Origin of the sequence: Bariatricus sp. TF06-38A, assembly GCF_027690675.1 — a bacterium.
GTDB lineage: Bacteria > Bacillota > Clostridia > Lachnospirales > Lachnospiraceae > Allocoprococcus > Allocoprococcus comes.
This window is the reverse complement of sequence record NZ_JAQFCE010000021.1, coordinates 1-57,671: the sequence shown is the minus strand read 5'-3', so window position 1 is coordinate 57,671 and position 57,671 is coordinate 1. Positions and strand designations below refer to the sequence as shown.

Below are 57,671 nucleotides of genomic sequence, written 5' to 3'. Positions count from 1 at the left end.
CCAGGCTCTTCTCAACTGCAAGACTCTCCCCGGTCAGTGCACTTTCATCGATCTTCAGACTTGCGTTCTCGATCAGTCGTCCGTCTGCCGGAACATAATCCCCGGCTTCCAGAAGGATCACATCTCCAACTACCAGTTCTCTTGCCGGAATCGGTGTCACCGTACCATTCCTGAGAACCTTCGCCTCCGGTCCTGAAAGCTTTTTCAGGCTCTGAAGCGACTGCTCTGCTTTTACCGTCTGCACGGTTCCCAAAATCGCATTCATTGTAATGACGATCACAATAACTGCCGCACTTTCTGCGTCTCCTAAAATTCCTGAAATAATCGCCGATGCAATCAGGATAATCACCAGGAAATCCTTGTACTGCTCCAAAAAAATCTCCAGCACACTTTTTTTCTTTCCCTCCGCGAGCTCATTCCATCCACATTTTTCACGGGACTTTTCCACTTCTTTTATCGTAAGTCCCTCTTCTCTGCTTCCCATCTGTCCAAGCACTTCTTTTACCGATGACTGATAAATTTCTTTCATTCTTTCCGCCTCCTGTTTCTGAGTATTCACATTCCTGAATTTCTTATGCAACGAAGCTCTCTTTCGATAAAAATGTACAAAAAAAGAAACCCTTATTGCACAACAAATAATGCAATAAAAGTCTCACCATTTTCTTGTGGTACCGGATGCTTCCACCGTACTGACGACACCACAAACGCGGATTCCCTTACGTAGGTTACTCCCCTTTATTAACGTAACTATATACCACGAATAGCCCGATTGTCAAGAAAATTTTAACCGGAGTCTCCAAAATCGGAAACTCCGGCAAATAATTTCACATCTTAGTTTGTAATTGTCTTTTCTGTCTCTTTGTCGAACACATGGATCTTTTCAGCATCGAATGCGAATGTAACTGTATCCCCTGTTCTTGCTGTTGTTCTAGAATCAACACGGGCTGTCATTGTAGCTCCTTCATAATCAAAGTGGAGATAAACTTCAGCACCAAGCATTTCATATACACGGATCTTAGCCTGAATAACTGTATTCGGTGAAGATGTGATAAACATCTGCTCATCATGTACATCTTCCGGACGGATTCCAAGGACAACAGTCTTTCCTTCATATCCTCCATCGATAAGTTTCTTTGCTTTTGCCGGTGGAAGTACAATATCAGCCGGTCCAACTTTGAGGACAACTTTGTCACCCTTCTTCTGGCATACAGCATCAAGGAAGTTCATCTGTGGTGATCCGATGAATCCTGCAACGAAGAGGTTGCATGGGGTATCATAAAGTACCTGTGGTGTATCTACCTGCTGAACAACACCTGCGTTCATAACTACGATTCTGGTTCCCAGTGTCATAGCTTCTGTCTGGTCATGTGTTACATAGATGATTGTTGTACCAAGTCTCTGATGAAGTTTGGAAATCTCGATACGCATCTGTCCACGAAGTTTAGCATCCAAGTTGGAAAGTGGTTCATCCATAAGGAATACCTTCGGGTTACGAACGATTGCACGTCCCATCGCAACACGCTGTCTCTGTCCACCTGAAAGAGCTTTTGGTTTACGGTCAAGCAGTGGTTCAAGGTCAAGGATCTTAGCTGCTTCACGAACCATCTTATCAATCTCCGGTTTCGGAACTTTTCTTAATTTAAGTCCGAATGCCATGTTATCATATACAGTCATATGTGGGTACAGAGCATAGTTCTGGAATACCATCGCGATATCTCTGTCTTTTGGTTCTACATCATTTACCACTTTGTCACCGATCTTGAGTTCACCGCTTGTGATCTCTTCCAGACCTGCGATCATACGAAGTGTGGTAGATTTACCACATCCAGATGGTCCTACAAAAATGATAAATTCTTTATCTTCAATTTCAAGGTTGAAATCTTTAACTGCTTCAAATCCGTTCGGATATGTTTTGTTAATATGCTTTAATGATAAGCTTGCCATTTATTTTTCCTCCTAAATCTTTGTGCGCTTCTTACACACTGTCGCTGTTCTTGTTTCTGAAATAAAGTATATCTGTTTTTACATCGTTGGTCTATGACCGGGTTGAACAAAGATTTTTTAAGAAGGTGTACAAATTGACGAAAGCCTTACAGCAGTTCTTTATAAATGTCCCTCTTTCCGACTCCGCGGTCTTTTGCCACCTTTTTCATGGCTTCTTTCTTATCGATTCCCTGGTTCATATAGTAATCCATATGCTCCTGAACCGTCATTTCTTCCCATTTTGCGCGCTCCTCCTGTAAAATGCTCTCCCGGCTCTTCCCCTCGATCACAAGCACACACTCCCCCTTCGGATCGTTGCTCTCGTAATAGGAAACCGCTTCCGCAAATGTGGTGCGAAATGCAGTCTCATGCTTTTTTGTAAGTTCCCGGCACACAGTCAGATGTCTGTCCCCACCAAGAACTTCTCCAAGCTCTCTCAAGGTTCTCACCAGACGGTGCGGTGCTTCGTAAACGATCATCGTTCTTGTCTCATCTACAAGCTCACCTAGGACTGCCTGTCTTTCCTTTTTGTCCGTTGGAAGAAATGCCTCAAATGCAAATCTTCTGGTGGAAAGCCCGGAAAGTGTCAGTGCCGTAATACAGGCAGCGGCTCCCGGAAGGGAAGTGACCGTAATTCCGGCTTCATAGCACATTTTCACCAGTTCCTCACCCGGATCTGAGATCCCTGGTGTACCGGCATCGGTGATCAGCGCAATATTCATCCCTGTAAGAAGTTTGTCCACCAGCGCGTGTCCCTTTTCTATCTTATTATACTCATGATAACTGGTCATCGGTGTTTTAATCTCAAAATGGTTCAGCAGTTTAATACTGTTCCTGGTATCTTCTGCCGCGATCAGATCAACTTCTTTCAGCGTCCGGATCACCCGGAACGTCATATCTTCCAGATTGCCGATCGGTGTTGCACACAAATATAATGTTCCTGCCATTCGTTACTCCTTTCCAGTTCCTGTCATCCCGTAATACTCCAGGATCTCCCGTGTATAGCTGCCGTCCTTCTCATAAACGATCAGTGGCGGATCTACTGTCATCCGTGATTTGGCACCACGGATTCCTTCTATTAAAACCATGTTCGGTTCCTTATCCACATATGGATACACCAGACGCATTCTTTTTGGCTCCAGCTTCGCCTCACACATTGCTGTCAGAATCTCTGCGAGCCTAAACGGTCTGTGTACCATATAAAATCTTCCTCCAGCTTTTAAAATCCGTGCACTTTCCCGGATAATATCCTCCAGTGTGCACAGTACCTCATGCCTCGCAATTGCCTTAGCACTTTCCGGATTAGCCATTCCATGACCTCCGATCATGTATGGAGGGTTCGTTGTTATCACATCCATGGAACCTTTTCCAAATATCTGTGACGCTTCTTTGATATCTCCCGTCACAATGTCGATCTGCTCCTCAAGCCGGTTGTGCCGGACACTCCGACACGCCATATCCGCACTTTCTTCCTGGATCTCCAGTCCTGTAAAATGCTTTCCTTTTGTCTTTGCGGCCAAAAGAATCGGGAGAATTCCCGTTCCTGTTCCAAGATCAAGAACGCATTCTCCCGCTTTTACTTTGGCAAAGGCACTTAAAAGCACTGCATCCATTCCGAAGCAGAACCGCCCCGGGCTCTGGATGATCTCATAGCCTTTTATCTGTAAATCATCGAGCCGTTCTCCCGGCTTAAGATTATTTGTCATCTAACTTTGACGCTCCTTCACCTTTCTCCAGAGCTGCAAGCTCTTTCATTTCCTGTTTGGAAAGCTTCACATCCTTTTTCCGACGGCGCGGTTTGAACTTCAGGTCAGCTGCCGGATATTCACGGATTTCTTTCTCATCATTGTCCAGAGTTACAATAACCCTGACAAGCTGACGCAGTACGCTTAATGACTGTACTTCACCTTTCAGTCCTTCCGGAGTTGTCACCGCCTCACCTGCAGACGGAAGATTATTGTTGAGTTCCTCGTATGTCTCTTCCTCATTTGTCAGGCAGCACATCAGTCTGCCACATACACCTGAAATCTTAGTCGGGTTCAGAGACAGATTCTGTTCTTTTGCCATCTTGATCGAAACCGGTGCAAACTCAGACAGATAGGTGTGGCAACAAAGCTCTCGTCCGCAGATCCCGATTCCTCCGCGGATCTTCGTCTCATCTCTTACACCGATCTGGCGAAGTTCGATCCTGGTACGGAATACCGCTGCCAGATCCTTTACCAGTTCACGGAAATCAATTCTTCCGTCTGCGGTAAAGTAAAACAGCACTTTATTGTTGTCAAAGGTATATTCTGCATCGATCAGCTTCATCTCCAGTCCATGCTTGTGGATCTTTTCCAGACAAATCTGAAATGCTTCTTTTTCTTTTTTGCGATTCTTTTCTTCTACACGGCGGTCATCCTCTGTCGCCAGGCGGATCACTGTCTTAAGAGGCTGGGTAATCTCTTCATCCTTCACTTCCTTCGGTCCCATCACAACGTTACCGAATTCTACTCCTCTCGCGGTCTCTACAATTACCTGATCACCACGCTTCACCTCAAATTTGCCCGGTGAGAAAAAATAGATCTTTCCTGCAGTCCGAAAACGGACTCCAATTACTTTTGTCATTCCCTAGTTCTCCTTTATTGTCAACAGAAGAAGTTCCATGACAAGATCAAAGTTGACATTGGCGCGCAGTCTCGCCTTTGCTTTCTCAAGTGCTTCCAGAATTGTCTCAATTCCTTCATAAGAGCTCTTTTTCGCACGCTCCCTGATACTGTCGATCTCTTCACCGAAAATCAGTCTGTCGATATTCATTGTTGCTTTATAGATCAGAACATCACGATACCAGATCATAAGGATGTCCAGATAATCTGTGATCTCAATCTTGTAAGCGGAAATTCGTTTCACAGCTTCCACCAGATCACCGAGTTCCATGGTATCGATATTCTTCAGCAGACGAACTGCCTCATCTTTAATTTCATTAAAATGCTCAGAGCCTGCCAGCATAGCAGCTTTTCCAATATTGCCCTGTGCAAATGCAGTACACACGTCTGCCTTGTAATCAGGAACCTGAAGCTGCTCCATCAGATACCTTTTCACAAGCTGATCCTTAATGTTACGGAGCTTCAGCATAACGCATCTTGAGCAGATCGTTGGGAGCAGACTGTTCGCATTCTCTGTAAGAAGCAGAATTACCGCATAAGCAGGTGGCTCTTCGATTGTCTTCAGCAGAGCATTCTGTGCCTGTACAGTCATCATATCTGCATCCGGCACAATGTAGATCTTGTATTTTCCATTATAAGGCTTCACCTGAATATCCCCATTGATCTGAACCCGGATATCATCTACACTGATGCTGTTCGGCTTTTCATGCGTTACCCAGATAATATCCGGATGATTGCCGCTGACTGCCTGCTTGCACGAATGGCACTCATAGCACGGTTCTGCTCCGCCCTTTTCGCACTGCAGAGTCTGTGCAAAAAGACCTGCAAGCATCTTCTTTCCAGATCCCTTCTCGCCGTTCAGAATATAAGCATGTGATACTTTATCTTCTGTAACTGCGTTCTGTATATACTGAATGATCTCGCTATGTCCTACGACATCTTTAAATCCTGACATATTATCACCCTCTTCTTTCTTACTATTCCATTAGTATAACATAAATTTATGCAGATACCTAGAGCAAATTCCTGTGGTCTTTCTGAATTATTTCTGAAAATTCTGCGAATTTCGCTTTGTAGGTATGTTGAAATCATATCTTCTGCACACAAACTATCTTCTCAATAATAAAAGATGACAACTTTTCCGATATGTTTTATAATAAGCATGAATATATAAAGCTTCTGTATCCAATGATGTAATCGGATTGCTCCATTTCCACGCAATTTATTCTTTTGATACTTACATCATACAAGATGTTGGGGGCAAAAGGTATTTTGGCCAGACAAACTTTATATAAGTTTCTTACACAGAAAGGGGATGAACTCATGCTGGAGGTAAAAAATCTTACATTCCAGGTGAATGAAAACGGAATAGAACGAAGTATCGTAGAAAATATCAGTTTTAACGTAGAAGACGGGGAAATGCTGGTGATCACCGGTCCGAACGGAGGTGGCAAATCCACACTTGCAAAAGTGCTGATGGGGATTGACCAGGCAAGTGCCGGACAGATCATCTTAGACGGAACCGATATCAGTGATTATGATATCAACCACAGGGCAGAAGCCGGAATCGGTTACGCATTCCAGCAGCCACCGCGCTTCAAAGGAATGACGGTAAGCAAGCTTTTATCACTTGCGGCTGGAGAAGATCTGACAAGAGATGTCTGTTGCAGACTTTTAAGTACCGTTGGACTTTGTGCCAACGAATACATTGAACGTGAAGTAGACGGAACCTTATCCGGCGGTGAAATGAAGCGTCTGGAAATTGCAACCGTTCTCGCAAAGCCGCACAAACTCTGTATTTTCGATGAACCGGAGGCCGGAATCGATCTCTGGAGTTTTTCTATGTTGATCGAACAGTTTGAAAAAATGCACAAAGAGAAAAAGCAGAGTCTTATTCTTATTTCCCATCAGGAAAGAATCATCCAGATGGCTGACCGGATCATGGTAATCGAAGGCGGAAAGATTGCTTCGATCGGACAGACCGCGGATATCCTTCCACAATTATTAGGGAAGACAGCAGATTCTTACAGCTGTCTGAAATGTAGATAACAGGGGAGGAAGATACAATGACTTTATTGGATAAAATTACAGAAAAAGTATTAGCTCAGATCGATGATACCGGTTTTACACAGTCCGGTGCATTCAATTTACGACATAATGGGATCGCGCTCTGCCACGGTGACAGTGAGCATATTAAAATCAAGAAAAAACAGGACAAGCCGGGAATCGATATTTTCATCGATGGAAAAACAGACGGCGAAGAAGTTCATATTCCGGTTGTTGTTGACGCAAGCGGAATGACGGACGTTGTTTACAATGATTTTTATGTAGCAGAAGGTGCAAATGTAACTATCGTTGCCGGATGTGGTATCCACAACAGCGGATGTAACGAAAGCCGCCATGATGGTATTCATACTTTCCATGTGGAAAAAAATGCAAATGTACGCTATGTAGAAAAGCATTACGGAGAGGGTGAAGGCACCGGAGCCCGTGTACTCAATCCCGTTACCGAAGTTTATCTTGGTGAAAATTCTGTATTTACGCTGGATACTGCTCAGATCAAAGGAGTCGATTCTACGGTTCGTGAAAATAATGTACATCTGGAAGCCGGTTCCAAGCTTTATGTCATTGAAAAACTGATGACACATGGAAAACAGGAAGCTACTTCAAATATGATGGTGGAACTGCTCGGAGAAGGCAGCTCTGCGCAGATCGTATCTCGTTCGGTTGCAAAAGGCGAATCCAGACAGGTCTTCCATCCGAGGGCTGTCGGAAAGAACCGTTGCCATGCACATGTTCAGTGTGATTCTATTATCATGGATCATGCAGAAGTAAGTTCAATTCCTGAGATCAATGCGAAGCATGTGGATGCGGCTATTATCCACGAAGCTGCGATCGGAAGGATCAATGATGAGCAGTTGATCAAGCTGCGGACTCTTGGAATGACGGAAGAGGAAGCAGAAGGGGTGATTATTGAGAACTTCTTGAATTAGAGTCATGCGTAGCGTGGAAATATGACGAAAAAAAGAAATCCATCTTCGGTATCTGCTTCGTTGCACTAAACATTCCACCGAGCCTTTGAAAGCATCAATTGTGTCAGCAATGGCTTCCACAATTGATTAAGTCTCGGTTCCATAGTGCAAAGGCGCTGATACCGAAGAGGGATTCCTTTTTTTCTGGATATTGACTCCACTACATTATAAAATCTTATTTAATAAACTTCATGAATTTCTCAATGAGAAATTCATATGGACAGGCGGAGCCTGTCTCGCTTGGGTGTTGAAATCTCTACTGTTCAAGTATCTTTTTACAGATTTTTTCAAGGATGTCTTCAAGGTCTGTGTTTTCGTAGCGTTCTGTGATTCCGGCGTGGGCGAGGTTTTCTTCGGAGAAATCTTTGGAATCGGCGAGAAAACGGCGGCACATTTCGGCGTATTTGGGTTCTTTCTGGGTTTTCTCACGGGCGAGGGCGCGGGTTAAGCGCTCTCCGTCTTCTACCTCGATGTAAAGTGGAACTACTTTTTCGTTTCCAAAATAGGTTTTCAATTTTTCATAGGATTCAAGGGTTCCGATCATGAGATAATCCTGATTTTTTTGTTCAAAATTGAACTGCCCGTCATCAGCGGTGAAATAGTGCCAGATACCATAAACTGTATTGTAAGCACGTTCTTCGATCAATCGGTCTTCTGTTTTGAACTTTTCAAGTTCAGTTTCGTCTGTAAAAAAATATTCTTCGCCTTCTTTTTCTCCCTCACGCCGTGGACGGGTTGTATAGATCGTTACATTTTTTAACTGTGGCATTCTTTTTCTCAGTTCTTTGTAGATTGTGTCTTTCCCCGTTGAACTTTTTCCCATCAGATAATATATTTTACTCATGTTTCCACACCTTTATCTTGCCTTCCGTCTGTATTCCTTCTATTTGGAGATTCTGTGTTTCATAATAACAAAGAAGTTCTACTGCTTCCCGGCTGATCCGCTCTCCGGGTACGATAACCGGGCTTCCCGGTGGGTAGAGATATGCGTATTCCAGAGAAATGTATCCTTCACTTTCTTTCCACGGAATCTCTTCTGCTTCTCCGTCTTCTTCCCGTTCTGCTGCCTCCTGCGGTGTAAAATACTGCTCCAGTCTAGGAAGCTCTCCGGAAATCTCTATGCTTCCGGAAACGGCTGTTTTTGCTTCCAGCTGATCGTCTATTTCCAGTAACGCAGATTTTAACCTGTCCAGTCCTTCCTGCGTATCTGCCACAGTCGTCATCGCAAGTACATAGGTTCCTCCGGTCATTTCCATTTCCAGATGATATTCTTTTCGCAGCCGGTCCGCAAGCTCCGGACTTGTAATATTTGCATTTGCTGTGGAAATCACAACTTTGGAAATATCATAATGTTCTGTACGGAGAATCTGTAAATGCTGTAATGGCTTCAGTTCTTCTCTGAACTTTTGCAGCCTCTCTACATAAAGTTCAAATGCTTCCTCACATTTTCCATCCAGGAAATCCACGCAGGCATCCAGGCTTGCCATGAAAATATACGACGGACTGCTGCTCTGCAACATATCCAGATATTTCTTAATTCTTCTTCGATTGGCAAGCTTTCCGTTGATATGCAGGATTGCAGTCTGTGTAAGAGAAGGCAGTGTCTTGTGCAGACTGTTGATCACCACATCTGCTCCCAGATCATTTGCGCGCCCCGGAAATGCCGGATGAAATCCAAAATGCGGTCCATGTGCTTCATCTACGATCAGTGGAATCCTATACGAATGTGCCACTTCTGCAATTCCTTTCACATCCGATACCACGCCATCATAATTTGGAGATACAATCACAACCGCTTTGATATCCGGCTCTTCCTCAAGTGCTTTTGCCACGTCCTCTTTACTGATTTCCCCATTCATATGCATGGAAATATCAAACTCCGGATACACATACCGCGGCACAAGACCATTCATATAGATTGCATGGTAAATGGATTTGTGACAATGGCGCGCCACTAGGATCTTGTCCCCCCGGCGCGTACATCCCATCACCGCACTTAAAATCCCGACAGTACTTCCATTTACCAGAAAATGACTTTCCTCTGCCCCAAATACCCTTGCGGCTCTTTCCTGCTCCTCTTTTAAAATACCATCTGCGTGATGCAGATCATCGAAACCATCAATTTCCGTGATATCCAGATCGTATGGGAGTTCAATTCCAAGAAGTGCCTTGTTTCTCTTATGTCCCGGCATGTGAAATGCGTAAAAATCGCTCTCGGAATATGCTTTTAATTTATCGTATAGTCGTTCCATTTTAAACCTCTTTAAGTCTTTTAGAAACATCATATAATTTTTCTTCCGAAAACGCAAGAGGACGAAACGGTTCTCCCATTTCGTCCTTTCCATATATTCCGGCTTACATAGCCACAATCTCAAACACTTTCGCCTGGAAATCTCCCTTATCATTTACGCCCTTCTTCCATACACCGGACGCGGAATCGGACAGGATCATTCCCGCCTGCATCAGCTCATCACCATAGCAGTCATAATCATATCCGCTGACCTTATAACAGATATCTTCTTTCAGCCCTTTCAGCTTCAGTCTCTTAAATCCAACATTGACCGGCTGCATCACACGGTAATAACCGACCAGCGCCGTCTTCTGATCCTCCGATACGATCATCCATGCGGTCTCATTTCCCTCAAACGGACTCTTCAGTCGATAGAAAGTTCCTTTCTGGATAAGATCTCTCTTCTCCTTCATGAATGCGATCTGTCTACGAACCTCTGCCTTTTCTTCCTCACTGAGTTTCAGAAGGTCAAGCTCATATCCGAACGTTCCGAAGTAAGCCACATCTGCTCTTGTCTCGATCGGTGTCACACGGTTTGTCTGATGGTTCGGTGAAGCTGATACATGGCTTCCCATACAACTCACCGGATAAACCATTGAAGTTCCATACTGAATTTTCAGACGTTCTATTGCGTCAGTATCATCTGAAGTCCATCCCTGCGGTGCATAATAAAGCATTCCCGGGTCAAATCTTGCTCCACCGCTTGCACAGGATTCAAACAATACATGTGGAAACCGGCTGGTCAGGCGCTCATACAGCTCATACACGCCGAGAACGTATTTGTGGCAGACCTTTCCCTGATACTCTCTGTCATTTCCATTTGAAAATACCTCTGAAAATGTACGGTTCAAATCCCATTTGATGTAAGATACCGGCACTTCTGCCAGAAGATTTTCCAACATATCCCCAATATATTCCCGAACTTCCCTTTTGGAAAAATCAAGAACATACTGATTCCGGCTGTGACAGATCCGCTTGCCCTGTTCTGCAAGAAGCCAGTCCGGATGCGCCCTGTACAGATCACTGTCCTTGTTCGTCATTTCCGGTTCAATCCAGAGCCCGAATTTTAAACCTTTGGCGTTGATCTTTTCTGCCAGCTCCTTTAACGTTCCTTTCAGCTTTTCCTCATTCGGATACCAGTCGCCAAGGGAAGAAGTACTGTCATCTCTCTTTCCAAACCATCCGTCATCCAATACAAAAAGCTCCATTCCAAGATCTGCTGCCGCATCCGCAAGTCCCAGAAGCTTTGGCGCATCAAAATCAAAATAAAATGCTTCCCAGCTGTTGATCAAGATCGGGCGAACCTTATCTCTCCAGGTTCCCCTTGCCAGACGTGTGCGGTACAGCTTGTGAAAGGTCTGGCTCATTCCATTAAGTCCGGCTTCCGAATATACCATTACCATCTCCGGTGTCTGGAAGGATTCGCCTTTTCCAAGTGTCCACTTAAATCCATTTGGATGGATTCCCATCAGCACACGGGCGGTATCATAATTGTCTACCTCTGTCTGTGCAAGGAAATTTCCGCTGTAAACCAGGCTGAAACCGTAGACCTGCCCCTGGAACTCGTCTGCATTTTCACGCGCAAGTGCAAGGAACGGATTGAACTGGTAGCTGCTGCATCCGCGCATACTGTAAATACTCTGGATACCATAATCCAGCTTATGTCTTCTAACATGGCGCTCTCTCGCCCACACACCGGCAAGATCGATCATCTCATAATCCTTGTCCGGCAGATCCACACAGGCGCTCATTGCAGAAAGAAGTGTGATCTTTTCGTCAGAATCACATTCAAAACGTACACTTCTCGCGATCACCGGAAATGCTTCATAGATTGTATATAAAAGGACAATTCTTGTATTGATACTTGTATCCTCCAGAACCAGTTCCAGAGTCTGCGCCTCATCATCACTTTCTACATAAGTCGCCGGAAGTCCTTCAAGCTTTGGTTTGCCATTATAAATTTTATGCTCTTTATACACAAACTCGACTACATGGCTTCCGTTCTCCCGCTCGATCTCATATGCCGGAAAACGCATATCTCCGCAGCCGAAAGTCGGATACTCCTGCTTGATATTCTCCAGTGAGAATGTAGAATTTTCCTCGAAAGCATACGGTGACATATCACGCATCGCATATTCAAAAAGATGGCTGAAATCTTCTTTGTGTGTCAGGCGTTTTCCATAGTAGAGCTGTCCCGGCTGGTCGTTGTCAAGGATCTTGATGATATAGCTGATCTCCTGGTTGTAGAGATGAAACTCTCTTGTTTTTTCATTGTATATGATTGGCATATCGTTTCTCCTCATTCCGTATTGTATAACGTTCATTTTTCCGTATTATCTGTATAGTATCACTGTTGGTTTTTCAGCGTCAATGATTCCTGCGGATAAATTTGTAAAAACGTACACTCAAAAAAGGGACTCTGTCCTTTCCTGAAAGACATCATCCCTTTTCCTTTCTTAGCAGATTTATTTAATTTTCTCTTTGTATTCTTTTACTCTGCACTACTGTCCACTTTCCATCCAAGCGCTTTCTCTACCGTATCGATCAGTACCCGGCTTACTCTTTGTGAACCGTCCATCTGTACATAATAGTAGGTCGCACTGTCGTCCTTGCTTCCCACATAGAATGTAACTGTCTTTTCCTTGTCATCATCCGACGTATCCTTGTAAGTCAGCTCCACCTTCGTCCGCTGATCTTCCGCAAGCCCGTAATTGCCAAGCGTCGCGTCCGTCACATGATAATCTGCACAATCTGTAAAATAGAATCCGGAAAGTGCTGTCATAATACTTGTGACAGTATCTTCCTGATCCTCATTGTCCGCTTCATAGGTTTTTACCTCGTCACCCGGTTTTGTTACAGTCTCTTTTACAAAGTTATCGGATGTAACTGTTACAAAGCTGTCCTTTTCAGCAACATCTGCAAGCTGCCATACCATTTCCGAAATCAGATCTGCCGATACCGTGTACACTTTTTCTGTTCCATCTTCCATGAAATAATAATTTTCTCCAGAAGCATTCCCGATTAGAAATTTATGTGCCTCGCCATCCTTTCCGGTCAGCGTAAGATTATATTCCGGTGAATCAAATCCATAGTCCGAAAGGTCATCCGGATTCTTGATCTCTTTTACCGCCCGAATATCCGAAAATGCATCTTCCATATTTTGCATACTGCTCTCCGTCAGTGCGATCGTGGTGTCCGGCGCATACTCCCAGGTATCATCCTCTTTTACAAAGGACATTTCTTCCCCAGATGCTTCTTTATACTCGATCGACTCCAGTGAATCTGTCTCAAAAATATGCACCACTGCGTTTTCTTTTTTCTTCTCTTCTGCCTCTGACTTAGATGTATTCCATTTTTTCAGCCCGAAAAATGTAATGAGCAGAACAAGCAGTACGAGCAGAAGGATTCCTATTGTCCTTGTTTTTTTCTCCATCTTTTTTCCTCCTGCCTCTTACGCTTTCCGTCTTCTCATCCAGATCACAAATCCAAGGATCAGAATTGCAAGCGGAATAATAAAGATCACAAGGATGCTGAATGCACCTGCATGCATCGGTGTGTTGGTCTCAGTCGAAAGACTCTTCGCTTCAATCGCAACATTGTTTACATTATCAAAATTCTCTGTCACTGAATTTACAAACAAAGTCAGGTTATCCAGTGTCGTCAGCTGATCTGTGATATCCGAGCTGATCATAGATGCAGAAGCAAGCACCGTAAGTCTTGCTGTCTTTGTGTCTGTATCCGTTGCATCACTCTCATCGTCTTCATCCTCGCTGTCCGAATCTGAAGAATCCGCAGAAATCGCATTGGTAGAAACGGCTCCCAGGATATACTGTCCCTGTGTCTGGTCATTTTCTGTCACTGCATATCCACTGTCTGATGTCTGCATAAATGGGGTAACCGTCAGATTATCATTATCCGTATCTGTTTTCTCCATACCAGGTGAATTCAGCAGAAGTACCATCTGATTGCTGATGCCGCTTCCCAGGTCACCACTCAGAGAAAGCTGTGGGAAGATTGCATAATAATTTCCCTGGTAGCATCTCTGGGTATCTGCAATATAACCGCTGACTTTTTTCAGTCCATAATCCGACATAATTCCGTCCAGATTTGGTGTGTCTGAAGTCGTATCTCCAAGGATCAGATAAACCTTTCCGCCGTCACTCAGATATTTCTCAATAATTGTCTTTTCATCATCTGTAATATCCGATGTCGGTGCATAGAGAAACAACAGGTCACAGTCATCCGGGATTTCCGGACTCATACTCAGGTTGATTTCTTCCGTCTCCAGATTATTCTTAGTAAGCAGATCACTTACCGAACTTGAAAATGTCGCTTCTCCGTGACCACTGGTCCGGTAAATCTTGCTTGTTTCCTCGCTGGTTACATAATTGATCGCACTGGTAAGCTGTCCTTCTCCGTCGAAAGAACTTTCACTGGCACTTCCGGTCGTATAATAAGAATAATAATCGGACTGGATAATATCTGAAAATGAAATCGTTGTAGACTTTCCGGTTGCATCACAGGACACAACGATTACATTCCCATCGGTATTATATTTCTGAAGAACGGACGGATGCAGTACGCTGTCCACCCATTCCACTTTTACTTTGCCGGAAAGCGCCGCATATTTTTTCACAAAAGTCTTGATCCTGGTATCCACAGAATCCTGTTCTGCGATCACTTTCAAATCTACTTTTTTATCCAGCTTCTTCAGCATTTTTGTGGACACGCTGCTGATATCGTACAGATTGTTGTTGCTGATATCAATATTTCTTACTTTTTCCGGAAGCTGTCCTGCCACCAGATTGATCACGATCGCGATTGCAATCACGATCACTGCAAGCCCTACGCTGTAAGTTCCGTTCCGGGAGGACTTGCTGCTGAACATTTTTTTGATTTTTTCCATGTCTTCTCCCTCCTAACTCCAACGTCTTTTCTGAATGGACTGCATGGTCAGGAAGATAAATACACCTGCCACACTCAGATACAGGATCAGCCCACTCACATCGAAAAGCTTGTTATATGCTACGTTGTCAAATACATCTGCAAGATACAGCTTCTTCATAATGTTGACCAAAATATTTTCAAATAATGAAGATTTTACAAAGCTTATAATCACAACCGCAACAACTCCGATCGCTTCGATAATTCCTGCGATCATCCAGTTTCCCGTCATCCGGTAAATGATCAGCGCCGCAATGGTAACGAATACCACAATACCGATCATGCCGCTTGTAGCTGATGTCGGGAGGAAATCGATCAGTCCTCCCCAGAGATAGATCAGAAGCAAAACGCCAAAGGTTGTTACTGCCGCAATGATCTGACTTTCTGTGAGTGACGAAAGAAACATTCCGATTGCCAGATACACGCATCCTAGCAGGAAGAACATCAGGATCGACAGATAATCCACCTTCAGATACGCCGTTCCAAAGCTCTTAATGATAATTGGGAAAATGCAAAAAATCAGGCACGGTACCGCAAATACCGTCACCATCGCAAGGTATTTCCCCATCACGATATCAAATAATTTTACCGGTGCGGCAAGCAGAAGCTGGTCTGTCTTGTTCTTCCGTTCCTCCGCAAAGGAACGCATGGTGAGCATCGGGATAATGATGATCAACACGTAGTTGATATTCATCAGAACATATGAAAAATAGGGATATCCAGAATTTAAGTTGTACGCCATAAAATAAATTCCCGTGAAGATCACAAGGAATGCGATCAGGACATAGCCTGTCATTGATTGAAAATAGGATTTTAATTCTCGCTTATAAATTGCTGTCATTTTCGAGATCCTCCTTTTCATCCTCACTTGTCGGAACGGCATTTTCTTCCGACTCTTCATCCATCTCAGTCAGCTCGTTCTCTTCTGCCTCTTCCTGCGCATTTTTCTTGCGCCGCTTTACCATCCAACCTTTCTTTTCGCCGTCCTTCATCGCTTTTGCTGCTGCAGGTGTGCTTCCTTGCGTCAGCTCCAGGAAGACATCTTCCAACGTCGTGCGGCTGTGATACAACATAAGTAACGGGCAGCCCTCCTGTGCAAATGCCATAAATACTGTTTCCCTGATATCCTTTCCATCCTTTGGGAACAGACTCGCTTTTACCGTTCCTTCTTCTTTTCCGTGTTCCACAGATGCCTTCTGCACATTGCCGATTGTGCCGATGACTTTCCGTACCGTCTCTTCATTTCCCTTTGCCAGAATTTCCACCGTCTGCTGATTCGTCAGAAGCTTTTCCAGATTCTCCGGTGTATCACTTGCCACCAGTTTCCCTTTGGAAATGATCATAATATAATCACAGACTTCCTGGATCTCTGCCAGAATGTGCGAGCTCAGGATCACGGTATGCTCTTTTGCCAGCTCGCGGATCAGCTCACGGATCTCAATGATCTGCTTCGGATCCAGTCCGACCGTCGGTTCATCCAGAATGATGATCTCCGGGAATCCAAGGATCGCCTGCGCAAGTCCGACTCTCTGCTTATAACCTTTGGACAGGTTCTTGATCAGCCGGTCCTGTACATCCATGATCTTCACCATCAGCATGACCTTCTCAATCTGCTCTTGCCGTTCCTTTTTCGGGATCTTCTTCAGCTCCGCTACGAACCGCAGGTATTCATTTACCTTCATATCCGTGTAAAGCGGTGGCATCTCAGGCAGATAACCAATACATTTTTTTGCCGCCTCCGGTTCCTCCAGTATATTGTGCCCGTTGATCAGCACTTCACCTTCTGTGGCGCCAAGATAGCCTGTCATAATATTCATCGTTGTGGACTTTCCGGCACCGTTCGGTCCTAAAAATCCATAGATCTGCCCGGTATCTACAGTAAAATTCAAATGATCTACAGCCAGATGTGAGCCGTATTTCTTTACAAGATTTTTTACCTCAATCAATGTTGTTCCTCCTGACTACAAAATTTCATGCTTTTCAATTATACGGATGATTTGTGAAACTTCTGGGGGCAATCTGTGTTCATTCTGTGTTTTTTCTATAAAACGGTGAAGTGTAAAAGTGTACCACCTGCCCGATAATAATAGAAATACCGATATCTGGAATCAGATTTTCCACATATCGGTATTTTATATTTTTAAATCATTTTTTACCCGAAAAAGACTTTTTTATATACTGGGCAGATTTCACTTAACTTGCGATTATCCACACCAGTCAGGCAAGGAATTCTTCCAGAATTTCCCGGATTCTTGCCTCTTTTGTCGGCTCCAGCTTTTCGCCGGTATCTTCCTGCTTAAATCTGGAACCGGCTGTATCTTCCATCCGTGCTCCGGGCTGCTGCGTCCGCATTTCATCAGCCTGATTTGCATTCGCCTGTCCCACTTTTGCTACTGTCTGCACGGTCTGCTGCATTTGTCCATCTTCTGTATACCGTTTTTCGTTCGCAGAAGCCACATTTACCGTAGCTGCGCTTGCTGTCACGGTTTCTTCTGAAAATGGTCTTTGCACCTGACCAGAATGCGCCGCTTCATTTTCCTCTGCATCCATTTTCTCCGGAATCTCATCCGCTCTCTGAACCGTAACCTGGATTTCTTTCTGATTGGTCTTCTCATAGCGATGAGCATATGTATTTTCCAGAAAATCTACCATATAGGTTTTCGCTGCCTCCAGCTGATAGGCATCATCCGCAAGCATCCGGAGTAGAAAGAGCGCCAAAGCTCCTATACCGCCCAAAATACCATATCTGTAAAGTCCCTGTTCCCTCTCCCCCGCTGCATAAGCAAGCACTGTTCCTGTGGCTCCAAAGATAAGGCAGAGCCAGATGCTCCCCTTCGCCCACTGCCTCCAGGTATGCAGCCTCACGCCAAGCACCCGGTATTCATACAAATATTTCTCTACAAATGCACCAACATTCTGTACTTTATCACTCACCATACACCCATGCTCAAATTTTGCCCTTACAAGCCGCATCAGCGGATGATTGCTTTTACTCATGTTACTTGCTGCTCTTACCAGCTTTTTCAGTGAAATCCCGGTAATCAGTCTTGCAATCGCGCCGATCCCGATCATCACTCCCGTCAGAAAAAATACCGTTTCTCTCACCACGAACATTTCCAACATAAAAAGAATCCTCCTTCTTAGATTTACCGTCATTATACCGTAAACCTCCGAATTTGGATTCCCTAATCGTTCGCCACAATCCGACATCCTGTCTGGAAACTGACGCTGCTTTTCTGTTTTACTTTGCTGCCTTACGCATTACATTCTTTCTACAAGACCTTTGACAAGCCCTACATAATGGGTGATTGCCATCTTCACAAACTCCGGATAATCCATCGTTGCACTGTTGTCAGCTTTGTCCGAAATTGCACGAATAATGACATACGAAACTTTATTCAGATATGCGGTCTGCGCCATTGCTGCGCCTTCCATCTCCGCACACTTTCCATCAAATGTCTTTACCAGATATTCCTTCTTTTCCTTGCCGGAAATAAACTGATCTCCGCTGAGCACTCTTCCGGTAAATGTCTGAATGTCCGGATTCACTTCTTTGTTTACTTCCACTGCCAGCTTCACAAGCTTCTCATCTGCCGGAAAAGAAAAGGTATCCATTCTCGGAATCTGTCCTACCGGATCGCCAAGCATACTTACATCCATGTCGTGCTGAACTGCATCTGTAGAAATCACGATATCCCCGATGTTGATATCTGCATCCAGAGAACCTGCCACACCTGTATTGATCAGCGTATCCACACCAAAACAGTCAATCAGAATCTGTGCGCAGATTCCCATGTTGACTTTTCCGATACCACTTCTTACAACTACAACTTCCTTGCCGCTCATAATACCTTTGACAAAAGTCATTCCGGCACGTTCCATCGTATCCTGAACTTCCATCGATTCCTTTAAGATTGCAACCTCTTCATCCATTGCTCCGATAATTCCTATCATTTGAAAATCCTCCGTTTTTCCTACATATTGTTTTTATCTATATCTATAGATTTCCCTTCAAAATTACAATAGCTATTATATCAGATTTCTTATAATATGCACTAGCATTTTCTTATAAGGCTGTGTTATAATCATTGAAGCAATTTTATAAGGCACAATAATAGTATAAATATAAAGGAGGACTATACTCATGGAATTTACACCACACGGCGTCTGTTCTAAGAATATTCACTTAGAAGTAGATGAAGCTGGACGTATTCATAATGTTGAGTTCACAGGCGGATGTAACGGTAACTTACAGGGCATCGGACGCCTCGTTGAAGGAATGGATATTCACGAAGCAATTTCACGTATCGAAGGTATCAAATGCGGATACAAAGCAACATCCTGCCCGGATCAGCTTTCACTTGCTTTAAAAGAATATTTAAACAATAACCAGTAATCAAATAATTTTTTCGCAATTTTGCGTCAAAACAAGCAGGTCAGGAATTATCCCGACCTGCTTGTTTTGGTCTAATTCAGTTTAACATTAGTTAGGCTTCTTGCTTGCTCTGATGTTCCATACTCACATACTTCGTGACCGGGTTGTATTATTTGGTCATATGCTTTCTGTCCAATCAGAAAATACGTTTATTAGTTGTGGTCTTTACAGTTCTGTTCGCCCTCTTGTCAGTCTGCAAGACCGGAGATGTTGAACTTTATCAACCTGCAATTCAGACAGGTGTTAAAAGGAATCTTCCCATCTCCCTCCCTCATATTGTTCCCTTGTCCTTACTTTCGCTAACTGCCGCACCGGTTGATAGTCGTATGAATATTTTATAAAAAATATTTTTGGTTTGGTGGTGCGGGGTGTGTTAGAGTGGGTAAGGGGTTGGGATGTTGTTGGTTTGTAATTTTTAGATGTAAATGCCGTTGGTGAATGAATCGCTTACATCTGAGTTTGCGTAATGTACACAGCCTACACGATAATAATATCCAGTTGGTACAGATAATGTCTTACTAGTACTTACATAAACGGAATTATAATTTGTTTCAATCCATGAAGTATAATAACCCCATTTTCCATTCACATATCTTTCTACTGTTACATCCACTGTAATTTTGGAAACAACTTTCTGCCCTACCGTGTTTCCTCCTGCCGCAATCTTACCAGGTCCAGCTTTTGTAATTGTTGATGAGCCACTTTTTAAATACACGCCTCTACTCATCGGTCCCACTGTTACCTCTGAAGAATCTTCATTGGTTAAATAAGAACCATCAACACATTCCGGTACATCTGATGCCTTTGCAACTCCTTGCGTACTGATAAACAATGTACAAACCATAATCATTGTCATAATCAGTGACAAAATTTTGCTTTTTTTCACCTTTCGCCTCCTCTCTACACTATATTAACAATCGAGAGAGAAAAAACTCACGCCATTTTTAGAAAAAAAATAAATTTTTTAAAATTTTTTTAAATTCCTCTTCTTTCATAGTTGTATTTAAAATATAAAAAACATCTTCATACTTAAACTGCGCAATGTTTTCCTCACTTCCATCTGATAATTCATACTGAATAATATCAATTTTATTCCCATCTACTTCTATTTGCTCTTCTTTAATTTTCTTATCTTCTACATCATACCCATGCGATTGTTCCTTATAATTGAAAACCATTTGATATTCTATTATAGTTTCTTCATTACTATAAATTAAACAAACTCTTTTCAACGCTTCATCAATATCACTTTGAACTAATTTCATTCCATCTGATTTTCTTCTAAACCGAACAACATCTACCCCCATTTTTTCTTTTATTTCATCATAAACTTGAAATTCATCATAATCATCTACTTCATTCTTATCCCCATCCTCTCTCTCCGTATCTACCTGTGTCATCTTCCTATCTCCAATAGTCTGCGTCCACAGCTTTCCAAAGAACGGCGTCCCAACAATACTCACCATGCTCCACATCATAGCAAGCACAGCCACGATCGCCACGATTCCATATACCTTCCAGTGCCGTTTTCTCTTCTTAACTTTCTTCTTTCCGGCTTCCTTCTCGATCTCTTCGTTCGTACCGTCGTCACTTGCTTTATTATCTGTTTCATGCTTCACATACTCAATTGGCACAACATTATCTATATAACTGTCACTCTCCACATCTTTCTTAAGATGATCTTTCGTATTCTCCCCGCCGCGAAGTGCCTGAACCTCTCGTCCGAGACGGATTGCCTCCTTGTCGTCATCTGACAGTTTTTCATATGCTTTCTGCTGTTCTTCATATTCTTGGATTTTACTCCACATCTTTTCATCCAGGTCTTCTGGAAAGGAAATGTCCTGCAGTGATTCGTCCGAGTCCATTTCTTCCATGATTTCCCCGGCTTCTTTTTCCAGTTCAGCTTTTAAAAGCTTACCCAGATTATCTTCATGTTTTTCCATTTTAAACCTCATTCTTTTGGATTTCTTTTCCCTTTAACTTGACCTTTTTCCTTCACCTGTTTAATATTATGATATCAGGGCAGTCTCTCTGCCTGTATCAACTGCGAATCTTAATTCGCACCATCAATGGGAGGATTTTTATTATGAAACGCATCATTCTGACCGGCGGAGGTACTGCCGGACATGTTACACCTAATATTGCACTGCTTCCCCGTCTTCGGGAACTGCAGTATGACATACATTACATCGGTTCTTACAACGGTATGGAAAAGCAGCTGGTTGAACAGCAGGGAATTCCATATCATGGTATCTCTTCCGGTAAGCTCCGCCGGTATTTCAGCCTTCAGAACTTTACGGATCCGTTCCGCGTCCTGAAAGGCTTCAGTGAAGCCAACCGCCTGATCAAGCAGTTAAAACCGGATGTAATTTTTTCAAAAGGTGGATTTGTAAGTGTTCCTGTTGTTATTGCCGGAAAGAAGAACCATGTTCCTGTTATCATTCACGAATCGGATATGACTCCGGGACTGGCTAATAAGCTTTCCATTCCTTCAGCTGCAAAAGTATGCTGTAACTTCCCGGAAACTTTAAGTTCCCTTCCTCAAGATAAAGCTGTCCTTACCGGATCCCCTATCCGTCAGGAGCTTTTCACCGGAGATAAAGAAAAAGCCCGCGCTTTCTGTGGTTTCAAGGAAGTAAAACCAGTTATCCTGATCGTCGGAGGAAGTCTTGGCGCAGTCGCAGTCAATAATGCAGTACGCAAGATTCTTCCTGAACTGTTAAAAGATTTCCAAGTTGTTCATCTCTGTGGTAAAGGCAAGCTCGATGAAAAGCTCACCGGTCTGAATGGCTATGTTCAATTTGAATATATTCAGGATGAACTGAAAGATCTCTTCGCCCTTGCCGATGTTGTAATCTCAAGAGCAGGTGCAAATGCAATCTGCGAATTGCTTGCTCTTCGCAAACCAAATCTTCTGATTCCACTTTCAGCTAACGCAAGCCGTGGTGACCAGATTCTGAATGCCCGTTCTTTTGAACGTCAGGGATTCAGTATGGTTATGGAAGAAGAAGAGCTTACAGATGAAAAGCTTCTCGCAGCTGTCCACAAGCTTTATGATTCCCGTGAAGACTTCATAAATGCAATGAATCAGTCTTCTCAGCAGGATCCGATCAAGACAATTATCGGTCTGATCGAAGATGCTGCTTCCAAATAATTTTTTAACAACAGTTATTTACATTGTTCAAAAACAGGTGCCGGAACGACACCTGTTTTCTTTACATATCCATCGGTGCTATTTTGTGTAATCATCAGAATTGTAATGTATCTTTACCCATTTTCTTGCTCTGTACAGTACACCCGTCAGTGCTTGGATACTGATCCCCATAGATTCAGCCACATCTTTTTGTTTTCTCTCCAGACAGTAAACCATGGTAATTGCTTCGTACCAGTTTTCATTTTCTTCGTACAATGCATCCAGAATCGTCCATCCATAACCCACTTTTTCTTTTTGTAAAATTTTGTGGAATACATGCTCCTCTGCACTTTCCGCATATTCCTTCGAGTACAGATCCGAAAACAGCTCAATATCTGCCTTCGGACATTCTCTTGCCCGCTTCTTCATATAATTGATAGCTGTATTTTTCGTTGTTGTTACCAGCCATGCTGCCATGTATTCTTCATCCACTGTATCAAAGTGTGTATATAGTTTTAGAAAAACCTCCTGGAATATCTCTTCCGCTGACTCTTTGTGACTGCCAGAATAATCCATTGCTATCCGATAAACGTTGAACTTATTTTTATAGTACACGTTCTCGAATTCCTTTTTATTCTTATTCTGAAAACTCACTCTAGTACCTCACTATTTTATTTTTCTTTCAGTTTTTCCAGGATTTCATCCCGATCTTCATCTGTAAGTTTACCCGGTTTCCAGCCGAATCCGCTCTTGTCATTTTTATATCTCGGAATCAGATGCATATGGAAATGGAATACGGTCTGACCGGCCACTTCCCCGTTATTCTGTACGATATTATATCCGTCACATCCAAGTACATCTTTTAATCTTGTTGTGATCTTCTTTGCAAGCTTAAATGCTTTTCCTGCCAGTTCTTCATCAATAGAATAAATATCTGCCGCATGTTCTTTTGGCAGGATCAGTGCATGTCCCTTTGTCGCCGGTCCAAGATCCAGAATTACTCTGAAATCATCATCCTCATATATGGTTGCAGATGGAATTTCTCCATTTGCGATTTTACAAAAAATACAGTTCTCATCCCTCATGTTTTTTCCTTCTTTCTACATTTTCTTCGATTAATCTCGAATTTGTTTACGAACCAGACTTTCAATGATAAACTACAACTACTTTATATCATGGAAAGGATGGTCGTTACCATGCCATTTACTGCAAATGATTATGAAAAGTTACATCAGCTTATGAATTCCAGTCCGGAAATTCGTGAATTACTTCAGAAACTCCTGGATTCACAGCAATATACAATCAGCAAGATCAGTCATGAAGTTCGCAATCCACTGACGCTGATCTACAGTACCTTTCAGCTCATAGAGTCCAGTCACCCTGAAACCAGAGATTTCAGCCACTGGTCAGAGCTTCGCGAAGACATCGAATACACAATCTCTCTGCTGCAGGAGCTGTCTGCCTATAATAACAGTGAACATCTGCATCTGAGCACGTTTTCTGCACAGGACTTTTTGGGACAGATCTGCCTGTCCTTTGCCGCCTCCTGCGTAGATACCGACATTGGATTCTCTTCTCTGATAGCCCCTGATCTTCCATCTCTGACGGCCGACAGATTAAAGCTGCATGAAGCGATTCTCAACCTTTTAAGAAACGCCCGTGAAGCCATTTCGTCTGCCGGTTCAATCCGTCTGGAAGCAGTCCTCAAAGATCAAATGCTTCAGATTACCATATCTGATACCGGATGTGGAATCTCACCGGAATATCTCGACACGATTTTTGATCCTTTTGTCACTTATAAACCAGACGGCACCGGTCTTGGTCTTGCCATTGTCAGCCGGACAATCACAGCTCACGCCGGAACAGTAACAGTTACTTCCTCCTGTGGAAAAGGCACTTCTTTTTTGCTTTTGTTACCAATTACATAATCATTTTTATTATAAAAAACACGTAATTGTTTTACAAGTACTTCTTTCCATAAACTGGAAAATGTAGTAAAAAAAAAACATGTCCTATCTTACTTATTCCTCTGAATCATCCGCCATTATCTCATCCCATTGGGATTCCCGTTTTTTTCTACGTTTCTGAAGGCGCTGATTCAGAAATCCCCAGACGCTCTGCCTGTCCTTTACAACCTGCCCTTTCATTTCCTGTTCTGCAATCCAGTCATCCAGGATCAGTTCCTCCTGCAGATCATATCCTGCTTTTTTCTCCGGCTGTATACTCTCCATTTCATTCTCCTTTTTCTCCAGTATCCGCTCCAGCGCATACTCAATATTATAATTTTCTTCCATTGAAGCCTTATGTAATTCATATGCCAGATAGACTGCCTCTTTCTGTTCATAATCTGTCTCCCTGACAAAATACTCTGTAAGCTCATGAAACTTTTCCAGAATATTACCTTCCAGTCCCGGACAATAACAAAAGTAATAGATTTCATCCGATACATAAATATGTCCCGGATCCAGGCTCAGACAGTTCACGTCCAGCAGATAATTCTTCACTGCATAAAGTACCTGGATAAACTGTCTCATAAATTTTTCCAGATCTGCAAATTTCCAGTGCTCTTTTTCTCCCTTTGCCTTCACGGATATCTTCCCACTGATCTCGTAGCGGTACTGGCTTTTATCATCTTTTCCCTGCCCTCTTACCGATAAGAGTCCGGGAATCGCATTTTCCATCAGCATCCGCATCTGATAATCTTCTTTATATAGCTCATCTGTTTCCAGAATCATCCAGGCATGATGTAAATCTCTTTCGTACTCTTCTCTCATTCCTCCTGGTCCCTTTCTACAATCTCCTGCAATACTTTTTTCCTGCGTATTTTTTCCTCTGGCACGGTCAGTGCCGCACTGCGTTTAACAGATACGCGCATTTTTCTCTTTTGCGCTCCTGCTGTCACTTCAAATTCATCTTTTACTACCACAGTTTCCACCGATACTGTATCAAAAAATATCAGTTTGTTTTCAATTCTTTTCTGAAAATACTGCTCCATTTTTCCATCTTCTATTTCCTTTTTCCATCGCCATTCTTCACTTCCGACAATCGCGGTCTCATATGCCGCCCCACCGATAATATTTTTATCATGGTAATAAAAAAGTGCGAAAATGACTGCCATCCAACAAAGCAATACTACCGGCATTAGATACGCCATCTCAACTACGGTACTTCCTTTTAGCTTTACCATATAAATGTCCCCAGATAGCCGATCAGAAGAAAAGGATAAAACGACATTCTTGTCGTCCGTTTCCATTTTCCGCTCCAAAGACCTGCTCCTGCTGCCATCGCAGCCACAAGAAATGCAAGCATCAGCATTCCAAGCAGATTCCAGATCCCAAGAAAAATACCCATATTCAGGATCATCCAGCTGTCTCCGTACCCTATTCCCTCCTGTGACCATTTCGATATCATGAGAAATACAATTCCACATCCCAGTCCGGCAACCCATACACTCCAATGCATCCGTCCAAATAACGCACGGTACAGAATCGCCGCACAGCTTCCTGCGAGCAAATATTCTGTCGAGATTTTCTGATATTTTATATCCTGTGCTGCTCCGAATCCTAAAAAAAATAATCCTGCCAATTTTGCTATTTTCCACCACATTTTGAACATGCTCCTTTTCCTTTTACTTCTGACAGCGGAACTGTATAAACTTTTCTCTTCAGTCCGCTGCATGATAATGAAGTATGATAACGATCCCCGTAATCTGTGACATAGCAGTTGTCATCATTTCCCGGCATCCATCCACACCGTTCACACAAATGATAAATTCCTCCACTGCTGTTTCTCAGTTCCCCTAACTGTGTTTTCGCAACACTGCGCACGGACGGTTCCAGATAAGTGCACTGATAATTCCGGTGATATACGATCCCTGTTTCTGTCACATATACAAGTTCATTATCTCCAATTCCTGCTTCGTAGGTCTTTACATAACCGGTCCATGTCTTCATCCTCATTTTTTCTTTATAATGCAGTACCGGAATATGAAAGACAGGAACCGGCAGTTCTACTTCATATTCTGCCGTCAGTTCCAGCACTCCCATTCCCGGTATCGCCCAGGATCTTTTACAGCTGACTCCTCCGCTTCCGCCAACAATCATACTTCGATCCATTCTTTCTTTCCCGACCGCATTTACAAGATCTGCATGCAGACTTATCGGGTTCAGCACCGGAATTTCTGCAAAACTCTCTGCCACTTGCTTTCCTGCACTCTGCAGTCCGCATCTTACTGCAGACTGGATGCTTCTGAGCTCCAGCATCCAGATCAAACTCACCGCCGCATATAGGAACAGCGGAACACAAAGTACAGCTTCTACTGTTACCGAGGCAGATACAGATGCCTTTTCTTTGACACAAGATATGGCGATCAAATCAGGTAGAAAATCAAATCCTTCCTCCTTTCTGCGAATATCAAATATGTGTTTGTAATTCAATATTTTTCTATACATCATCAAAGGAATTTTATTTATTATTTCGATTGTCCTCAGAAAAGACACCTGTATCCACCTCCTAACATTTTCATTTTTTGTTACTGATATTGATATAAAATATGATACTGATACCGGATTCCTCTTCTCAGATAACATGTCATGTCAAAGTCTGCTCCTGATACGCAGGCATCTGCCCGGAAAAACGTTTTCTCCATTCCGGATCGCAGATTCATTTCCACCAGATCCAATGCTCTCATCGACAGTTCTTCCTTTGATTTTAAAACCAGCATCATTTGCAGATATTGCTCATAAGAATTTCCCTCTTCTGTCTCCTTCCCTTCCGGAATACTTCTGTTCTTTGCCAGTTCAAGCAGACCATCCAACGTCAGATTCCAGCTCTCCTTACTCTTTACAGCCGGAACCTTCTTCCCTGCCAGAAGCGTCTTAACATCCGTAAGGCTTTCTCCATAAGCCCATGCAAGAAGCAGCGCATGCTTGATCACAGGTCCGATCTCCGGTGAAAGAAACACCGCACTCAGTGTCGTTGCAAGGGTATCCACCTCCATTTGCATGTCCTTATCGGTCAGCAAATATCCATAATTCACTGCAAATCGAAGGATTCGGATTCTCCCGATCACATATTCCAGATTGTCCTTGTCGCTCGCCTTTCCTCCTAACAAATACTCCATCTCATAGTCCAGTACCGTATTCTTTTTCTTATTTGCAGCATTGCCAAACTTATCTATAAGGTACAGATTGAAAAAAATGGTATCTCCGGCTCCATTATCTTTTTCCTTCATGGTTCCGTATCCCTGCCTGAGCTTTCGGTTCGATACAGTCTCTTCTGACTTTACAGCTTTCGATGACAGCGTAAATCCTTCCGGACTGACCAAATTTAACAGTGCTTGCGCCTGTATATCCACAATATCCGCCAATGGATTATTTTCTGCAGGAAGTTCTTCTTTTTCACTTTCCAGCATCTGGTCAAGTTCTTTACTCGTCTCTATATTCTCTTTCCCATATTCATTTGCTTTCAGTTCCTGCTCCTTCCATTCGGATACCTTTCCCGTCAGATTCTCTATCGCCGCAGCTCCTGTCTTCATTTTCTCGTATTCAACCGCCTGCCGCAGAAATTCTTTCCCATTCTGGTCTGTCAGATAACGAATTGCCGCAATCTCTGTTTCTATATTTTCTGCCCCGTAAAAGGACAGTCGGTTTAAAATATTTTCTTCAGACATTGTTCCGGATTCATAACTGCCTTCTATTGCAAAAATACCATATCGCTCCAGAAGATCTTTCTGATATTCTGCAAACGCAGATTCCACTGCCCTGCCTGCGTCTGCTCTTCTCTCATTCTTTGCCAGCTGGATCGAGGCACTTTCCAGCAAAGCCCCAACCAGAGTAAGAAGCAGAAGAAAGACCAGGCTTAGAAACACAGTAATCTCTCCCTTTACCATTTTTTTCATCTCTGTACACACTCATTTCTGAAATAAAATTTTTACTTTAGATTCCTGAACTTTCATTCGTTATTTTTTCAAATATTTTAGTTACAAGTTCATTAAGCTGTTTCTTAAAAATGATAACCAGACCGATAATGACGACCAGTACAAGGATCAATTCTACCGTTGATATCCCGTCTTTTTCCGTCAGAATCTTCTGAATTCTGATCCATCCTGTCCACAGCTTCTTTTTTACCGCCTTCATTCTCTCACCTCCTACACCTGGATCGACAAAAATGCCGGTACAACTACGATCGTAATCACGATGATCAGCATCAAAAGCATTGGGATCAAAAGTCTGGTTCCTGCCTCTTCTCCCAGCTGTCTCGCCCTGCTCTTTCTGTCCTCCAGTGCCTGTACTGCCTCCATACGAAGCATTTCAGAAATTCCTTTTGCACCCTTTTTCAGATTCTGTGAAAGAAGTGCTCCCATTTTCATATACGGAATCAGATCACATCTTCTTGCAAATCTTTCATAACATTCCATCTCCGGAATCCCACTTTTCATTTCCTGCCAGGTTTTCCAGATTTCTTCATATGCTTCTCTTTTTCTTCCCGTTTTTCCTCTGGTGATTCCATAGTCTTCCGCAATTCTTTTCCACACATTTTTTGCTGTCATTCCGGCACCGGTCAGCATCGTAAACTCTGTGATAATTTCCGGATAATCCAGCATCATCTGCTCTTTTCTCGTCTTCTTCTGATTGTTTTCTTTCTGTATTTCTCTTCCGACAAGCAGAATGCTTATCGCCATTCCGAGCATCAGAATCGGAATCACTTTTGAATCTTTCTCCTCTGTCCAGGCAATTTTTCTTCCGTCCAGACTGGGTGGCAGTGTAAGATATGCTTTCTGCCTCGTAGCACTGTCCTGTAATCTTACCAGTTCCAGAACCCGCTCTTTCGTGGAAAGCGTTTTCTCCTGTCCTGCAAAAATAACAAGATCCATCTCACACGGATATACCTTATCTTCATAATGCAGAACTCCGGTAATATTCATCCCAATCCCCTGATTCTCCGGATCTTCTTCCCGGATTTTTTCCTGATCCAGTCTTCCAAGCGAATCCATTACATCATATCTGCTAAGTTCCCAGGAAACCGAAAACGGAAAATCGTCTAATGCTGTTACCAGATCCAGATCTGTCTTTATATGCGACAGATCCTTATTTTCCCCGGAAATCACTTTTGCAAGCTCTTTCCTCGCTTTCTGAAACTCCTTTTCCAGCCGCTTTTCACTGTAAATCTTCGGTGACACACGAATTTCTATATCCTGCTTTTTTTCTCCTTCAACCTGCATAGAAAGCGCCGCTTCTTTTTGTCCTTCCCCGTACCCGTTCCGCTTTATCTGCATGGTTTCAGAGTTTTCCGTCCCTGTCTTCTGCACGATTTCCGACAAAAATGCCAGACTTGTCACCGCCAACATCAAAAAAAATATCCGCCTGAGAAGCCTGTCCCATTTTCTGAAAAGTGATTTCTTCTTGAAATACATCCATGCACAAGCTCCGAGAAAGAAATACATTCCGATACAAAACCACATTTCTATACCTCGATTTCCACAATCTTGCATCCAAGTCTCCAGGCAGCAATGTAAGCTCCAAGACAAATACTCATAAAAGCCACTCCTGGCAGATTCCCGTATAACCCCGCCATAAATTCCGGAAAGCTCAGACGCATATAACCAATAATTCCCAAAGGAATCACTGACATAATCTGAAATTCCATTTTTTTCGCTGCAATTACGGTATCGATTTCTCTTTTCACTTCCGCTTTATCACCAAGTTGTCTAACCGCATTTTTAATGATCAGAATACTGTCGCCTCCGCTCCTCTTTGCCAGGGAAAATACAGTGACAAATGTATCCACCTCCGGAAGTGCTACCCTTGCAGCAAAATCCTTCCAGGCAGCTTCCGCGGTTACGTTCAGATTCAGCTGCCTTACCATATACGTAAATTCCCGTACAATAAGTGTATGCCTGTCATACATGATCTGCAGGTCTCTCTGTACCTCTTTGATCGCGTTCTCCATAGAGTATCCCACATTCAGCTGCGCTTCCAATGATTGAAGCGCATCCTGGAACTGTCTTTCAAAACGTCTCTTCCCTTTTTCCTCTACCTGACAGATCATCCTTTCGTAATACTTCATTCCCAGAGGAAAAAGCACTGCCATCATCCATAGTCTTGAATAGAACAGCATGGCGATCAGAAACACCAGAAGAATGCTTTCCGTTATCGCCAGGGCATACTCCTTCCGGCTGATACCCTGCCGCCATAAGTTTTTCCGTCCGTGTAAGTGTGGACCTTTTCACCCACTCCCCCTGGATTTTTCCATCCTTACTTCCCGTCTCCTGAAAGGAAAATAACGGTTGAAGCCTGATTTCTCCTTTTTCATATCCCAATACCTCCATGATTTCCAATACTTTCCTGCTCTTGTCCCGAAGGCGTCCCAGATGTACCAGGATATCGATTCCGGAAGCGATCTGACGCATAACTGCTTCCAGCGGAAGTTTAATCCCCATCAGTACCATTGTAGACAGTCTGCTCATCATATCATCCGGACTGTTCGCATGACCGGTACTGATCGACCCGTCATGGCCTGTATTAAACGCCTGTAACATATCCAGTGCTTCTTCTCCTCTGACTTCACCGACAATAATCCTCTCCGGTCGCATCCGGAGCGCTGTCCTGATCAGATCACGGATATTGATTTCCCCTGTTCCTTCTACATTTGCATTCCGTGCTTCAAGCCGCACCAGATTGGAAATCCCTGTGATCTGCAGTTCCGCGCTGTCCTCAATGGTAATAATACGTTCTTCTTTCGGAATAAAATCCGACAATACATTCAGAAAGGTTGTCTTTCCTGATCCTGTCCCTCCGCTGATAAAAATGTTATACTTTGCCTTCACAGCCTGGATCAGCATTGCCGCCGCTTCTTTTCCGATAGAGCCTGTATCGATCATCGTCTCCATCGTAATCCTGCTTTTCGGAAACTTTCTGATCGTAACAATCGGTCCATTAAGCGCAACCGGCGGCAGCACCACATTTACTCTGGATCCATCCTCCAGTCTCGCATCTACGATCGGTGTTGCCTCATTGACAACCCTGTTACAGCCTGCTACCATCTGCTGAACCACATCTTCAAGCTTTCCCTTTGAAAGAAACTTTTTATCGGTTTCATAAATCCTTCCGTTACGTTCGATGAAAATCGGCTGCGTTCCATTGATCATAATTTCCGTAATCTCTTCATCCTCGATCAGCTCCTGCAAGATATCCAGCTTCCTGAACGCGTTAAAAAGCTCTCTCCCGAGAATTGCCTTTTCTCCAAGCGGAATGAACTCTTCTTTCGATTTTTCTTCCAGTATCCTGTGGATCAGTTCCAGCAACTCTTCATCGCTTGCTTCCTTCGACAGATCCATCTGCGCCAGAATCTCTTCATGAAGTTGTTCTGCCCTCCGCATAGAAGAACCTCTTTTCTGTACTTTCTTTTAATAACTCAACTGTTTCTTTTACTGTCTGACGCATATTTTTCCCCATATTGATATACATGGTACGCGACTCCAGCTCCTGATACCGCAGTACCTTCAACATATGCTGGTACTGCGCAATTTTTGCCATCGCATATACATCCTCCGCACACGGCATGAGAATCTGGTCACACAGCCTTAACAGCTGAAACACATCCTCCATCCCATTTCCGATATCCAGAATGATCACGCTGTATACACTTTGGCTGATCAATCTTTCAAATAGAGTTTTCCATTCCTCTGTATGCACAGCACGAAGATCTGTCCATACTTTCATTGGCGGGATATAGTCCAGATCACCCATTCTTTTTACCATGGATGCAATCCGTATCCCGATATCATCTCTTTCCTGTTTTGCATAGTAAAGAACATTTGCCAGATCAGGAGAATCCTGATCCCGGAAATATCCTCCCATGCCTGCATAGGTTTCCAGATTCAGATACAGCACGTCCTCTGACTGTGCCAGTGCTTTCCCAAGTTTCAGTGAAAACGTTGTCTTTCCAATTCTGTGAACCGGTGAATATACTCCAAGGATTCTTCCATTTCCGTTATCCGCACACGATCCCGGAAACTTCTCCTCCTGAAGTCCTTTTAAAATCCCGGTCATCAGTCCGTCAACCGGCTGATATTTCCGAAGCTCCGTTTCCTCCTCTCCCAGATCCACACAATGCTGTCTCGTCAGAATAATTCTCTTCCCGGTAAAAATCTGCTTTCTTTTTTCATATGGAACATCCTCACTGATCAACAATACCTTTATCAGACCAATCTTCAGTAACTCCTGTACCATTTCCGGCGACGAACAGATTCGCACTCCTGCTGTCACCTCTTTTTTCAAAAGCAGCGCCTCCGCAAGTCTTCTGACATACTCTTCTTCTGGATCACAAATTAAAATTTCTCTGTCGATTCTTTGCTCTGCTCCTTTCCGGCATGTCCGCCCTTTTTCTTTCAAACTTTGAATCAAATGCCGAATGGCATATGACGGAACACGTTTGCATTCCTTTTTTGACACAGTATTTATCAGAATATAAATACTGCTGAAACTGATTTTTTGATTTTCTAACTTATTGCTTTGCCTCTCTTGTAAGACGTATTATATGCGCCACTTTTCCCTTTGTCCATAGCTTTAAACCAGAAAAAAACGTTTTGCGCAACACCTACATAAACTGATAAAACATAATCCCATAAAGCATGGCAACTCCCGGAATTCCAAGACATCCGGACACAAAAAATGACAGGACATTTAGTCCGACAGAAACAGGAATGTTTCTATAGTCCATCCATTGATTGACCAGAAAAATACTGCCCATTCCTGTCAAAGCCCTGACAATAAAGTTTATCTGCCATGATCCTCTTCTTTTCATGCTCCGCCACCTCCTGCTCTATCTTATGAACTTTTTCACACAGATATGTTTTTTACCTCTGAAAAGAATTTCCTATGAAAAAAAGAGCGCCACTGTCTGCACTTCGCAGTCCAATGGCACTTCCACATATCTTTTATAATTCAATTTCCACTTTTCGCCCGGTCCGGTGATACTGATGATATCGCACCCCGGCACAGTCAAACATCATTTTAGATGCTTTTACAGAAGTTGTATCTGCATACTTGTCTGAATCATAGATTACTTCTTTGATTCCACTCTGAATGATCGCTTTTGCGCATTCATTGCACGGAAAAAGCGATACATAAAGTTTGGCTCCTTCAAGACTTCCTCCACTGTAATTCAAGATTGCATTCAGTTCACTGTGTACGGTGTACACATACTTTGTCTTTAGCGGATCCTCACCTTCCCGTTCCCACGGAAATTCATCATCCGAACAGCCTCGTGGCAGACCGTTGTATCCCATTGACAGAATTTTGTTATCTGCACTTACGATACAGCATCCCACCTGGGTATTCGGATCTTTTGACCGTCTTCCCGAGAGAATGGCAACTCCCATAAAATATTCATCCCAGGAAATATAATCCTGTCTTTTTCCACTCATAATCGGTTCCTCTATTTTGTTCCGAAAATACGGTCTCCGGCATCTCCGAGCCCCGGAACAATATATCCATGTTCATTTAACTTTTCATCCAATGCTCCAATATACACTTCAACATCCGGATGAGCTTCCTGAAGCTTCTTTACTCCTTCCGGTGCTGCAATAATACACATAAAACGGATATTTTTTACGCCTCTGTTCTTCAGCATCTGGATCGCTGCGATACAGGATCCTCCCGTAGCAAGCATCGGATCTACTACAAATACTTCTCTTTCTTCACAGTCAGCCGGAAGTTTGCAGTAGTATTCTACCGGTTCAAGAGTTTCCGGATCACGGAACAAACCGATATGACCTACTTTTGCAGCCGGAATCATCGCAAGCATACCTTCTACCATTCCAAGTCCTGCTCTCAGGATCGGAACAACAGCAAGCTTCTTTCCCGCAAGCTCTTTTGCTGTCATCTTGCAGATCGGTGTCTGGATCTCGACATCCTGTAATTTCAGATCTCTGGTTGCCTCATAGCACATCAGCATTGCGATCTCACCGATCATCATTCTGAAATCCTTTGAACCTGTTTCCTCTCTTCTGATAATCCCGATTTTGTGCTGAATCAGCGGATGATCCATTACGTGTACATTTGACATTTGTTTTTTGCCTCCTCGTTTAACTTATTGGCAAGTTTTTTGACATACCCCTGGATCAGCTCATACATCTGCTCATACTGTTCCTGTGTCTGACCATATACAGACGGAATTTCTTTGCTTCCATTTACAAATTCACATAGTGTATAAACCTGTCCTTTTCCCGGATAATCATTCTGTATCTTTTGTTTGATACTGTCCTGCATTGCCAGAACAAGCGTATCTTCCCCAAATTCCTCTTCTGATAATGCAACAGTCTCATATCCTTCTGTCTCAATATGATGTCTCGCCAGAAGTTCTTCTGCTCTCGGATTCAGCGGCTCCGGGAAGAGAACCACAAGTCCTCTCGCACACACCTCATATTCCTGGAAAAGCGGCTGCTTTTTCAGAATTGCTGCTGCGATCGGAGCACGACAGTTCGCGCTGTTGCTCACAAATACAATCCTGCGGTAATCCTGAAGCTTCGTGATCTCAGATGCCTGCAGTACATGATGTCCTGCTGCTTTGCCCAGCCGGTTCATGATCGCAGTTCCGATACCTGCCTCCGGAAATGCTTCACTGTAAATATAATCAACTTCCTCTTCATCAAATTCACGTAGGACTTTATAAAGGTTTCTCGCAACCGTCTTTTCATTCACACGGGAACCTATGCATTTTACTACACCGGTCGTATACTGATCAACCGATTCATTAGACGCAATGATCCCCACCTTATATCCAAGTCTTACCTGCTCGTAAGCAATCTGCTTGATCGCCCGAACAGCCTCTTCAGGCTCTCCCTCAACAATGATCATCTCTGCCTTCGGCGCGTAGTGACGGTACTTCATTCCCGGTGCTTTCGGTGCTTTTGTGCTGTTCTCTGAAATCAAAGTTTCATCCACAGCTACCTCACCGATCACTTCACTTAACATCTCTTTTGTGATCGCTCCCGGTCTCAGGATCATCGGTGGAGTCACCGTCATATCCAGAATCGTAGACTCTACTCCGATATCTACACTTCCTCCATCCAGGATCATCTCGATCTTGCCACTTAAATCCTCTGCCACGTGCTGTGCTGTCGTCGGGCTCGGTCTTCCGGATGTGTTGGCACTTGGTGCTGATACATATCCGCCTCCTGCAAGGATCAGCTCACGGGCAATCTCATCATCCGGCATACGCACAGCGACCGTTTCCAGACCACCGGTTGTTCCCAGCGGAACTTTTTCGTTCTTATTGAAAATCATCGTAAGTGGCCCTGGCCAGAAATGTGCCGCGATCTCATCTACAATAAGTGGTACAGATTCAACGATCGCACCCAGATCCTCCAGTCTCGCAATATGGACGATAAGCGGGTTGTCTGACGGGCGTCCTTTTGCTGCATAGGTCTTTTTCGCTGCCTCCTCATCAAGCGCATTTGCCCCCAGTCCGTAGACTGTCTCTGTCGGAAATGCCACCAGACCGCCGTTCTTCAGGATTGAACCGGCTTCTTCCATAATCACCTGATCTATTTGGTTTCTGTCTATTTTTTTTATTATTGTTTCCATGTGTTTCATTATAGCATTATCCACATGGCATGGCAATTTTAATTTCCATACTCGTTCAGGTATTCCAGACATTTTGCGATTCCTTTTGCAACAGCTTCTGCAACCTGCTCCTGATATTCTTCTCCCGACAATTTTTCTGCCTCTTCCGGATTAGTCAGAAAGCCGCATTCCACGATCACCGTAGGCACTTTTGTCCGCCTCAGAAGATAATAGGTCTCATTTGCTTTTGCCTGCCTGTGATTTTCCGGATCAATCTCCTGCAAACTTTCCTGCAGGATCTTCGCAACAGCCTCTCCTTCCCGGGAATGGCTGTAATAAAACACCTGCGCTCCATGAATTTCCGGGTCTTCATAGCTGTTCTGATGGATACTCACTGTAAGGACAGGTTTCGTCTCGTTGATCATCTTCACTCTTGCCTGCATATCTTCTGTCTTTTTACTTCCGTCTCCTGTTGTTCCAAGCCCTTTATCCTCTTTTCTTGTAAGCTCTGCTGTTATCTTTTCCTTTTCCAGACATTTTTTCACTTTCTTAGTAATTGCCAGATTGATATCCTTTTCCAGAAGGTTATTCAGCCCGATTTTTCCCGGATCACTTCCCCCGTGTCCGGCATCCAGGATTACCTGAGCCTGCTTTGCCTCCACCTGATCCGCCTCGGTATACCTGCTTAATGTATAGCTGCCATAAATACATCCCGTCAGTAAAATAAGAGCCAGAATCCACTTTATTTTGCTCTTGAAAATAGTTTTCCCCCTTTTTACTATTTCACTGATTTTTTTATTCAAAAAAGAGCCTCCTGCATATATTTTTACAAATATATGCGTGGAAAGCTCTTTTCTATACCTTTCTCATTATGTAATCAGTTTACATATTTCTGAATCAGATCCCAGATATCGGAAGTCTCAAATCCAAGTTTCCATGCCGCCGTTCCTGCCAGATTATTGTCTTTCATAAGTCCGAGTTTGACTTCAAGTGAAGAAGCATCCTCCAGCCAGATCCTGTAGGTTGAATCGTTATCTCCCTGCCACTCTGCATAGTTCTGCTTCGCCGTATCATCCCATGTCACAGTTGCTCCGGCTTCGCTTACCCGCTGTGCCGCTTCTTCCATGCCAAGTGCTTCGCTGGTAACTTTCATTGAATAGCTTTCAGCCTCGGTTCCCTGATCTTCCGCACGCTCTTCGTCCGTCTTCGGTGTCTCATTCCACAGCCTTGTATAGAATGGCACTGCATTGATCACCTTATCTGCCGGTACATCCCGCAGGGTTTCTTCAATTCCCTCTTTTACATAATTGTAAGATGCCACAGAACCTGCTTCATAGGAACCGGCAAAATGTTCATCATATCCCATAATGATCACATAGTCTGCCATAACCCCCTGTTCTTCTCTGTGATAATGTGTGTTATAACCCTTCGGCACATAATTATCTACAGAAAGGACCAGATTGTTCACCCGGCACAGCACAGAAAGCTCCCGGATAAACTGAATGTAATGATCTCCGACATCCGTCGGTATCTGTTCAAAATCCACGTTAATTCCGTCAATTCCATTCTGAAGTGCTGCATTTACCAGCTGATTCTCCAGATTCTCCCTGCTTGAAGTATGACTGAGCAGCTCCATATCGTCTACATTCTGGTCGAAATTATCAACCAGCGCCCATACTTCCAGTCCACACTGATGTGCATAATCCACATAGTCTGTACTTGCAATGGAACTGATATTTCCGGAATTATCCGTTACACTGAACCATGTAGGGGAAATCGTATTGAGTCCTTTTGTAGCTGCAAGCGCATCTTCAATCCCTTCGTTGGCAGCTTCACTTGTGACCTGATGCCATACCAGATTGATCTTGTAATCTTTCTTGATTCCTGTATAATCCGGTTCCTCAAATTCTCTTGAGATTGTCTCTTTCTTGGCATCCTTCAGCTTTGACTTCTGAATATACCCGACAATTCCGGACTTTGTACAGACTTTTTTCCAGTCACTTACATCTTCAAGAACCGTAAGCTTATCTCCCTTTTTCACTTCTTCGAGCACCGGACTTTTTACACCTCCCAGAATCCTTACCTGGGAATCATCCTTAACCTTTGCCATCTGACGCTCTCCAAACTTACTGGTGATCACGACTCTTGCCGGATCTTTATAAACTTCGTAGTCAAAATTTGCATATTTCTGCAGGAAATCCAGTGCAATATATGCTGTATCTCCTTCTGTCTTTACAATTGTATAATCCTCACTGTTCACAGTATCTGAAACAGAATAATCCTTACTGTCTGCCGCTGCCTTTACCATATCTCTCGGCAGTGTATACAAAAGTATATGCTCATTGGAATCCCAGTAAAAACGATCGCTGATATAATCCTGTACAAGGTTATAAGACAGATATGCAGTTCCGCCTTCTGTAATTGCCTGAGCATCCAGTACCTCGTTGTTGATCGTTACACCCATCTGCGACTTTGCCGTAATTCCAAAATATTTATTCAAATCATAGGTTTCTTTTGTCGGCCCATACTTTATCCAGTATATTGTTCCACCGGCAAGCCCAATGACAACTATAAAGATCACCAGCAATGCAATACACACGTTTCTGACACGGCGACGTCTTTTTCTTGCTCTTCTCCGTCTCTGATAACCTACGCCCGGATCCTCGTATCTTGCAGCAGCTTTTCTTGCTGCCGCAGCTTTGCGTCTGCGCTCTCTTTCCCTTTGCTCATTGGTCATTCTTCTTTCGTCCACATGACACCTCCTGTTTGCAGCATATTTTCACAGCTTAACTAAGCTTGTAATATGCGCATACTTTAGGTTATTATACCACATATATCTGACATTTGTACACATCTGAAAGCTATTTCCATTCCCCACAGGTCATGTCCTGGCGAGGGGCTCTGCTTTTTTCATTCCACCTGTGAATGGTCTGTTCCTATACTGTTAAAATCCAGTTCCCGGATCATTCCCTGTTCATCCAGAATATAATCCCGCATATAATTACTTTCTTCTCTTACCATATGCGCTGACACGATCTGAAGCGGACTTGCCGGAAAGCCATTTATCTGCATCCGGACACCGCTACGCTCATAATTTGTCAGTTCCGTAAATAAATCCTGATACTTTTTCTCTTGCTCGTCCATATTTCCCCCTTGAGTCAGACAGTTTTTACGGCAAAAAGCGACCATAAGGCAACACTTGTGATATATTACTTCTCCTGTGCTTTTTCCGATGACAAGAAAATGATCACTGTCCATACTTCGGTTCAATTGTTAGGTTCTGTTGATAAATCGTCTGATATGACCTGAATGTACTTGATTCTGTACGCTGTGTGCGAAATGCGTATGATAAATTCAAGATTTGTGCGATTGACTGGTCTGTCTTATTTTCCTGTAACGCCATTATAAGAAAGAGTTTATAAAAAAGCAAGCATTTTTTATTTTTTATTTTGTTTACATCGTTCCGTTTTTTGTTTATACTATTAGTAATTGTTCAGATAGATTTTTGATTGAATAGGAAGTGATACTTTATGAAGATAGAAAAGATAAATGATAATCAGATTCGCTGCACACTTACCCGTGATGATCTCGCCCAGAGACAGTTAAAGCTCAGCGAGCTTGCTTACGGCTCCGAGAAGGCAAAGTCTTTATTCCGCGAGATGATGCAGCAGGCCGCTTCTGAATTTGGATTCGAAAGTGACAATCTGCCACTGATGATCGAAGCAATCCCGACCGCCGGTGATTCTATTGTTCTGAATATAACCAAAGTTGATGATCCTGATGAACTGGATACCCGTTTTTCCAGATTCACACCTACTCCTGCGGACGAAGCTGCTGATAAGCACAAATCCGTGCTGGAACATCTGAAAAAGCTTGACGGAGCCGAAGATTTTCTCGACATTCTCCGCCAGATGAAAGAAGCTGTATCCCAGCTCCCGGAGAACCCGGAAGCACTTGCCGATACTCCGGTCCAGGAACAGGCTCCTGCTTCAGAAGCCAAAGAAGCAGCTCCTGCTGAACCTTCCGTTCCACCTGTCCGGCTTTTCTCTTTCTCAAGACTTGACAGTGTGATTCATGCCAGTCATTTTTTAGTCGAGATGTATGATGGTCCGAACACACTTTACAAGGATGAAGCAGAGAACATGTACATCCTGACACTTGCACAGGGAGAGCATCCGTCTTCTGATTTTAACCGTATCTGTAATATGCTCTCCGAGTATGGTTCACCGGAACAGGGTGGTGGTATATCACTTGCATTTCTGGAAGAACACTGTGATATGATCCTTGCCAAAAACGCAATACAGACTCTGACTTCATTTAAATAACAGACAAATCCACAATTTTTAACTTGGCGAAAAAAGACGGGGACGGCAGATTAATGATCTGTCGTCCCCGTTAAATTATATCTTTTATTTATTCACGGTCTATGCTTCAGCTGCTAAGAGTGCGTTGATCTTTGCGATAAGAAGATCTGCATCAATTCCATGAACCATTGCTGCTTCTTCAAGAGACTCACCCTGTGAAGCCGGGCATCCAAGACAATGCATTCCAACTTCCATAAGAACCGGTGCTGTCTGTGGAGCTACCTGAAGCAATTCGCCAATTGTCATTGTTTTTGTTACTTCGACTGCCATCTTTCTTCCTCCTTTACTTTTCGTATCCCTTATTATAATACCATTTATCCCAAAAAACAACCTTAATATCCGACTGTATTGCTCGGATATTAAGGTTTCTTTGCTTTTGTAAAATATTTCCCCGTTTTCCACAAAAAACGTATGTTTTTATGTGGACAATGTGGATAACCCACGGATATTCAGCATTTTCGTATTTTTCAAATGCCTGCTTTCACTTGTGTTTCCAGGCTTTTACACAATTCTTCTTACTGAAAGAATTGTCGTATAAGTCGCCGGTGAAATCCCGATTCCCTGTTCCGGGTTCTGTGCATTGACGATCTGACCGTTCCCAATATAAATTCCGATGTGGCCATCATAACAGATCAGATCTCCCGGCATCGCCTGATCATAGCTTACCTCCACGCCGGCATTGATCTGGTCATACGTTGTCCGCGGAAGACTGATTCCAAAATGTGCAAATACAGACTGTACAAATCCGGAACAGTCTGCCCCATCTGTCAGACTTGTGCCGCCCCAGACATACGGATTCCCAATAAACTGGCATGCATAATCGACGATCGCCTGTCCATTTGACGCCGGCTGTGCGGAAACCTCGGTAGTCTCCATCTGCTGTACATTCCCCTGGACTTCCTGCGTCATCTGCGCTTCTTCGGATTTTCTGGACACTGCATAGGTAAATGCTTCTGCTTCTTCTTTTCCTTCCTGCTGCGCTTCCGTTACCAGATTCTCCGCATACGTCTGCGCCTCTGCTCCTGTCAGTATATATTCTGTTTTTACATATCCGGTGACATCTCCCGACTCGACTGCCGTCCATTCTCCCACAGGACCTGTGATCTTCGCCGCGTATCCCGGATACAGCTTTCCGACATATTCACTTTCCTTTGTCGGTTCGCTTCTGACATACAGAAAACTCGTTACATTGGCAAATGCCATATCTAAATACTCGCCCTTATTTTCCGGTACCAGATAATCCTCAGCTTTAATCTCCCTGTTCTGAGAATAAAAATCCTTCAACACCGCTTCTATCCCTACGCCCGGCATTTTTGCAGCTTCTGCGGTGTCCCCATCTGCTGCCATAACCGAAATTCCCGGAGATACTGTCATCCCCAGAAAAGTAACCAGGAACAATCCTTTTTTTAGATTTGAATGCATAAATCTCCCTCCTTCATGTATTCTTATCTTTTGTAAATGTTACAGAATTGTTACATTTGTTACGGTGATATTATATCAATCAAATTTCACATTGTCAAGTTTTACTCATTTATTTCGTATTACACAGTTCTACACCGTTCTTTATATGCATTGTTTTTTCGTCATATTTGTTACAAATTGTTACATCTCGCTTAACAGTATTTCCATTTTTTATTCTTTTATTCAATATACAATTTTTTATTGACATTATAAGAATATTATTATAATATAATTTTAGTAATTATTATTATTATCTTTTTTGCAGGAGGTGACATCAATGGCAAATTTAAAATACAGCAGACAGCGTGAGGCTATTAAGGATTATCTTTCCTCTGTTACAACACATCCAACGGCGGATACTGTATATATGCATATCAAAGAAGAATTCCCGAATATCAGTCTCGGAACCGTTTACCGCAATTTAAATCTGCTTGCCGACATAGGCGAGGCGATTAAAATTACAACACCCGATGGCGGCGATCGTTTTGATGCACGTACCAATCCGCATTATCATTTCTATTGCAAGTGCTGCAAGCGAATGATTGATATGGATTTTGATCACATGGATAAGATCAACCAGCTCGCATCCGAAAGTTTCGACGGTCAGATTGAATCACACACCATGCTTTTCTACGGTATCTGCGGTGATTGTTTAAGAAAATCCTGACTATGTGGTATAAATTCAGAAATTTTGAAAAAACTTATCAATTATAGTTGACAAAGACAAATGTATATGTTATCTTAATATCAGTAAAAGTTACTAATATTGTTAACCAAAAGAAATCAAATATACTATCAAAAAAAGAAAAGGAGATTATTATTATGAAGAAATTTGTTTGTACAGTATGTGGTTATGTATACGAAGGCGAAGCAGCACCGGAGAAATGTCCAGTATGTGGCGTAGGCGCTGACAAGTTCACAGAAGTAAAAGAAGGCGAAAGAGAATGGGCTGCAGAGCATGTAGTTGGAGTAGCTAAAGGCGTAAGCGAAGACATCCTTGCCGACCTCAGAGCAAACTTTGAAGGTGAATGTTCAGAAGTAGGAATGTATCTTGCAATGGCAAGAGTAGCTCACAGAGAAGGCTATCCGGAAATCGGACTTTACTGGGAAAAAGCTGCTCACGAAGAAGCAGAACACGCTGCTAAATTCGCAGAACTTCTTGGCGAAGTTGTAACAGACAGCACAAAGAAGAACCTTGAAATGAGAGTAGAAGCAGAACACGGCGCAACAGCAGGTAAATTCGACCTTGCAAAACGTGCAAAAGCTGCAAACCTCGATGCAATCCATGACACAGTTCATGAAATGGCAAGAGACGAAGCAAGACACGGAAAAGCATTCGAAGGATTACTCAAACGCTACTTTGGCTAAGCTACAAGCCGAGCAGGGATAAATAGAAGAGCCCCTGGAAGAACGAATTTATTCATTCTTCCAGGGGCTCTTCTATTTATCCCTATTAGGCGACAGCCTGCAGCGAGAAGTAGCGCAGCGCATTCGAGCTGGCTCGACCTCCTATTTCTGGTTCGCCGGCTCCACAGCCACCGTCTTCCCTTTAATTTTCACGTTCTTCATCGCGTTCAGTACCTCACGGGCATATTCCCTCGGCACCTCAACAAATGTATACTTATCATACATATCAATCGTTCCGATCAGCTTTCCATCCATTCCGCTTTCCCCGGCGATCGCACCAAGAATATCTCCCGGACGTACTCTCTGCTTCTTACCAATATTGATGAACAGACGTACCATTCCGTCCTCACCTGCACCGGTATCTCCAAATTCCCAGTCATTTTCCTCTGTATTTTTATTATCCTCTGTCATTCCACAGCAGATCTTCAAAAATGCTGCTGCCATATCCATCGCTGTAAATTCAGAATTATTGACACGTTCTTCGATCGCATTGATCATCATATCCAGATCTTCCTGCTCGATCACACGCTCCACATCATCCAGAATATTTTCCATCTTAGTATTCGCAACGTCATTCAGTGACGGAACTTTCTGTGCATAGATCTTCGTCTTGCAGTATCTCTGGATCTCTTTCAGTTTGTAAACTTCTTTTCCTGATACGAAAGAAAATGCTCTTCCTTCGCGTCCTGCGCGTCCGGTACGACCGATACGGTGTACATAATATTCATCATCCTGCGGGAGATCATAATTAAATACTGCTTCCACTTCATCTACATCAATTCCACGGGCCGCCACATCCGTCGCTACCAGTATCTCTGTCTTACCGGTCCGAAATCCCTGCATCACGCGGTCTCTCTGTTCCTGCTTCATATCCCCGTGAAGTCCTGCCGCAAAATATCCGCGTCCGAGAAGTGCATTTACCAGAAGATCTACCTGCTTCTTCGTATTACAGAATACAACCGAAAGCCTTGGTGAATAAATATCAAGAAGTCTGGAAAGAACTTCCTCTTTCTTCTTCGGCTTTACATCATAATAATACTGCTCAATATTCGGAACAGTCAGTTCCTTTTTTGTAACTTTGATCACTTTTGCGTTATTCTGGAATTTCTTCGTAATCTCCATGATCGGCTTCGGCATGGTTGCCGAAAAAAGCACAGTCTGGCGCTCCTCAGGAACACCGCTTAATACAAATTCGATATCCTCACGGAATCCCATGTTCAGCATTTCATCTGCTTCATCAAGCACAACCGTGTGTACAAAATCCAGCTTCATTGTCTTTCTGCGCATGTGGTCCATCACACGCCCCGGAGTTCCGATGACGATCTGTGTTCCACTCTTTAAGGAACGGATCTGCTTTACGATATCCTGTCCTCCGTAAATCGGCAGAACCTTGATTCCATGCATATATCTGGACAGGTTGCGGATCTCGTCTGCCACCTGGATTGCAAGCTCTCTGGTCGGGCAGAGAACGATCGCCTGCAGCTTTTTCAGCTTCGGGTCTACCTTTTCCAGAAGCGGGATTCCGAATGCTGCGGTCTTACCGGTTCCGGTCTGTGCCTGCCCGATCAGATCGATCCCGCTAATCATCGCCGGAATCGCCTTCGCCTGAATCGGTGAAGCCTCCTCAAATCCCATGTATCTTACTGCTTTCTGAATCTCTTCCGAAAGTCCCATTTCTTCAAATCTAACTGTTTCCATCCATTATCCTTTCTACTACAATACCAATTACAAATATGACCTTAAACTCCATCATATAAACTCTGCCGGGGCGGATTCTCACGCCTGCGGCGGTCGCTTGCGCCAACTTCCTTATCCGTCGCAATGCACAATAAAAAACTCCTTACTTGGTGACAATACAAGTAAAGAGCATCGTAACATTCGCGTTATATTCTAACAAATAAATTTTAAAAAGTCAATTTTCACTTGCATTTTATGCATAAACGGTATAATATACTCATATACTTAATGTAGTATTGATTACTACGTGTAATGGTTTTAATTATTCATCTCTAAGGAGGGATTTATGATGAAAAAGAAACATATTAAAGATCCAGGAAGTGCAATCACACATTTTATCGGTATGCTGATGGCAATTTTTGCCGCATTTCCACTTTTAATAAAAGCAGCCCACGAACCGAGCCGGATTTACCTGATCTCGCTTGCAATCTATGCAGTCAGCCTGATTCTTTTATACGCCGCAAGCACAACCTACCATACCTTTGATTTTTCCGAACGTGTCAACACGATCCTGAAAAAGATCGACCATATGATGATCTTCGTACTGATCGCCGGAAGCTACACACCAATCTGCCTGCTGGTACTGGAACGCAGAACCGGACTTATCATGCTTGCACTTGTATGGGGTATCGCAATCACCGGAATTATTATCAAAGGGTTCTGGGTATTCTGCCCGAAATGGGTATCCTCCGTCCTCTACATTAGTATGGGATGGATCTGTGTCCTCGCATTCAGTCAGATCCTCAACAATCTGACACGTGCAGAATTCGGATGGCTTCTCGCCGGCGGAATCATTTACACAATCGGCGGTGTGATCTATGCACTGAAGCTTCCGATTTTCAACACTAAGCATAAGAATTTCGGCAGCCACGAAATCTTCCACCTCTTCGTGATGGGCGGAAGTGCCTGCCACTTTGTTGTAATGTATTCTTTATTGTAAACCTTGCATCCTCGAAAAATCCAGAAATCTCGCCCCACTAAAGCTGCGGAAGTAATTTTTTATTCTGCACAAAATGCCAACAGGAGAAGCAAATCTGCTTCTCCTGTTTCATGCCCTACTGCCCCGTCTCTTTATAGCTCATCACTAGCCCAAGCTTCGCCCTCCGCGTCATATGCTTGATCGCATACTCCCGCCGCATCGCCTCTTCCTTTGTCTCAAACTGCTCCAGATACACCAGCTCCACCGGTCTCCTGGATCTGGTGTATTTTGCGCCTTTCCCGGCATTATGCGCTTCCAGACGCTTCTCAATATCATTCGTCCACCCGGTATATAATGTTTCATCCTTGCATTTTAAAATATATGTATAATTCATCGCTTCAAAGAGGGACCAAAAAGCCCCTCTTCCTTTCTTCTGCTCTTATTCTTCAGCCAGATAGTCCATCGGATTGACCGGCTGACCATCTTTTAACATCTCAAAATACAGATTGCAGCCTTCCAGACTGTAATACTTGGTCGGAATCTCCAAATATCCGATCACATTTCCCGCTTCCAAATAATCACCGACTTTCACCTGCACTTCCTTGAGCTGTCCATACATGCACTCGTAACCATTCCCCATATCCAGTGTCACCGTGATTCCCGTCTGCGCAAAGTTATCAATGGATTTTACAAGACCCGGTGCTGCTGCGATCACGTTATCGTTCACCGCACCGGATATGATCATCGCCGGATTATATCTGTACTGATCCAATGTAGAAAAATATACGGTTTTATCCATACTGTAGCTCATCAGCACATTGCCGTCCACCGGCCACAGAAGCTGGCTGTCCTCCCCGAAATTCAGGTTCATTGCCGTTCCTGCGGTCTGCGTGCTGTCCGTCTCCCATGTATCCATCCGATTCTCTGTACTTCCATCTGCTGCCGTATTTGCAGCCTGGCTGTCCTCTTTTGTCACAGGTTCTTCATCTTCCAGCGCTTTCTTTGCAATACTGCTTGTCTCTTCCGTATTTCTTTTGATTTCTTCCTCTTTCGCCTGCTGTTCTTCCTCGATCTTTGCCTGCTCATCCTTCACATTTGCCCGGTAATTTCTCCATGTATAGGCTCCTGTAAGCACAATAGCAGCGGCAAAGCAGACCGCAAGACCGATCGACGCTCTTTTTCTCCTCTTATTAGAGGACTGCTGCTTTTTATTCATATTCTATCACCTCTGACAATATTTTTGCCAGAAAATGACCAACTTATTCTCCCTTTTCGTTTTTTTCGATCACAATATCCGTGACTTCTTCCAGACTGACATCAGTGAAAAAATATTGCAGAATTTCTTCACAGGATTTTCCTTCCTCTGCCATCTTCTTTGCCGTGTACTGGCTCATCCCAAGACCGTGCCCGATTCCCTTTGCCGTAACCCTTGTCTTCCCGTCATAATCCTGAAGCGCAAAGCATGACGAGGCAAGATGATAGGTTCTCCGGAATTCTTCACCATTTACTGTTTCACTGCCACAACGGACCTCTGTCACATACCCGGCATTGTCTGTTCCTGTCACTTCCATGTCGCTTCCCTGGATCATGGACACTGTCATCTCCTCTTTTGCCTCCACATCTTCGGGACATTCCCTGCTCTGAAGATACGGATACTCTTCCGAACCAAACACTTCATTTCCAGACCTTGTTTTTCCGTTGCTTAACCGGTGATACGGAGTCAGAATCAGCCTTCCGTCATACATCAGAACCTGCCCCCTTGTCTCATCCCACGCAGCTTTCATCTTCTCATAATATTCTCCATAATGATCTGCTCCCCAGTTGCTCTCCATCTGCTGCCTGGTCCAGTATTCCTTCGTCAGGACAGTGCTGGTGCCCTCATCCTGGATGCTTTTGTAAATGCTGGTCCGGATCAACACTGCCTGTGCCTTTAACGCTTCCTCCTCTGCATCTCCCTCAATTTCTTTAGCCAGAATCCCGATCCCATATTCATCCAGCGAAATTTTTCTGTTCTTTTCGTCACTTTTTACGGTCACATACGGGCTCGTCCCATTGTCCTGCGCCAAACTGCTTCTGCCATTCAGCAGAATCGTAACCACATACGGAAGTAATATAAGAATGGCAGCAAAATAGCCTGCCTGTCTGAAGTATTTTCGCATAAATAAAACCTCCCATACCACTGTATGAGAGGTTTTGACTGATTATGCTTCTGGTTTAACTGTAACATAATCCAGTTTCCAGATATTATCAACATATTCCTGAATGGTTCTGTCTGAAGTAAATTTACCACAGCTTGCTGTATTCAGAAGTGCCATCTTAGCCCAACGATCCGGATCTTTGTAAGCTTCTTCCACTTTCTTCTGTGCTTCTGCATAAGAGCGGAAGTCTTTCAGGATAAAGTATCTGTCCGGTCTGTCTCCACCCTGTGTATTCAGAAGTGAATTATACAGGTCGCGGAACATCTCATGGTCACCATGTGAATAAGTTCCATCCATCAACTGGTCAACGACTCTCTTAATATCCCAGTCATTGAAGTAGATCTCCTGCGGGTTATATCCGCCATTATTCTCATAGTTGATAACTTCGTCAGAACTAAGGCCGAAAATAAATGCATTTTCAATTCCAACTTCTTCTACGATCTCTACATTGGCTCCATCCATAGTTCCAAGTGTCGGTGCACCGTTCAGCATGAACTTCATGTTACCTGTTCCGGAAGCTTCTTTGGAAGCGGTAGAAATCTGTTCGCTGACATCTGCTGCCGCAAAGATCCATTCGGCGTTGGATACGCGGTAATCTTCGATAAATACGACTTTCAGCTTTCCATTGATGCTCAAGTCATTATTTACCACATCTGCTACAGAGTTGATCAGTTTGATGATCTCTTTTGCACGGACATATCCTGCGGAAGCTTTTGCACCAAAGATAAATGTTCTCGGATAGAAGGACATCTCCGGATGTTCTTTGATCTGGTTGTACAGATACATTACATGCAGAATATTAAGAAGCTGTCTCTTATATTCATGAAGACGCTTAACCTGTACATCATAAATAGATCTCGGATCGATCTCTACTCCATTGTGTTCCAGAATATATTTTGCAAGACGTTCTTTGTTCTTGTATTTGATATCCATAAATTCTGCTCTTGCCTTCGGATCATCCGCAAGCGGTTTTAATTTTGACATCTGGGACAGATCTGTGATCCAGCCGTCTCCGATGTGGTCTGTTACCCAGTCTGCAAGCAGCGGGTTTCCATGAAGAAGGAATCTTCTCTGTGTGATACCATTGGTCTTGTTGTTGAATTTCTCCGGCATCATTTCGTAGAAATCTTTTAATTCCTGATGTTTCAGAATCTCTGTATGAAGTCTTGCAACACCATTTACGGAGTAGCCTGCAATAATAGCCATATGTGCCATTCTTACCTGACCGTCCATCAGGATAGCCATCTTACGGACTTTATCTTCATTGCCCGGATACATACGGCGAACCTGTTCTACAAAACGGCGGTCAATTTCCTGTACAATCTGGTATACACGCGGAAGCAGTCTTGAAAACAGGTCGATCGGCCATTTTTCAAGTGCTTCTGACATGATAGTATGATTGGTGTAAGCAACCGTCTTTGTTGTTACTTCCCATGCTTCATCCCATCCAAGACCTTCCTGGTCAATGAGCAGACGCATCAACTCTGCAACTGCTACAGTCGGGTGAGTATCGTTCATCTGGATCGTAACTTTTTCATACAGTTTGCGCACATCTTTGTGTTTCTTTTTATATTTATCAAGCATAACCTGAAGACTGGCAGATACAAAGAAATACTGCTGTTTCAGACGAAGCTCTTTTCCTGCATAGTGGTTGTCATTTGGATAAAGAACCTCGACGATCGTTTTTGCAAGGTTTTCCTGCTCGATCGCTTTATGGTATTCTCCTCTGTCAAATGCATCCAGTTTAAAGTCTGTGATTGCCTGTGCATCCCAGATACGCAGTGTATTGACTACGTGGTTGCCATATCCTACGATCGGCATATCATATGGAATAGCAAGTACGGATTCATAATTTTCCTGGATGAAATCTTCTTTCTTGGTCTGTTCATTATACTGTACACGAATGGTACCACCAAAACGGACTTCCTTTGCATACTCGTCACGACGGATTTCAAACGGATTGCCATCTTTGAGCCAGTTATCCGGTACTTCTACCTGATAGCCATCTTTGATCTTCTGTTTGAACATACCGTAGCGGTAACGGATTCCACAGCCGTAAGCTGCGTATCCAAGGGATGCAAGTGAATCCAAAAAGCAAGCTGCAAGACGTCCAAGACCACCATTACCAAGTGCTGCATCCGGTTCCTGATCTTCTACCACATTCAGATCAATGCCCATCTCATCAAGGGCTTCTTTTACTTCTTTATATGCAGTCATGTTGATCAGGTTGTTGCCAAGTGCACGTCCCATAAGAAATTCCATTGACATATAATATACTGTCTTTGGATCTTCTTTTTCGTATGTTTTCTGTGTCGCAAGCCAGTCATCTACGATTGCTTCTTTTACTGCATAAGATACTGCCTGGAAAATCTGCTGCGGAGTTGCTTCTTCAATCTCTTTACGATACAGTGTCCGCACATTTTCTTTCACATCATTTTTAAAAGTTTCTTTTTCAAATCTTTTACTGTACATGCTTATATTCCCTTCTCATTTTGCGCAGCGGCAGGGATTATTCTCCCTGCTTTTCTACACCCATATTTACAGCTTCACCGTTGATCTTCCAGTCTTTCACATAGCCTGCAGGTTCAGCCTTTTCAACTGCTACCGCAAGTGTCTCCTGTCCGATCTGCTCTGCATACTCTGCAAATACTTTTTCTGCTTTTTCGCTTCCGTCGTAAGTTACCTTGATCTTGTCCATAACTTCAAATCCGGCTTCCTTACGCATAGTCTGGATCTTACTGATGATCTCACGTACAAATCCTTCTGTCAGAAGTTCTTCTGTCAGGTTTGTATCCAGTACAACGGTGATACCATAGTCACTCTCAGATACATATCCTTCCATCTGTGCCATGTCGATCAGAAGGTCTTCTTTTGTAAGTTCAATTTCCTGTCCATTTACCTGAAGCTTCAGAACACCTGTCGCATTCAGTTCGTCCATAGCAGCATTTCCGTCCAGATTGCTGAGCTCATTTTTGATTCCACCTAACAGTTTACCATATTTTGGTCCAACTGTCTTTAATTGTGGTTTAAATGTATAAGAAGTAAATGCACGAACATCATCTGTAAGTTCGATTTCTTTTACATTCAGCTCATCTGTCACGATATCCTGATAGAACTCCGGCAGATCGGAAGCACCTTTTACGAACATCTTTCCGATTGGCTGACGGTTCTTGATATTGGCTGTATTACGGCATGCACGTCCCATTACAACGATCTTCAGAACTTCATCCATGTTCTCTTCCAGAGTCTTATCGATATAAGCTTCATTTGCAACCGGATAATCACAAAGGTGGATACTTTCCGGAGCGCTTTCATCTACGCTTCTTACCAGGTTCTGATAAATTTCTTCGGTCATGAACGGGATCATCGGTGCTGCAACCTTTGATACCGTAACGAGTGCTGTATAAAGAGTCATGTAAGCATTGATCTTATCCTGTTCCATTCCTTTTGCCCAAAAACGTTCGCGGCTTCGTCTTACATACCAGTTACTCATATCATCTACGAAGTCCTGAAGTGCTCTTGCAGCTTCCGGAATCTGGTAATTTGCAAGATGATTATCTACTGTCTTGATCAGTGTATTCAGTTTTGATAAGAGCCATTTATCCATTACAGATAATTTGTCATATTCAAGTGCATATTTTGTTGCATCAAAATCATCAATATTAGCATACAATACGAAGAATGCATAGGTGTTCCAGAGTGTTCCCATGAACTTTCTCTGTCCTTCCATAACCGCTTTTCCATGGAAACGGTTCGGCAGCCACGGTGCACTGTTTACATAGAAATACCAGCGGATCGCATCTGCACCGTATGTCTCCAGAGCATCAAACGGATCAACCGCATTTCCTTTGGATTTACTCATCTTCTGACCATTTTCATCCTGTACATGTCCGAGAACGATTACGTTCTGGTATGGTGCTTTGTTGAAGATCAGAGTTGAAATTGCCAGCAGAGAATAGAACCATCCTCTTGTCTGGTCAACGGCTTCAGAAATGAACTGAGCCGGGAACTGCTGTTCAAATACTTCTTTATTTTCAAATGGATAGTGATGCTGTGCAAACGGCATGGATCCGCTGTCGAACCAGCAGTCGATAACTTCCGGTACACGGTGCATCTGTTTTCCACACTTCGGACACTTGATTGTTACATCGTCAATATATGGACGGTGAAGCTCGATATCATCCGGGCAGTTGTCTGACATGGATTTTAGTTCTTCAATGCTTCCGATCGAGTGCTGGCATCCGCATTCGCATTCCCAGATATTCAGTGGAGTTCCCCAGTAACGGTTACGGCTGATACCCCAGTCCTGAACATTTTCAAGCCAGTCACCAAAACGTCCTTTACCAATGCTTTCCGGAATCCAGTTGATAGTATTGTTATTTGCGATCAGGTCATCTTTAACTTCTGTCATCTTGATGAACCATGATTCTCTTGCATAGTAGATCAGTGGAGTATCACATCTCCAGCAATGCGGATAACTGTGTTCAAACTTCGGAGCATCGAAGAGAAGTCCACGAGCATCCAGATCTTTAAGTACTTCCGGATCAGCCTTCTTTACAAAGAGTCCTGCAAATGGAGTTGTCTCACCCATATCACCTTTTTCGTCAACAAGCTGCACGAATGGAAGGTCATATTTGCGTCCTACTTTCGCATCATCTTCACCAAATGCTGGTGCCAGATGAACAACACCAGTACCATCTGTCAGAGTTACATAATCATCACAGGTAACAAAGAATGCTTTCTTTTTCTGTTTTGCTGCGCAGTCATATGCACACTGGTAAAGCGGTTCATATTCTTTGTATTCCAGATCTTTTCCTTTGTAAGTTTCCAGAACTTCGTATGCCGGTTTGTCTTCTTCTGCAAATTTTCCAAGTATGGTGTCAAGCAGAGCGCATGCCATATAATAAGTATATCCGTCTGCACATTTTACTTTTGCGTAATCTTCTTCCGGGTTTACGCAGAGTGCGATATTAGACGGAAGAGTCCAAGGTGTGGTTGTCCATGCAAGGATGTATGCATCTTCGTCTTTCACTTTGAAACGAACGATAGCAGAACGTTCTTTGACATCCTTATATCCCTGTGCAACTTCCTGTGCTGAAAGTGGTGTTCCACAACGTGGACAATACGGAACGATCTTAAATCCTTTGTAAAGGAGTCCCTTATCCCAGATTTTCTTCAGAGCCCACCATTCAGACTCGATAAAGTTATTATCATAAGTAACATATGGATTTTCCATATCTGCCCAGAAACCTACTGTAGAAGAGAAATCTTCCCACATTCCTTTGTATTTCCAGACACTTTCTTTACATTTATTGATAAATGGTTCTACACCATATTTTTCAATCTGATCTTTTCCGTCAAGACCGAGCAGCTTTTCTACTTCCAGCTCTACCGGCAGTCCGTGAGTATCCCATCCTGCCTTACGCGGAACCATGTAGCCCTTCATTGTACGGTATCTCGGGATCATATCTTTGATTACACGGGTAAGAACGTGTCCGATATGCGGTTTTCCATTTGCTGTCGGAGGTCCATCGTAGAAAGTATAAGTTTCTCCTTCTTTACGGTTCTCCATACTTTTCTTGAAAATATCTTCTTCATTCCAGAATTTTTCAACTTCTTTTTCTCTGTCTACAAACTTCAGGTCTGTATCCACTTTTTTGTACTTAGCCATGATAAGCTCCTTTCTGAATCAATGACTTTGTATGCATTTTTTGGTATATAGAAAAATGTGCCCCGGCACGTAGTGCCCTTAATTTTGCAGGAAGTTTTTGGAATTTCCTGCAAAATTAAAAAAGACTTTCACCCGTAAAAGGACGAAAGTCTGTACATCGTTAACCACCTGTTACTGCATACCAGCATATGAGTTTCCTGTAACGGGGGAAATAACCGTCAGAACTTACTCGCCAGATTGCTTTCAGTTACTGCAACTCGGAAGTGATGTTCAGATCTACCCTACTTGCACCGGTCTTCCACCATCTCCGGTTCGCTTTACCTTTCAAATAAACCTTACTGTCTTCGTCAATGTCTTTTGATCTTTTTTCACCATTTCTAGGTTATTATAATAAAGAACCCCTTGCTTCGTCAAGGGGTTCTGCGGGATTTCGTGATTCTTTCCTTATATTTGACTGACCAGACGTTAATCTTTGTCAACTTCTCTTCTGCGCTTTCTGTTTGTTTCCACTTTCTTCTTTCTCAAGTGTTTCAGAACAGCCCTCCATACAATAATAAGAAGGAGTACTGCTGCAATCACACAAATTACAAGGATTACCTCTCGTGGTATTGTACTCTGAGCCTGCTTTTGTGTTTCACTGTCTGACTTATTGCCGGACACCTGTGCTTCATTTTCTGTGTTATCCTTCTGCAGATATTCATCACTTAATGTCACAGCTGCTTTTCCGACCGGGTTGCCCTGATAAGTATAAGTTACTGTTCCGGTACTGCTGTTCGTGTCATCCTGCGTAATTTCGTAATCCAGGCTTTGGAAATTTACATTTTCCGGAAGTACAACATATGCATTCGGATCAATTTCTTTAAAATCTGCGGAGTCTTCATAATCCGCAATCGTATATTTTGCGAAATTATTAAATCCATACTCCAGTAAATTGATGGAGTCTGGGTATACATTTTTCCCATGTGTCTTCAAGACAACACTGATCAGCTCCAGATTATCATCTGCTGCACAGGATACCAACGTGTTGAGTGCTTCATCTGTATAACCGGTTTTTCCGGCTATTGTCTTTGGATAATAATAATCGTTTCCCTCGTAAAACATCAGATCACTCTGCTGAAAGGTTCTCGCCTGATTTACCAGATTGGTTGCACCGATCGTATACTGCTGTGTCTGGGCAATCGTCTTGAATTCTTCATGATTTTCAAGCAGTTCCTGTGTAATAAGTGCCATATCACGTGCCGTCGTATAATGGTTCTGCGCATTCAGCCCATTCGGATTTTCAAAATCAGAATTTACTGCTCCCAGCTCTTTTGCGCGTTCATTCATCTTTGCAATAAAGCCATCATATCCTAAACCACCCACATTTTCAGCAATTGCATAAGCAACTTCATTTGCAGATGCCATCAGAAGTGCGTGAAGCGCATCATTTAAAGAAATTTCCTCCCCCGCGATCATTCCGATATAAGCATCCCCCTCTGCTACACAATCCACACTATTCTGTGTAATCGTGATCTTGTCATCAAGATTGCCGTTTTCCAATGCTACAAGTGCCGTTAAAATCTTTGTAATGCTGGCAGGATAAGCCTTTCCGTCAATATTTTTCGCATAAAGGATCGCACCGCTTTTTGCCTCCATGACAATTCCAGCCTCTCCGTAAGTAGCCGGTCCTTCTGGCCAGTTCTCCAGCTCATTGCTGGCAATCTTCATATCATATGCCTGCTGTGTTACTTCATCGATTTTCTGCTGCTGCAGGGCTTTAATTTCTTCTTGATTTTTTTCGGAAGTTTCTTCCTCTGTCAGATTATAATTGCTGACCGTTGTATCAATTGGTTCATTTGCTGACGTATCTTCTGCAAATGCGGTCATTCCAAGACTTCCAACCATCACTGCCACCAGCGATGCACTTAAAATTTTCTTCCATCTCCTCACGGATCTTCTCCTCCAAATTCTTTAATCTTATCCAATAAATCCCCGATATCTGTTCAGGCATGCGTAAATATCCTGTTTACGGATCTGTGCCATCGCTACAGAAACATAACTTCCTTTGCAAAGGGATGCCAGACCCTGCTTCTTAATCTGACTCCAGAGCTTTTCCACGCAAAGATCAACATCCTGTTCCTTCCGTTCCATTTCTTCCAGCAGATTCTTCAGGCAGTACGCTAATGCCGTTGTCTGTTCTGCATCCAGGATTTGTTCTACATATTTCAGATCCACATTTTCTCTTCCAATAGAAAATGAATCCTTACCAAACTGTTTTATCTTCACCTGGTCTCTCTTCTTTTCCATTTTTCCGGCCTTTAAGCTTCTGTGATGATCTTTATCAAATAAGACAGCTACATCAACCGGAACCTTTTTCTCTCCGGTCTCACTTTTTTCACCAATCACCGTTTTCACTTTTTCTGTGATATCGTACGTTCGGTAATTATCCATCTGCAGCACATGATCAGCAATGTAAAAATAAGATCCAGAACTTCCGGCCACCAGAATAATAGAAATTCCCTGCTTTTGATACAGGTTACCTGCCTGAAGAGTAAATGGTGTAATTGGTTCCTGTTCACCGGATACGACAGCCTGCATCAGCTCATCCCTGACCATAAAGTTCGTCGCACAGGTGTCTTCATCGATCAAAAGACATTTTGCACCTGACTGTACCGCTTCTACCACATTTGCAGCCTGCGAAGTCGAACCACTGGCATCCTCTGTGGAAAAATTTACTGTATCTTTCTTATTCGGCAGATCATTGATAAACGGTGAAATATTGATATGGGATACACATCTTCCGTCCTCGGCCCGGATCTTCATCGCAGTATCCGAAGTAATCACGTATTCTCTTCCATCTCCGGCGACGTGATTGTAAATTCCCTGCTCGAGTGCCTTCAGAAGTGTTGATTTTCCATGATATCCTCCACCCACGATCAAAGTAATTCCTTCCGGGATTCCCATTCCTTTTATTTTACCCCGGTGTGGAAGTTCCATCTCTACTTCCATACTTTCCGGTGCTTCAAAAGCAATTGCACCTTTCATAGGCTTCTGTGATACACCGCTTTCTCTTGGCAGTATAGAACCATTTGCCACAAATGCAATAAGTCTCCGCTTTGTCAGTTCTCTTCTTATATAATGTTGATCTTCCGCAAGTTCTATACACTTTTTCACTTCCTGCTGATTCAGGTTCTTATAATATAAAGATCTGTCAGCTATTTCCGGAAGATACTCAAACAAAATCTTCCTCAGTTCAAATGCATTGATCGTCCGTCCATTTGCCGGAAATCCAACTTCAAACCGTACCAGAAGATCTCCATCCTTAATTTCAAATGCAGTCCTGTCCAGAACCTCCTGTCCACAGCGGCTTATCCCAATCAATCCACTTTTTCCGGAACCCTTTGCCTGGAAAATAAATTTGGAAACAGCTTTTCCAAATTGTCTTGTCAGATAATCCTGAAGCGCAATTCTTCTGTGTTCTTCTTTATAATATTCTTCTGGAAATCTCGCCTGGATTTTCTTCACCTGAATACTCAGCTTTGACGGAGAAGCAAATGGATCTCCTTGTACATGATCAATATTGAGCTGGTATCCTTGAAACTGATAGCTTCCTCTCAAATCTTTGTAAGCTGGATAGCTTCTTCGATTGATACTCATCAAATTTTTTTCTAATTCTGCTGCTGATTTCATATCCTGCTCCCTCTTATCAAATTCTATGATGTTGGGGTCAAGAGGTCAAAAATCCTCTTGCAGGCAAGTTTGCATCGGCTTTCTGACCTTTTGACCCTGGTATCATTCTATTTTACTAGCAAAAATTTACTTGGTGCATATTAAATTTTCTATAGAACGAAAAAAGATGTAAACCCAATTTATACAGGATTTACATCTTCTAAATCATGAAGCAT

Annotated in this window: 55 protein-coding genes (1 of these 55 running past the window's edge); 9 read left to right on the top strand and 46 right to left on the bottom strand. The window is 43.2% G+C overall.

Annotation, left to right across the window (positions count from 1 at the left end; genetic code table 11):
- The 6 genes from PG418_RS14285 to holB all read right to left on the bottom strand — a co-directional run.
- Positions 1–529, bottom strand: partial view of a cation-translocating P-type ATPase gene (locus PG418_RS14285; RefSeq protein ID WP_498837557.1) — the 5' portion only. Its footprint begins 2,081 nt before the window's first position; only the first 529 of its 2,610 coding nucleotides appear in the window; its start codon is at positions 527–529; its stop codon lies off the left edge, out of view.
- A gap of 302 nt (positions 530–831) precedes the next feature.
- Positions 832–1,944, bottom strand: a complete 1,113-nt coding sequence (locus PG418_RS14280) for an ABC transporter ATP-binding protein (RefSeq protein ID WP_055155722.1) — start codon at positions 1,942–1,944, stop codon at positions 832–834.
- A gap of 146 nt (positions 1,945–2,090) precedes the next feature.
- The gene (rsmI, locus tag PG418_RS14275) at positions 2,091–2,930 is read right to left on the bottom strand and encodes a 16S rRNA (cytidine(1402)-2'-O)-methyltransferase (protein ID WP_055155721.1); all 840 of its coding nucleotides are present in this window, start codon (positions 2,928–2,930) and stop codon (positions 2,091–2,093) included.
- A 3-nt stretch (positions 2,931–2,933) separates the two neighbouring features.
- Complete coding sequence (locus PG418_RS14270) at positions 2,934–3,689, bottom strand: tRNA1(Val) (adenine(37)-N6)-methyltransferase (RefSeq protein WP_008374154.1); 756 nt, start codon at positions 3,687–3,689, stop codon at positions 2,934–2,936.
- Positions 3,679–4,590 carry a PSP1 domain-containing protein gene (locus PG418_RS14265; protein WP_008374156.1) on the bottom strand — a complete coding sequence of 304 codons (912 nt, stop codon included), beginning with the start codon at positions 4,588–4,590 and terminating at the stop codon, positions 3,679–3,681. The genes PG418_RS14270 and PG418_RS14265 overlap by 11 nt, the downstream gene beginning before the upstream one ends.
- Before the next feature lie 3 nt (positions 4,591–4,593).
- Positions 4,594–5,583 (bottom strand): DNA polymerase III subunit delta', encoded by a 990-nt coding sequence (gene holB / locus PG418_RS14260; RefSeq protein ID WP_008374157.1) that lies wholly within the window; start codon positions 5,581–5,583, stop codon positions 4,594–4,596.
- A 368-nt stretch (positions 5,584–5,951) separates the two neighbouring features.
- Between holB and PG418_RS14255 the strand changes: the two genes are divergently transcribed.
- Together PG418_RS14255 and PG418_RS14250 are read left to right on the top strand one after the other, a co-directional pair.
- Positions 5,952–6,677, top strand: a complete 726-nt coding sequence (locus PG418_RS14255) for an ABC transporter ATP-binding protein (RefSeq protein WP_022220430.1) — start codon at positions 5,952–5,954, stop codon at positions 6,675–6,677.
- 17 nt (positions 6,678–6,694) lie between these two features.
- Positions 6,695–7,621, top strand: a complete 927-nt coding sequence (locus tag PG418_RS14250) for a SufB/SufD family protein (RefSeq protein WP_055155720.1) — start codon at positions 6,695–6,697, stop codon at positions 7,619–7,621.
- A 295-nt stretch (positions 7,622–7,916) separates the two neighbouring features.
- Here the strand turns inward: PG418_RS14250 and PG418_RS14245 are convergent, their stop codons facing one another.
- The 9 genes from PG418_RS14245 to PG418_RS14205 form a co-directional block, all read right to left on the bottom strand.
- Positions 7,917–8,504 carry a nucleoside/nucleotide kinase family protein gene (locus PG418_RS14245; RefSeq protein ID WP_055248113.1) on the bottom strand — a complete coding sequence of 196 codons (588 nt, stop codon included), beginning with the start codon at positions 8,502–8,504 and terminating at the stop codon, positions 7,917–7,919.
- Complete coding sequence (locus tag PG418_RS14240; protein ID WP_498837556.1) at positions 8,497–9,912, bottom strand: aminotransferase class I/II-fold pyridoxal phosphate-dependent enzyme; 1,416 nt, start codon at positions 9,910–9,912, stop codon at positions 8,497–8,499. The genes PG418_RS14245 and PG418_RS14240 overlap by 8 nt, the downstream gene beginning before the upstream one ends.
- 103 nt (positions 9,913–10,015) lie before the next feature.
- On the bottom strand, positions 10,016–12,238 hold the full coding sequence (locus PG418_RS14235; RefSeq protein WP_498837555.1) for an alpha-galactosidase: 2,223 nt from the start codon (positions 12,236–12,238) through the stop codon (positions 10,016–10,018).
- A gap of 203 nt (positions 12,239–12,441) precedes the next feature.
- Positions 12,442–13,383: a DUF4340 domain-containing protein gene (locus PG418_RS14230; RefSeq protein WP_118199128.1), complete on the bottom strand. Its 942-nt coding sequence runs from the start codon at positions 13,381–13,383 to the stop codon at positions 12,442–12,444.
- Between the two features lie 18 nt (positions 13,384–13,401).
- Positions 13,402–14,856 (bottom strand): Gldg family protein, encoded by a 1,455-nt coding sequence (locus PG418_RS14225; RefSeq protein WP_498837554.1) that lies wholly within the window; start codon positions 14,854–14,856, stop codon positions 13,402–13,404.
- 12 nt (positions 14,857–14,868) lie between these two features.
- Entirely contained in the window at positions 14,869–15,735 is an 867-nt protein-coding gene (locus PG418_RS14220) for an ABC transporter permease subunit (RefSeq protein WP_175305939.1), read from the bottom strand.
- On the bottom strand, positions 15,719–16,840 hold the full coding sequence (locus PG418_RS14215; protein ID WP_498837553.1) for an ABC transporter ATP-binding protein: 1,122 nt from the start codon (positions 16,838–16,840) through the stop codon (positions 15,719–15,721). The genes PG418_RS14220 and PG418_RS14215 overlap by 17 nt, the downstream gene beginning before the upstream one ends.
- Positions 16,841–17,111: 271 nt before the next feature.
- A complete protein-coding gene (locus PG418_RS14210) occupies positions 17,112–18,017 on the bottom strand; it encodes a hypothetical protein (RefSeq protein ID WP_498837552.1) in 906 nt (301 codons plus the stop codon).
- A 138-nt stretch (positions 18,018–18,155) separates the two neighbouring features.
- Complete coding sequence (locus PG418_RS14205; RefSeq protein WP_008374185.1) at positions 18,156–18,848, bottom strand: 5'-methylthioadenosine/adenosylhomocysteine nucleosidase; 693 nt, start codon at positions 18,846–18,848, stop codon at positions 18,156–18,158.
- Between the two features lie 190 nt (positions 18,849–19,038).
- On the opposite strand from PG418_RS14205, the gene PG418_RS14200 reads away from it, so the two are divergent.
- Positions 19,039–19,290 carry a TIGR03905 family TSCPD domain-containing protein gene (locus tag PG418_RS14200; RefSeq protein ID WP_055261919.1) on the top strand — a complete coding sequence of 84 codons (252 nt, stop codon included), beginning with the start codon at positions 19,039–19,041 and terminating at the stop codon, positions 19,288–19,290.
- Positions 19,291–19,744: 454 nt separating this feature from the next.
- Here PG418_RS14200 and PG418_RS14195 read toward each other — a convergent pair whose 3' ends face one another.
- Together PG418_RS14195 and PG418_RS14190 are read right to left on the bottom strand one after the other, a co-directional pair.
- Positions 19,745–20,215, bottom strand: a complete 471-nt coding sequence (locus tag PG418_RS14195) for a DUF6147 family protein (protein WP_498837551.1) — start codon at positions 20,213–20,215, stop codon at positions 19,745–19,747.
- 58 nt (positions 20,216–20,273) lie between these two features.
- A complete protein-coding gene (locus PG418_RS14190; protein WP_498837550.1) occupies positions 20,274–21,272 on the bottom strand; it encodes a DUF4367 domain-containing protein in 999 nt (332 codons plus the stop codon).
- Between the two features lie 143 nt (positions 21,273–21,415).
- Between PG418_RS14190 and murG the strand changes: the two genes are divergently transcribed.
- Positions 21,416–22,483 (top strand): undecaprenyldiphospho-muramoylpentapeptide beta-N-acetylglucosaminyltransferase, encoded by a 1,068-nt coding sequence (gene murG, locus PG418_RS14185; protein ID WP_055155710.1) that lies wholly within the window; start codon positions 21,416–21,418, stop codon positions 22,481–22,483.
- 78 nt (positions 22,484–22,561) lie between these two features.
- Here murG and PG418_RS14180 read toward each other — a convergent pair whose 3' ends face one another.
- On the bottom strand, positions 22,562–23,116 hold the full coding sequence (locus PG418_RS14180; protein ID WP_173686103.1) for an RNA polymerase sigma factor: 555 nt from the start codon (positions 23,114–23,116) through the stop codon (positions 22,562–22,564).
- 17 nt (positions 23,117–23,133) lie between these two features.
- On the bottom strand, positions 23,134–23,547 hold the full coding sequence (locus tag PG418_RS14175) for an HIT family protein (RefSeq protein WP_008374196.1): 414 nt from the start codon (positions 23,545–23,547) through the stop codon (positions 23,134–23,136).
- A 111-nt stretch (positions 23,548–23,658) separates the two neighbouring features.
- On the opposite strand from PG418_RS14175, the gene PG418_RS14170 reads away from it, so the two are divergent.
- The gene (locus PG418_RS14170) at positions 23,659–24,390 is read left to right on the top strand and encodes an ATP-binding protein (RefSeq protein WP_227119977.1); all 732 of its coding nucleotides are present in this window, start codon (positions 23,659–23,661) and stop codon (positions 24,388–24,390) included.
- Between the two features lie 93 nt (positions 24,391–24,483).
- On the opposite strand, the gene PG418_RS14165 is transcribed toward PG418_RS14170, so the two are convergent.
- The 17 genes from PG418_RS14165 to PG418_RS14085 form a co-directional block, all read right to left on the bottom strand.
- Entirely contained in the window at positions 24,484–25,236 is a 753-nt protein-coding gene (locus PG418_RS14165; protein ID WP_195368287.1) for a DUF6382 domain-containing protein, read from the bottom strand.
- The gene (locus PG418_RS14160; protein ID WP_008374200.1) at positions 25,233–25,649 is read right to left on the bottom strand and encodes a TadE family protein; all 417 of its coding nucleotides are present in this window, start codon (positions 25,647–25,649) and stop codon (positions 25,233–25,235) included. The genes PG418_RS14165 and PG418_RS14160 overlap by 4 nt, the downstream gene beginning before the upstream one ends.
- Entirely contained in the window at positions 25,643–26,068 is a 426-nt protein-coding gene (locus PG418_RS14155) for a prepilin peptidase (protein ID WP_049938189.1), read from the bottom strand. The genes PG418_RS14160 and PG418_RS14155 overlap by 7 nt, the downstream gene beginning before the upstream one ends.
- On the bottom strand, positions 26,053–26,961 hold the full coding sequence (locus PG418_RS14150) for a hypothetical protein (protein WP_055248084.1): 909 nt from the start codon (positions 26,959–26,961) through the stop codon (positions 26,053–26,055). Before PG418_RS14150 ends, PG418_RS14155 begins: the two co-directional genes overlap by 16 nt.
- A gap of 32 nt (positions 26,962–26,993) precedes the next feature.
- The gene (locus PG418_RS14145) at positions 26,994–28,361 is read right to left on the bottom strand and encodes a DUF5702 domain-containing protein (RefSeq protein WP_147344797.1); all 1,368 of its coding nucleotides are present in this window, start codon (positions 28,359–28,361) and stop codon (positions 26,994–26,996) included.
- Positions 28,362–28,398: 37 nt separating this feature from the next.
- Entirely contained in the window at positions 28,399–28,599 is a 201-nt protein-coding gene (locus tag PG418_RS14140; RefSeq protein WP_022220442.1) for a Flp1 family type IVb pilin, read from the bottom strand.
- An 11-nt stretch (positions 28,600–28,610) separates the two neighbouring features.
- Positions 28,611–29,810, bottom strand: coding sequence for a type II secretion system F family protein (locus PG418_RS14135; protein WP_195502271.1), 1,200 nt, complete (start codon positions 29,808–29,810; stop codon positions 28,611–28,613).
- Positions 29,811–29,926: 116 nt separating this feature from the next.
- Positions 29,927–30,511: a type II secretion system F family protein gene (locus PG418_RS14130; RefSeq protein WP_498837549.1), complete on the bottom strand. Its 585-nt coding sequence runs from the start codon at positions 30,509–30,511 to the stop codon at positions 29,927–29,929.
- The gene (locus tag PG418_RS14125) at positions 30,471–31,841 is read right to left on the bottom strand and encodes a TadA family conjugal transfer-associated ATPase (RefSeq protein WP_498837548.1); all 1,371 of its coding nucleotides are present in this window, start codon (positions 31,839–31,841) and stop codon (positions 30,471–30,473) included. The genes PG418_RS14130 and PG418_RS14125 overlap by 41 nt, the downstream gene beginning before the upstream one ends.
- A complete protein-coding gene (locus tag PG418_RS14120; RefSeq protein ID WP_498837547.1) occupies positions 31,816–32,916 on the bottom strand; it encodes a P-loop NTPase family protein in 1,101 nt (366 codons plus the stop codon). Before PG418_RS14120 ends, PG418_RS14125 begins: the two co-directional genes overlap by 26 nt.
- 145 nt (positions 32,917–33,061) lie before the next feature.
- Entirely contained in the window at positions 33,062–33,268 is a 207-nt protein-coding gene (locus PG418_RS14115) for a pro-sigmaK processing inhibitor BofA family protein (protein WP_008375529.1), read from the bottom strand.
- 133 nt (positions 33,269–33,401) lie between these two features.
- Positions 33,402–33,890: a deoxycytidylate deaminase gene (locus tag PG418_RS14110; protein WP_008375533.1), complete on the bottom strand. Its 489-nt coding sequence runs from the start codon at positions 33,888–33,890 to the stop codon at positions 33,402–33,404.
- An 11-nt stretch (positions 33,891–33,901) separates the two neighbouring features.
- A complete protein-coding gene (gene upp / locus PG418_RS14105; RefSeq protein WP_022220333.1) occupies positions 33,902–34,531 on the bottom strand; it encodes a uracil phosphoribosyltransferase in 630 nt (209 codons plus the stop codon).
- The gene (locus tag PG418_RS14100; protein ID WP_498837560.1) at positions 34,513–36,051 is read right to left on the bottom strand and encodes an L-threonylcarbamoyladenylate synthase; all 1,539 of its coding nucleotides are present in this window, start codon (positions 36,049–36,051) and stop codon (positions 34,513–34,515) included. The genes upp and PG418_RS14100 overlap by 19 nt, the downstream gene beginning before the upstream one ends.
- A gap of 38 nt (positions 36,052–36,089) precedes the next feature.
- Positions 36,090–36,833, bottom strand: coding sequence for an N-acetylmuramoyl-L-alanine amidase (locus PG418_RS14095; protein ID WP_498837546.1), 744 nt, complete (start codon positions 36,831–36,833; stop codon positions 36,090–36,092).
- A gap of 74 nt (positions 36,834–36,907) precedes the next feature.
- Complete coding sequence (locus PG418_RS14090; RefSeq protein WP_498837559.1) at positions 36,908–38,767, bottom strand: glycosyl hydrolase family 18 protein; 1,860 nt, start codon at positions 38,765–38,767, stop codon at positions 36,908–36,910.
- A gap of 173 nt (positions 38,768–38,940) precedes the next feature.
- Positions 38,941–39,174 (bottom strand): hypothetical protein, encoded by a 234-nt coding sequence (locus PG418_RS14085; RefSeq protein ID WP_195250361.1) that lies wholly within the window; start codon positions 39,172–39,174, stop codon positions 38,941–38,943.
- A gap of 386 nt (positions 39,175–39,560) precedes the next feature.
- Between PG418_RS14085 and PG418_RS14080 the strand changes: the two genes are divergently transcribed.
- Positions 39,561–40,355, top strand: a complete 795-nt coding sequence (locus tag PG418_RS14080; RefSeq protein ID WP_195412760.1) for an adaptor protein MecA — start codon at positions 39,561–39,563, stop codon at positions 40,353–40,355.
- A gap of 99 nt (positions 40,356–40,454) precedes the next feature.
- On the opposite strand, the gene PG418_RS14075 is transcribed toward PG418_RS14080, so the two are convergent.
- Positions 40,455–40,664: a DUF1858 domain-containing protein gene (locus PG418_RS14075; protein WP_022220329.1), complete on the bottom strand. Its 210-nt coding sequence runs from the start codon at positions 40,662–40,664 to the stop codon at positions 40,455–40,457.
- Between the two features lie 231 nt (positions 40,665–40,895).
- The gene (locus PG418_RS14070; RefSeq protein WP_368282379.1) at positions 40,896–41,816 is read right to left on the bottom strand and encodes a C40 family peptidase; all 921 of its coding nucleotides are present in this window, start codon (positions 41,814–41,816) and stop codon (positions 40,896–40,898) included.
- Between the two features lie 316 nt (positions 41,817–42,132).
- Here PG418_RS14070 and PG418_RS14065 point away from each other — a divergent pair, with 316 nt between their 5' ends.
- On the top strand, positions 42,133–42,522 hold the full coding sequence (locus tag PG418_RS14065) for a Fur family transcriptional regulator (RefSeq protein ID WP_008375549.1): 390 nt from the start codon (positions 42,133–42,135) through the stop codon (positions 42,520–42,522).
- 155 nt (positions 42,523–42,677) lie between these two features.
- Positions 42,678–43,223 carry an NADH peroxidase gene (locus tag PG418_RS14060; RefSeq protein WP_008375550.1) on the top strand — a complete coding sequence of 182 codons (546 nt, stop codon included), beginning with the start codon at positions 42,678–42,680 and terminating at the stop codon, positions 43,221–43,223.
- A 141-nt stretch (positions 43,224–43,364) separates the two neighbouring features.
- Here PG418_RS14060 and PG418_RS14055 read toward each other — a convergent pair whose 3' ends face one another.
- Complete coding sequence (locus tag PG418_RS14055; protein WP_008375551.1) at positions 43,365–44,960, bottom strand: DEAD/DEAH box helicase; 1,596 nt, start codon at positions 44,958–44,960, stop codon at positions 43,365–43,367.
- 325 nt (positions 44,961–45,285) lie between these two features.
- On the opposite strand from PG418_RS14055, the gene trhA reads away from it, so the two are divergent.
- Positions 45,286–45,939 carry a PAQR family membrane homeostasis protein TrhA gene (gene trhA, locus PG418_RS14050; protein ID WP_055155689.1) on the top strand — a complete coding sequence of 218 codons (654 nt, stop codon included), beginning with the start codon at positions 45,286–45,288 and terminating at the stop codon, positions 45,937–45,939.
- 115 nt (positions 45,940–46,054) lie between these two features.
- On the opposite strand, the gene PG418_RS14045 is transcribed toward trhA, so the two are convergent.
- The 7 genes from PG418_RS14045 to PG418_RS14015 form a co-directional block, all read right to left on the bottom strand.
- Positions 46,055–46,312, bottom strand: a complete 258-nt coding sequence (locus PG418_RS14045) for a GIY-YIG nuclease family protein (protein ID WP_055155688.1) — start codon at positions 46,310–46,312, stop codon at positions 46,055–46,057.
- Between the two features lie 45 nt (positions 46,313–46,357).
- The gene (locus tag PG418_RS14040) at positions 46,358–47,134 is read right to left on the bottom strand and encodes a M23 family metallopeptidase (RefSeq protein ID WP_008375556.1); all 777 of its coding nucleotides are present in this window, start codon (positions 47,132–47,134) and stop codon (positions 46,358–46,360) included.
- A 43-nt stretch (positions 47,135–47,177) separates the two neighbouring features.
- Positions 47,178–48,077 carry a SpoIID/LytB domain-containing protein gene (locus PG418_RS14035; protein WP_195503057.1) on the bottom strand — a complete coding sequence of 300 codons (900 nt, stop codon included), beginning with the start codon at positions 48,075–48,077 and terminating at the stop codon, positions 47,178–47,180.
- A 42-nt stretch (positions 48,078–48,119) separates the two neighbouring features.
- The gene (locus tag PG418_RS14030) at positions 48,120–50,588 is read right to left on the bottom strand and encodes a glycogen/starch/alpha-glucan phosphorylase (RefSeq protein WP_173685385.1); all 2,469 of its coding nucleotides are present in this window, start codon (positions 50,586–50,588) and stop codon (positions 48,120–48,122) included.
- 37 nt (positions 50,589–50,625) lie between these two features.
- On the bottom strand, positions 50,626–53,787 hold the full coding sequence (gene ileS, locus PG418_RS14025; protein ID WP_055155686.1) for an isoleucine--tRNA ligase: 3,162 nt from the start codon (positions 53,785–53,787) through the stop codon (positions 50,626–50,628).
- 465 nt (positions 53,788–54,252) lie between these two features.
- A complete protein-coding gene (locus PG418_RS14020; protein ID WP_498837545.1) occupies positions 54,253–55,716 on the bottom strand; it encodes a D-alanyl-D-alanine carboxypeptidase family protein in 1,464 nt (487 codons plus the stop codon).
- Between the two features lie 27 nt (positions 55,717–55,743).
- Positions 55,744–57,456 (bottom strand): ABC-ATPase domain-containing protein, encoded by a 1,713-nt coding sequence (locus PG418_RS14015; protein ID WP_022220322.1) that lies wholly within the window; start codon positions 57,454–57,456, stop codon positions 55,744–55,746.
- Positions 57,457–57,671 lie beyond the last annotated feature (215 nt).

Bases quoted from the DNA above. Each gene is read 5' to 3' on its own strand.
- PG418_RS14080 (WP_195412760.1), top strand. From the start codon at position 39,561: ATGAAGATAGAAAAGATAAATGATAATCAGATTCGCTGCACACTTACC.
- holB (WP_008374157.1), bottom strand. From the start codon at position 5,583: ATGTCAGGATTTAAAGATGTCGTAGGACATAGCGAGATCATTCAGTAT.
- PG418_RS14160 (WP_008374200.1), bottom strand. From the start codon at position 25,649: ATGGTAAAGCTAAAAGGAAGTACCGTAGTTGAGATGGCGTATCTAATG.
- PG418_RS14045 (WP_055155688.1), bottom strand. From the start codon at position 46,312: ATGAATTATACATATATTTTAAAATGCAAGGATGAAACATTATATACC.
- PG418_RS14035 (WP_195503057.1), bottom strand. From the start codon at position 48,077: ATGCGAAAATACTTCAGACAGGCAGGCTATTTTGCTGCCATTCTTATA.
- PG418_RS14140 (WP_022220442.1), bottom strand. From the start codon at position 28,599: ATGAAGGCGGTAAAAAAGAAGCTGTGGACAGGATGGATCAGAATTCAG.
- PG418_RS14175 (WP_008374196.1), bottom strand. From the start codon at position 23,547: ATGAGGGATGAGAACTGTATTTTTTGTAAAATCGCAAATGGAGAAATT.
- PG418_RS14280 (WP_055155722.1), bottom strand. From the start codon at position 1,944: ATGGCAAGCTTATCATTAAAGCATATTAACAAAACATATCCGAACGGA.
- trhA (WP_055155689.1), top strand. From the start codon at position 45,286: ATGATGAAAAAGAAACATATTAAAGATCCAGGAAGTGCAATCACACAT.
- upp (WP_022220333.1), bottom strand. From the start codon at position 34,531: ATGTCAAATGTACACGTAATGGATCATCCGCTGATTCAGCACAAAATC.
- rsmI (WP_055155721.1), bottom strand. From the start codon at position 2,930: ATGGCAGGAACATTATATTTGTGTGCAACACCGATCGGCAATCTGGAA.
- PG418_RS14250 (WP_055155720.1), top strand. From the start codon at position 6,695: ATGACTTTATTGGATAAAATTACAGAAAAAGTATTAGCTCAGATCGAT.
- PG418_RS14255 (WP_022220430.1), top strand. From the start codon at position 5,952: ATGCTGGAGGTAAAAAATCTTACATTCCAGGTGAATGAAAACGGAATA.
- PG418_RS14115 (WP_008375529.1), bottom strand. From the start codon at position 33,268: ATGAAAAGAAGAGGATCATGGCAGATAAACTTTATTGTCAGGGCTTTG.
- PG418_RS14040 (WP_008375556.1), bottom strand. From the start codon at position 47,134: ATGAATAAAAAGCAGCAGTCCTCTAATAAGAGGAGAAAAAGAGCGTCG.
- PG418_RS14190 (WP_498837550.1), bottom strand. From the start codon at position 21,272: ATGGAAAAACATGAAGATAATCTGGGTAAGCTTTTAAAAGCTGAACTG.
- ileS (WP_055155686.1), bottom strand. From the start codon at position 53,787: ATGGCTAAGTACAAAAAAGTGGATACAGACCTGAAGTTTGTAGACAGA.
- PG418_RS14125 (WP_498837548.1), bottom strand. From the start codon at position 31,841: ATGCGGAGGGCAGAACAACTTCATGAAGAGATTCTGGCGCAGATGGAT.
- PG418_RS14130 (WP_498837549.1), bottom strand. From the start codon at position 30,511: ATGATCTGTCAGGTAGAGGAAAAAGGGAAGAGACGTTTTGAAAGACAG.
- PG418_RS14155 (WP_049938189.1), bottom strand. From the start codon at position 26,068: ATGTGGTGGAAAATAGCAAAATTGGCAGGATTATTTTTTTTAGGATTC.
- PG418_RS14270 (WP_008374154.1), bottom strand. From the start codon at position 3,689: ATGACAAATAATCTTAAGCCGGGAGAACGGCTCGATGATTTACAGATA.
- PG418_RS14060 (WP_008375550.1), top strand. From the start codon at position 42,678: ATGAAGAAATTTGTTTGTACAGTATGTGGTTATGTATACGAAGGCGAA.
- PG418_RS14200 (WP_055261919.1), top strand. From the start codon at position 19,039: ATGGAATTTACACCACACGGCGTCTGTTCTAAGAATATTCACTTAGAA.
- PG418_RS14170 (WP_227119977.1), top strand. From the start codon at position 23,659: ATGCCATTTACTGCAAATGATTATGAAAAGTTACATCAGCTTATGAAT.
- PG418_RS14135 (WP_195502271.1), bottom strand. From the start codon at position 29,810: ATGTTGGCGGTGACAAGTCTGGCATTTTTGTCGGAAATCGTGCAGAAG.
- PG418_RS14075 (WP_022220329.1), bottom strand. From the start codon at position 40,664: ATGGCAGTCGAAGTAACAAAAACAATGACAATTGGCGAATTGCTTCAG.
- PG418_RS14085 (WP_195250361.1), bottom strand. From the start codon at position 39,174: ATGGACGAGCAAGAGAAAAAGTATCAGGATTTATTTACGGAACTGACA.
- PG418_RS14145 (WP_147344797.1), bottom strand. From the start codon at position 28,361: ATGAAAAAAATGGTAAAGGGAGAGATTACTGTGTTTCTAAGCCTGGTC.
- PG418_RS14015 (WP_022220322.1), bottom strand. From the start codon at position 57,456: ATGAAATCAGCAGCAGAATTAGAAAAAAATTTGATGAGTATCAATCGA.
- PG418_RS14110 (WP_008375533.1), bottom strand. From the start codon at position 33,890: ATGAGTGGAAAAAGACAGGATTATATTTCCTGGGATGAATATTTTATG.
- PG418_RS14225 (WP_498837554.1), bottom strand. From the start codon at position 14,856: ATGGAAAAAATCAAAAAAATGTTCAGCAGCAAGTCCTCCCGGAACGGA.
- PG418_RS14205 (WP_008374185.1), bottom strand. From the start codon at position 18,848: ATGATAGGAATTATCGGAGCAATGGATGAAGAGGTTGCAATCTTAAAG.
- PG418_RS14220 (WP_175305939.1), bottom strand. From the start codon at position 15,735: ATGACAGCAATTTATAAGCGAGAATTAAAATCCTATTTTCAATCAATG.
- PG418_RS14090 (WP_498837559.1), bottom strand. From the start codon at position 38,767: ATGACCAATGAGCAAAGGGAAAGAGAGCGCAGACGCAAAGCTGCGGCA.
- PG418_RS14055 (WP_008375551.1), bottom strand. From the start codon at position 44,960: ATGGAAACAGTTAGATTTGAAGAAATGGGACTTTCGGAAGAGATTCAG.
- PG418_RS14235 (WP_498837555.1), bottom strand. From the start codon at position 12,238: ATGCCAATCATATACAATGAAAAAACAAGAGAGTTTCATCTCTACAAC.
- PG418_RS14210 (WP_498837552.1), bottom strand. From the start codon at position 18,017: ATGTTGGAAATGTTCGTGGTGAGAGAAACGGTATTTTTTCTGACGGGA.
- PG418_RS14165 (WP_195368287.1), bottom strand. From the start codon at position 25,236: ATGAGAGAAGAGTACGAAAGAGATTTACATCATGCCTGGATGATTCTG.
- PG418_RS14070 (WP_368282379.1), bottom strand. From the start codon at position 41,816: ATGCATTCAAATCTAAAAAAAGGATTGTTCCTGGTTACTTTTCTGGGG.
- PG418_RS14240 (WP_498837556.1), bottom strand. From the start codon at position 9,912: ATGGAACGACTATACGATAAATTAAAAGCATATTCCGAGAGCGATTTT.
- PG418_RS14265 (WP_008374156.1), bottom strand. From the start codon at position 4,590: ATGACAAAAGTAATTGGAGTCCGTTTTCGGACTGCAGGAAAGATCTAT.
- PG418_RS14100 (WP_498837560.1), bottom strand. From the start codon at position 36,051: ATGGAAACAATAATAAAAAAAATAGACAGAAACCAAATAGATCAGGTG.
- PG418_RS14030 (WP_173685385.1), bottom strand. From the start codon at position 50,588: ATGTACAGTAAAAGATTTGAAAAAGAAACTTTTAAAAATGATGTGAAA.
- murG (WP_055155710.1), top strand. From the start codon at position 21,416: ATGAAACGCATCATTCTGACCGGCGGAGGTACTGCCGGACATGTTACA.
- PG418_RS14230 (WP_118199128.1), bottom strand. From the start codon at position 13,383: ATGGAGAAAAAAACAAGGACAATAGGAATCCTTCTGCTCGTACTGCTT.
- PG418_RS14245 (WP_055248113.1), bottom strand. From the start codon at position 8,504: ATGAGTAAAATATATTATCTGATGGGAAAAAGTTCAACGGGGAAAGAC.
- PG418_RS14065 (WP_008375549.1), top strand. From the start codon at position 42,133: ATGGCAAATTTAAAATACAGCAGACAGCGTGAGGCTATTAAGGATTAT.